This is a genomic window from Mesorhizobium sp. ORS 3428, from assembly GCF_001854785.1.
Taxonomy (GTDB): Bacteria; Pseudomonadota; Alphaproteobacteria; order Rhizobiales; family Rhizobiaceae; genus Mesorhizobium.
The window spans coordinates 1-57,671 of sequence record NZ_MDFL01000002.1; the positions used below are offsets into that span (position 1 = coordinate 1).

At 64.2% G+C, this 57,671-nt stretch carries 55 protein-coding genes, 1 tRNA gene and 2 riboswitches (1 of these 58 running past the window's edge); of the genes, 39 read left to right on the forward strand and 17 right to left on the reverse strand.

The genetic code is table 11. From position 1 onward, the window contains the following. The 5 genes from cobG to ORS3428_RS01565 form a co-directional block, all read right to left on the reverse strand. Positions 1-765, reverse strand: a 765-nt coding sequence (cobG, locus tag ORS3428_RS01545) for a precorrin-3B synthase (protein ID WP_071094057.1), incomplete at its 3' end; no start/stop codon positions are given. Then, the gene (gene cobN / locus ORS3428_RS01550; RefSeq protein ID WP_071094058.1) at positions 762-4,340 is read right to left on the reverse strand and encodes a cobaltochelatase subunit CobN; all 3,579 of its coding nucleotides are present in this window, start codon (positions 4,338-4,340) and stop codon (positions 762-764) included. The genes cobG and cobN, both read right to left, overlap by 4 nt. 17 nt (positions 4,341-4,357) lie before the next feature. Beyond that, positions 4,358-5,395: a cobalamin biosynthesis protein CobW gene (gene cobW / locus ORS3428_RS01555; protein WP_071094059.1), complete on the reverse strand. Its 1,038-nt coding sequence runs from the start codon at positions 5,393-5,395 to the stop codon at positions 4,358-4,360. A gap of 2 nt (positions 5,396-5,397) precedes the next feature. Beyond that, complete coding sequence (locus ORS3428_RS01560; RefSeq protein ID WP_071094060.1) at positions 5,398-5,826, reverse strand: DUF1636 family protein; 429 nt, start codon at positions 5,824-5,826, stop codon at positions 5,398-5,400. Positions 5,827-5,866: 40 nt separating this feature from the next. Then, positions 5,867-6,074: riboswitch (cobalamin riboswitch) on the reverse strand. A gap of 29 nt (positions 6,075-6,103) precedes the next feature. Then, positions 6,104-7,303 carry a winged helix-turn-helix domain-containing protein gene (locus ORS3428_RS01565; protein ID WP_071094211.1) on the reverse strand — a complete coding sequence of 400 codons (1,200 nt, stop codon included), beginning with the start codon at positions 7,301-7,303 and terminating at the stop codon, positions 6,104-6,106. A 335-nt stretch (positions 7,304-7,638) separates the two neighbouring features. Between ORS3428_RS01565 and ORS3428_RS01570 the strand changes: the two genes are divergently transcribed. The 22 genes from ORS3428_RS01570 to ORS3428_RS01675 all read left to right on the forward strand — a co-directional run bounded on the left by ORS3428_RS01570 (position 7,639) and on the right by ORS3428_RS01675 (position 30,866). Next, on the forward strand, positions 7,639-8,004 hold the full coding sequence (locus ORS3428_RS01570; RefSeq protein ID WP_071094061.1) for an NADH-quinone oxidoreductase subunit A: 366 nt from the start codon (positions 7,639-7,641) through the stop codon (positions 8,002-8,004). Beyond that, positions 7,995-8,576, forward strand: coding sequence for a NuoB/complex I 20 kDa subunit family protein (locus ORS3428_RS01575; RefSeq protein ID WP_013531090.1), 582 nt, complete (start codon positions 7,995-7,997; stop codon positions 8,574-8,576). Before ORS3428_RS01570 ends, ORS3428_RS01575 begins: the two co-directional genes overlap by 10 nt. 4 nt (positions 8,577-8,580) lie before the next feature. Continuing rightward, positions 8,581-9,186: an NADH-quinone oxidoreductase subunit C gene (locus tag ORS3428_RS01580; protein ID WP_071094062.1), complete on the forward strand. Its 606-nt coding sequence runs from the start codon at positions 8,581-8,583 to the stop codon at positions 9,184-9,186. A gap of 9 nt (positions 9,187-9,195) precedes the next feature. Continuing rightward, on the forward strand, positions 9,196-10,386 hold the full coding sequence (locus ORS3428_RS01585; RefSeq protein WP_071094063.1) for an NADH-quinone oxidoreductase subunit D: 1,191 nt from the start codon (positions 9,196-9,198) through the stop codon (positions 10,384-10,386). Further along, complete coding sequence (locus ORS3428_RS01590) at positions 10,387-11,691, forward strand: NADH-quinone oxidoreductase subunit E (RefSeq protein ID WP_071094064.1); 1,305 nt, start codon at positions 10,387-10,389, stop codon at positions 11,689-11,691. It abuts the gene before it with no gap. Between the two features lie 10 nt (positions 11,692-11,701). Further along, on the forward strand, positions 11,702-13,006 hold the full coding sequence (gene nuoF, locus ORS3428_RS01595) for an NADH-quinone oxidoreductase subunit NuoF (protein ID WP_071094065.1): 1,305 nt from the start codon (positions 11,702-11,704) through the stop codon (positions 13,004-13,006). A 73-nt stretch (positions 13,007-13,079) separates the two neighbouring features. After that, entirely contained in the window at positions 13,080-13,763 is a 684-nt protein-coding gene (locus tag ORS3428_RS01600; RefSeq protein WP_071094066.1) for an NADH-ubiquinone dehydrogenase, read from the forward strand. A gap of 74 nt (positions 13,764-13,837) precedes the next feature. Continuing rightward, positions 13,838-15,919: an NADH-quinone oxidoreductase subunit NuoG gene (nuoG, locus tag ORS3428_RS01605; RefSeq protein ID WP_071094067.1), complete on the forward strand. Its 2,082-nt coding sequence runs from the start codon at positions 13,838-13,840 to the stop codon at positions 15,917-15,919. Between the two features lie 2 nt (positions 15,920-15,921). Then, positions 15,922-16,965, forward strand: coding sequence for an NADH-quinone oxidoreductase subunit NuoH (gene nuoH / locus ORS3428_RS01610; RefSeq protein WP_071094068.1), 1,044 nt, complete (start codon positions 15,922-15,924; stop codon positions 16,963-16,965). Next, the gene (gene nuoI, locus ORS3428_RS01615; protein WP_040969941.1) at positions 16,965-17,456 is read left to right on the forward strand and encodes an NADH-quinone oxidoreductase subunit NuoI; all 492 of its coding nucleotides are present in this window, start codon (positions 16,965-16,967) and stop codon (positions 17,454-17,456) included. The genes nuoH and nuoI overlap by 1 nt, the downstream gene beginning before the upstream one ends. A 288-nt stretch (positions 17,457-17,744) precedes the next feature. After that, positions 17,745-18,365, forward strand: coding sequence for an NADH-quinone oxidoreductase subunit J (locus ORS3428_RS01620; protein WP_071094069.1), 621 nt, complete (start codon positions 17,745-17,747; stop codon positions 18,363-18,365). 1 nt (position 18,366) lies between these two features. Next, a complete protein-coding gene (gene nuoK, locus ORS3428_RS01625; protein ID WP_071094070.1) occupies positions 18,367-18,675 on the forward strand; it encodes an NADH-quinone oxidoreductase subunit NuoK in 309 nt (102 codons plus the stop codon). Positions 18,676-18,686: 11 nt separating this feature from the next. Next, positions 18,687-20,660 carry an NADH-quinone oxidoreductase subunit L gene (gene nuoL / locus ORS3428_RS01630; protein WP_071094071.1) on the forward strand — a complete coding sequence of 658 codons (1,974 nt, stop codon included), beginning with the start codon at positions 18,687-18,689 and terminating at the stop codon, positions 20,658-20,660. After that, positions 20,660-22,165 (forward strand): NADH-quinone oxidoreductase subunit M, encoded by a 1,506-nt coding sequence (locus tag ORS3428_RS01635; RefSeq protein WP_071094072.1) that lies wholly within the window; start codon positions 20,660-20,662, stop codon positions 22,163-22,165. The genes nuoL and ORS3428_RS01635 overlap by 1 nt, the downstream gene beginning before the upstream one ends. A gap of 13 nt (positions 22,166-22,178) precedes the next feature. After that, positions 22,179-23,615, forward strand: coding sequence for an NADH-quinone oxidoreductase subunit NuoN (gene nuoN, locus ORS3428_RS01640; protein WP_071094073.1), 1,437 nt, complete (start codon positions 22,179-22,181; stop codon positions 23,613-23,615). A 4-nt stretch (positions 23,616-23,619) separates the two neighbouring features. Then, the gene (locus ORS3428_RS01645) at positions 23,620-24,438 is read left to right on the forward strand and encodes a biotin--[acetyl-CoA-carboxylase] ligase (protein ID WP_071094074.1); all 819 of its coding nucleotides are present in this window, start codon (positions 23,620-23,622) and stop codon (positions 24,436-24,438) included. A gap of 95 nt (positions 24,439-24,533) precedes the next feature. Beyond that, the gene (locus ORS3428_RS01650; RefSeq protein WP_071094075.1) at positions 24,534-26,204 is read left to right on the forward strand and encodes a ribonuclease J; all 1,671 of its coding nucleotides are present in this window, start codon (positions 24,534-24,536) and stop codon (positions 26,202-26,204) included. A gap of 107 nt (positions 26,205-26,311) precedes the next feature. Continuing rightward, the gene (gene mce / locus ORS3428_RS01655; RefSeq protein WP_071094212.1) at positions 26,312-26,716 is read left to right on the forward strand and encodes a methylmalonyl-CoA epimerase; all 405 of its coding nucleotides are present in this window, start codon (positions 26,312-26,314) and stop codon (positions 26,714-26,716) included. Continuing rightward, positions 26,713-26,997 carry a DUF1467 family protein gene (locus tag ORS3428_RS01660; protein WP_071094076.1) on the forward strand — a complete coding sequence of 95 codons (285 nt, stop codon included), beginning with the start codon at positions 26,713-26,715 and terminating at the stop codon, positions 26,995-26,997. Before mce ends, ORS3428_RS01660 begins: the two co-directional genes overlap by 4 nt. A gap of 571 nt (positions 26,998-27,568) precedes the next feature. Continuing rightward, on the forward strand, positions 27,569-28,897 hold the full coding sequence (gene proS / locus ORS3428_RS01665; RefSeq protein ID WP_071094213.1) for a proline--tRNA ligase: 1,329 nt from the start codon (positions 27,569-27,571) through the stop codon (positions 28,895-28,897). Further along, complete coding sequence (locus tag ORS3428_RS01670; protein ID WP_071094077.1) at positions 28,894-30,177, forward strand: lipoprotein-releasing ABC transporter permease subunit; 1,284 nt, start codon at positions 28,894-28,896, stop codon at positions 30,175-30,177. Before proS ends, ORS3428_RS01670 begins: the two co-directional genes overlap by 4 nt. Next, positions 30,177-30,866 carry an ABC transporter ATP-binding protein gene (locus ORS3428_RS01675; protein WP_071094078.1) on the forward strand — a complete coding sequence of 230 codons (690 nt, stop codon included), beginning with the start codon at positions 30,177-30,179 and terminating at the stop codon, positions 30,864-30,866. The genes ORS3428_RS01670 and ORS3428_RS01675 overlap by 1 nt, the downstream gene beginning before the upstream one ends. Before the next feature lie 66 nt (positions 30,867-30,932). On the opposite strand, the gene ORS3428_RS01680 is transcribed toward ORS3428_RS01675, so the two are convergent. Then, the gene (locus ORS3428_RS01680) at positions 30,933-31,166 is read right to left on the reverse strand and encodes a hypothetical protein (protein WP_071094079.1); all 234 of its coding nucleotides are present in this window, start codon (positions 31,164-31,166) and stop codon (positions 30,933-30,935) included. A gap of 429 nt (positions 31,167-31,595) precedes the next feature. Here ORS3428_RS01680 and ORS3428_RS01685 point away from each other — a divergent pair, with 429 nt between their 5' ends. Beyond that, positions 31,596-32,846, forward strand: coding sequence for an SRPBCC family protein (locus tag ORS3428_RS01685; RefSeq protein ID WP_071094080.1), 1,251 nt, complete (start codon positions 31,596-31,598; stop codon positions 32,844-32,846). A 150-nt stretch (positions 32,847-32,996) separates the two neighbouring features. Here ORS3428_RS01685 and lipB read toward each other — a convergent pair whose 3' ends face one another. Further along, positions 32,997-33,740, reverse strand: coding sequence for a lipoyl(octanoyl) transferase LipB (lipB, locus tag ORS3428_RS01690; protein WP_071094081.1), 744 nt, complete (start codon positions 33,738-33,740; stop codon positions 32,997-32,999). A gap of 314 nt (positions 33,741-34,054) precedes the next feature. Between lipB and ORS3428_RS01695 the strand changes: the two genes are divergently transcribed. Further along, positions 34,055-34,139 (forward strand) — tRNA-Leu (locus tag ORS3428_RS01695). Positions 34,140-34,284: 145 nt separating this feature from the next. Here ORS3428_RS01695 and sucD read toward each other — a convergent pair. From sucD to ORS3428_RS01720, 5 genes are all read right to left on the reverse strand, one after another. Beyond that, positions 34,285-35,184, reverse strand: coding sequence for a succinate--CoA ligase subunit alpha (gene sucD, locus ORS3428_RS01700; protein ID WP_071094082.1), 900 nt, complete (start codon positions 35,182-35,184; stop codon positions 34,285-34,287). Positions 35,185-35,198: 14 nt separating this feature from the next. Then, positions 35,199-36,386, reverse strand: a complete 1,188-nt coding sequence (locus ORS3428_RS01705; RefSeq protein ID WP_071094083.1) for a malate--CoA ligase subunit beta — start codon at positions 36,384-36,386, stop codon at positions 35,199-35,201. A 17-nt stretch (positions 36,387-36,403) separates the two neighbouring features. Then, positions 36,404-37,360, reverse strand: coding sequence for an HpcH/HpaI aldolase/citrate lyase family protein (locus ORS3428_RS01710; RefSeq protein WP_071094084.1), 957 nt, complete (start codon positions 37,358-37,360; stop codon positions 36,404-36,406). 13 nt (positions 37,361-37,373) lie between these two features. Beyond that, entirely contained in the window at positions 37,374-38,564 is a 1,191-nt protein-coding gene (locus tag ORS3428_RS01715) for an aminotransferase class V-fold PLP-dependent enzyme (protein WP_071094085.1), read from the reverse strand. A gap of 120 nt (positions 38,565-38,684) precedes the next feature. Then, complete coding sequence (locus tag ORS3428_RS01720; RefSeq protein WP_071094086.1) at positions 38,685-39,335, reverse strand: LuxR C-terminal-related transcriptional regulator; 651 nt, start codon at positions 39,333-39,335, stop codon at positions 38,685-38,687. Between the two features lie 389 nt (positions 39,336-39,724). Here ORS3428_RS01720 and mgtE point away from each other — a divergent pair, with 389 nt between their 5' ends. Both mgtE and ORS3428_RS01730 read left to right on the forward strand, forming a co-directional pair. Then, positions 39,725-41,146 carry a magnesium transporter gene (gene mgtE / locus ORS3428_RS01725; RefSeq protein WP_108722950.1) on the forward strand — a complete coding sequence of 474 codons (1,422 nt, stop codon included), beginning with the start codon at positions 39,725-39,727 and terminating at the stop codon, positions 41,144-41,146. Positions 41,147-41,296: 150 nt separating this feature from the next. After that, positions 41,297-41,683 (forward strand): MerR family transcriptional regulator, encoded by a 387-nt coding sequence (locus tag ORS3428_RS01730; protein WP_071094215.1) that lies wholly within the window; start codon positions 41,297-41,299, stop codon positions 41,681-41,683. Positions 41,684-41,855: 172 nt separating this feature from the next. On the opposite strand, the gene ORS3428_RS01735 is transcribed toward ORS3428_RS01730, so the two are convergent. Together ORS3428_RS01735 and ORS3428_RS01740 are read right to left on the reverse strand one after the other, a co-directional pair. Beyond that, a complete protein-coding gene (locus tag ORS3428_RS01735) occupies positions 41,856-42,332 on the reverse strand; it encodes a methyltransferase family protein (protein WP_071094087.1) in 477 nt (158 codons plus the stop codon). Further along, on the reverse strand, positions 42,329-43,330 hold the full coding sequence (locus tag ORS3428_RS01740; protein ID WP_071094088.1) for a heparan-alpha-glucosaminide N-acetyltransferase: 1,002 nt from the start codon (positions 43,328-43,330) through the stop codon (positions 42,329-42,331). The genes ORS3428_RS01735 and ORS3428_RS01740 overlap by 4 nt, the downstream gene beginning before the upstream one ends. A gap of 215 nt (positions 43,331-43,545) precedes the next feature. Here ORS3428_RS01740 and ORS3428_RS01745 point away from each other — a divergent pair, with 215 nt between their 5' ends. The 6 genes from ORS3428_RS01745 (at position 43,546) to cobO (ending at position 48,059) form a co-directional block, all read left to right on the forward strand. Then, on the forward strand, positions 43,546-44,745 hold the full coding sequence (locus ORS3428_RS01745) for an MFS transporter (RefSeq protein ID WP_071094089.1): 1,200 nt from the start codon (positions 43,546-43,548) through the stop codon (positions 44,743-44,745). 101 nt (positions 44,746-44,846) lie between these two features. Beyond that, positions 44,847-45,533 (forward strand): gamma-glutamylcyclotransferase, encoded by a 687-nt coding sequence (locus ORS3428_RS01750; protein WP_071094090.1) that lies wholly within the window; start codon positions 44,847-44,849, stop codon positions 45,531-45,533. Between the two features lie 175 nt (positions 45,534-45,708). Next, positions 45,709-45,905: riboswitch (cobalamin riboswitch) on the forward strand. Between the two features lie 37 nt (positions 45,906-45,942). Continuing rightward, entirely contained in the window at positions 45,943-46,122 is a 180-nt protein-coding gene (locus tag ORS3428_RS01755) for a CbtB domain-containing protein (RefSeq protein WP_071094091.1), read from the forward strand. Positions 46,123-46,137: 15 nt separating this feature from the next. Then, on the forward strand, positions 46,138-46,929 hold the full coding sequence (locus tag ORS3428_RS01760) for a CbtA family protein (protein WP_071094092.1): 792 nt from the start codon (positions 46,138-46,140) through the stop codon (positions 46,927-46,929). Continuing rightward, on the forward strand, positions 46,922-47,443 hold the full coding sequence (cobU, locus tag ORS3428_RS01765; protein WP_071094093.1) for a bifunctional adenosylcobinamide kinase/adenosylcobinamide-phosphate guanylyltransferase: 522 nt from the start codon (positions 46,922-46,924) through the stop codon (positions 47,441-47,443). Before ORS3428_RS01760 ends, cobU begins: the two co-directional genes overlap by 8 nt. 1 nt (position 47,444) lies before the next feature. Continuing rightward, the gene (gene cobO, locus ORS3428_RS01770; protein ID WP_071094094.1) at positions 47,445-48,059 is read left to right on the forward strand and encodes a cob(I)yrinic acid a,c-diamide adenosyltransferase; all 615 of its coding nucleotides are present in this window, start codon (positions 47,445-47,447) and stop codon (positions 48,057-48,059) included. 100 nt (positions 48,060-48,159) lie between these two features. Here cobO and cbiB read toward each other — a convergent pair whose 3' ends face one another. Further along, a complete protein-coding gene (cbiB, locus tag ORS3428_RS01775) occupies positions 48,160-49,149 on the reverse strand; it encodes an adenosylcobinamide-phosphate synthase CbiB (RefSeq protein WP_071094095.1) in 990 nt (329 codons plus the stop codon). Between cbiB and cobD the strand changes: the two genes are divergently transcribed. Then, entirely contained in the window at positions 49,148-50,203 is a 1,056-nt protein-coding gene (gene cobD / locus ORS3428_RS01780; protein ID WP_071094096.1) for a threonine-phosphate decarboxylase CobD, read from the forward strand. The genes cbiB and cobD overlap by 2 nt on opposite strands. Next, positions 50,200-50,709, forward strand: coding sequence for a tyrosine phosphatase family protein (locus ORS3428_RS01785; RefSeq protein ID WP_071094097.1), 510 nt, complete (start codon positions 50,200-50,202; stop codon positions 50,707-50,709). Before cobD ends, ORS3428_RS01785 begins: the two co-directional genes overlap by 4 nt. A 15-nt stretch (positions 50,710-50,724) precedes the next feature. On the opposite strand, the gene ORS3428_RS01790 is transcribed toward ORS3428_RS01785, so the two are convergent. Continuing rightward, positions 50,725-51,522, reverse strand: a complete 798-nt coding sequence (locus tag ORS3428_RS01790) for a creatininase family protein (RefSeq protein WP_071094098.1) — start codon at positions 51,520-51,522, stop codon at positions 50,725-50,727. Positions 51,523-51,590: 68 nt separating this feature from the next. Further along, on the reverse strand, positions 51,591-51,974 hold the full coding sequence (locus ORS3428_RS01795; protein ID WP_071094099.1) for a RidA family protein: 384 nt from the start codon (positions 51,972-51,974) through the stop codon (positions 51,591-51,593). A 253-nt stretch (positions 51,975-52,227) separates the two neighbouring features. Here ORS3428_RS01795 and ORS3428_RS01800 point away from each other — a divergent pair, with 253 nt between their 5' ends. The 5 genes from ORS3428_RS01800 to ORS3428_RS01820 form a co-directional block, all read left to right on the forward strand. After that, complete coding sequence (locus tag ORS3428_RS01800; RefSeq protein ID WP_071094100.1) at positions 52,228-53,232, forward strand: ABC transporter substrate-binding protein; 1,005 nt, start codon at positions 52,228-52,230, stop codon at positions 53,230-53,232. A gap of 15 nt (positions 53,233-53,247) precedes the next feature. Further along, the gene (locus ORS3428_RS01805) at positions 53,248-54,072 is read left to right on the forward strand and encodes an ABC transporter ATP-binding protein (protein WP_071094101.1); all 825 of its coding nucleotides are present in this window, start codon (positions 53,248-53,250) and stop codon (positions 54,070-54,072) included. Continuing rightward, positions 54,059-54,910 carry an ABC transporter permease gene (locus ORS3428_RS01810; RefSeq protein WP_071094102.1) on the forward strand — a complete coding sequence of 284 codons (852 nt, stop codon included), beginning with the start codon at positions 54,059-54,061 and terminating at the stop codon, positions 54,908-54,910. Before ORS3428_RS01805 ends, ORS3428_RS01810 begins: the two co-directional genes overlap by 14 nt. Before the next feature lie 188 nt (positions 54,911-55,098). Continuing rightward, the gene (locus ORS3428_RS01815; RefSeq protein WP_071094103.1) at positions 55,099-56,397 is read left to right on the forward strand and encodes a cytosine deaminase; all 1,299 of its coding nucleotides are present in this window, start codon (positions 55,099-55,101) and stop codon (positions 56,395-56,397) included. After that, positions 56,397-57,671 carry the 5' portion of an FAD-binding oxidoreductase gene (locus ORS3428_RS01820; protein WP_071094104.1) on the forward strand. 129 nt of this gene lie beyond the right edge of the window, so 1,275 of the gene's 1,404 nt are visible here — the first part of the coding sequence; it begins with the start codon at positions 56,397-56,399; the stop codon falls past the right edge of the window. The genes ORS3428_RS01815 and ORS3428_RS01820 overlap by 1 nt, the downstream gene beginning before the upstream one ends.

Genomic DNA, 57,671 nt, shown 5'->3' on the forward strand with positions numbered 1-57,671 from the left:
CGTTCCACTCACGCCGTTGGAGATTGGCGAAGCCGGTGGCGACAGGTCAATCTCCCCCCTTGCGGGGGAGATGTCCGGCAGGACAGAGGGGGGTGGGACGGAGTGCCAGCTTGCGAGAGAATTGAGCTGCCTTTCGGTCAAATCCCGCGTGTGCGCCTCGCGGCCTTTCTCGGAGACCATCCTGAGCGCAGCCACAGCGATGTCACGCCCCGCATCCGCATCGACCATTGCAAGCGGCTTCGCACTTCGCGCGTCGCCGCCGACCGACATGCTCCAATACACGCCGGCGGCAGTCCGCCGCGCCTTCAGCCTCACATCGGCCGTCACCGCGTCCATCGCCAACTGCCCGCCGCCGTCGACAACCAGCGACACCTTCGGCCCCAGTCGCGGCGTCAGCCCGGCTGCTTCGATTGCCGCTCTGATCTGCTCGGCCACCGGGCGCGGGTCGGCAATCTCATGCGGATCGATGCCCGCCAGCGGGCCAATCTCCACCGGAACGCCCGTCCGCACCGAAATCCCCAGCGCATCCACCTCGGCCGCCATTAGCCGCGCGCTTTTCGGTGTCAGCCCCCGGATCTGCAGGCTGCCGCGGGCGGTCACCTCCACGATGCCGTTGCCGTGGCGCAGGGCGGATTCGCCGAGTCCGATCAGAACCTTGGGCGAAAGTCCTCCAGCAACCGGGTTGAGCCGCACCAGCAGTCCGTCGCCGGTCTGCATCGGCGCGCTGAGGGCAGGGCAGGCGCCGCGGCGCGAGAAGGCGTTCATGCCGCCACCCCGCTTGCCTGGGCCTCGGCGATCAAGGCCGCGAGATCGTCGTCGACAGAGTTGCGCAGCGGGTGCCAGAGGCCGCGCCGGCGCGCCGACAGGAAGCGCTCGGCGATCACCTTCGCCGCGGCCGGGTTCTCGCGCAGCAGGAAGGCGCGGACGTCGGCGTCGCCGAGATAGGCATCGTGCACCGCTTCGATCAGCGCGCCCGATATGGTATGCGTGGTCTCGGCGAAGCCGACGAGACGGTCGACCGTCTCGGCGAACTCCGAGGCGCCGCGCGGGCCGTGGCGCATCTGGCCGGCGATGAAGCGCGGATTGACCGCGCGGGCCCGTACCACTCTGGCGACCGCTTCGCCCACCGAGCGCGGCTTCGGCTTCTTCGGATCGGTAGTGTCGAGCACGATGACATCGGCATTGCGGCCAAGTGCTGCAAGCGCCGCCGAAAACCCGCCGATGAAGGCGACGTCGGCGGAACCTTCGAGGATGTCGCGGCCCGGGTCGTCGCCTGTGTGGACGAGAAGATCGGCTTCGGCGATGCGGCCCTCGAAGGCACCGGGAGCCGAGATCGCTTCGCCGTCGGCGCCGCCATAGGCGTGCGAGGTAGCGTCGAGATAGGCGCGGCCGACCTCCTCGCGTGCGCCCCATTCGCCGCGCGACAGCAGATCCTCGACGCCGGCGCCATAGGTGCCGGGCGAGGTGCCGAAAATGCGCGGGCCGACCTTGCCTGAGGCTCGGGTGGCAGCCGCAAGAGGATTTTCCGAATCGTCCTCGTCGCGGCCGGCGACCGCGTTGGCGGCGGCGTCGATGAGCGCGATCTGAGTGGGGAACATGTCGCGGAACAGGCCGGAGATGCGCCAGGTAACGTCGACGCGGGGCCGGCCGAGCGCGGCCGGCGGCAGTACTTCGATGCCGGTGACGCGGCCGGTCGCGGCATCCCATTGCGGCCGGCAGCCCATCAGCGCCAGGCCTTGCGCGATTTCCTCGCCGCCGGTGCGCAACGAGGCCGAGCCCCACAGGTCGATGACCAGCGAGCGCGGCCAGTCGCCATGGCTCTGCATGTAGCTGCGCACCACTTCTTCCGCCGCCGCGTGGCCGAGATCACAGGCGGTCGGCGTCGGCATAGTGCGCGGGTCCGCCGTGAACAGGTTGCGTCCCGTGGGCAGTACGTCGGAGCGGCCACGCGCCGGTGCGCCGGCCGGGCCGGCCTTGACGTGGCGGCCGTCGAGCGCGGCGAGCAGGGCCGCCCTTTCGGCCTCTGCACTTTGGCGGCGCAACGGATCGGTCTCGTCTTCCGCTGCGCGGCCATAGACATGCAATCCGTCCTTGACGGCGAAATCCTTGAGGTCGCAGAGCCAGGCGTCGATGCGGCGCAGCGCTTCGTCAGGGGCATCGGTGCCGGCAACGCCCGCTTCGGCCGCCAGGCCAGACTTCTGCGCGGTCTCGACGATGAGCCTGGCCAGGCGATCGCGGCGGCGGCGGTCGAGCCCGTCGGCCTGGGCATATTCATCGACCAGCCGTTCAAGCTTCTGCTGGGCCTCGTCGAGGCCGGCGCCGGTGAGTGGCGGGGGCGGGTGGCCGAGCGTGACCGCCGAAATCCGGCGCTTGGCCTGCGCCGCCTCGCCGGGATTGGAGACGATGAAGGGATAGACGACTGGCAACGAGCCGGTGACGATCTCGGGAAAGCAGGTCTCGGAGAGCGCCACCGTCTTGCCCGGCAGCCATTCGAGCGTGCCATGCGCGCCGACATGGACGATGGCATGCACGCCGAGCGATTTTTGCAGCCAGAGCCCGAAGGCAATCAGTTCGTGGCGCGGCGGCAGCGTCGGGTCATGGTAGTCGGCGCGGCGGTCGGCCGAGCGGCCGCGATCGGGGGCAAGCGCAACGGTCACGTTGCCGAAGGTCGCGGCGCGGAAGGGGAATTTTGCCGGGGTCGGCGCTTGAACGACGTGAGCTTCGTCATTGGCTTTGCCCCACGCCGTCTCGACGGCGTTGCGCACTGCTGTGGGCAACTCAGCCGAAAGCGCCAGATAATCATGGAGGCTCAATCCTTGCACGCCCGCCTCCAGCGCATCCAGCAACCCGCGCGCCGATTGCGGAATCCCATCAACCGCATAGCCCTGTTCCTTCAGGTCCTGCAGCATGGCGAGCACGCTTGCCGGCACGTCCAGCCCGACCGCGTAGCCCGTACGCCCGGGCGCGCTCGGATAATCGGGGATCAGGATCGCCAGCTTGCGCTTCGCCCGCTCTGTCCGTTGCAGGCGTATGAACGCCGCGATGCGCTTGGCGACCTGCGCGACACGGTCGGTTTCCGGGCGGTTGGCAAAGGCGCGGAAGGCGAGCGCCGGATCCGCTTCAAGCTCGCCCTTGAAGGAAATCGCGCCGGCCAGGATGCGGCCGTCGAGCTCGGGCAGCACGACATGCATGGCAAGATCGGCGGGTGCCAGGCCGCGCTGGTTCTTCTCCCAGACTTCGCGCCTCGTCGTGGCGACGATGACCTGGAACACCGGCGCGCCGGCGCGATCGAATAGGGTTTCGGCACCGGGCTCGGCGCCGGAGGCGAAGGCGGTGGCGGTGACGATCGCCGATGGGTTCAGCGAGGCGACGGCGGTTTCGACGAAGGCCAGGGACGCCGGATCCTTGAGGCTGGAGACGAAGATTGGGACGGGCGTCATGCCCCGCAAGCGCAGCGCGTCGACCAGCGCGTCGATCGGCGCCACGTCTGCGGCAAGCAGCATCGAACGATAGAAGAGGATGGGCACGACGCCGAAAATGTCGACGTCGAGTTCCGTCACACCCCCCTCTGTCCTGCCGGACATCTCCCCCGCAAGGGGGGAGATTGAGCTGTCGTCGACGATTTCGCCAATCGCGGACGTAGAGGCTGCCTCCAGCTCCGATGTTGCAGAAAACGAGCCGGCGTTGAGGAAAGCTGATCTCCCCCCTTGCGGGGGAGATGTCCGGCAGGACAGAGGGGGGTGTGAAGGATCGCCGACCTTTGAAAGGTTTGGCTTCTCAACGACACCAACTCCCGGCTGATAGTAACCCGCCTTCGGCACGCTGAACGGTTCGGCAACTGCCRCATCCCACCCCGCCAGCCGCGCCAGCCTTTGCACCAGCGCGCTCATATTCGCCGGGCCCCCTTCGCGGAAATAGCCCAGCAAGGCGTCGAGCTCCGCCCGCGGCAGGGTCGAGGCCTCGATCAGCCTCAAATCCTCGTCATGGCTTTCACCGGGCAGCAGCGCCAGCTTGATGCCGCGCTCGCGCGCCACGCTGGCAAGCTGGTCGCAGCCGTAGCGCCACCAGTCGTAGCCGCCGAGGATGCGGACCAAGACAACCCTTGCATGGCGGGCGACGCTGTCGATCCAGAGGTCGACCGACATCGGGTGGCGGAGGTCGCGCAGCGCTGCCAGCCGCATGGAGGGCAGCCGTTCGGCGTCCGCTTTCCAGGCGGCCGCCAGGCCGGCGAGATCACTGTCTGTGAAGGACAGGGCAACGACATCCGCAGGCGTCTGCCTGAGGTCGATCGGCTCGGCGAGATCGTCGAGCGAAGCGGATGTCGTGGTGAGGATATGCATCGCTTTTCGTGTTGGCCTCAGCCGGCAAGGATACGCTCGACCGCCGGGCGGTTCAGGCCCTTGAGGCCGATGACGACGAGGCGAGAGCGGCGGTCGTCCTGCGCCGTCCAGGCGCGGTCGTAATAGTGGTTGACGCGCGGGCCGACGGCCTGGAGCAGCAGCCGCATCGGCTTGCCGCCGACCTCGACGAAACCTTTGACGCGCAGCACGTTTTCCTGCTCGGCGGCAAGGGCGACGCGTTTTGCCAGCTCGTCCGGATGAGAAATCGACGGGATGTCGATAACGAAGGAGTCAAAATCGTCATGCTCGTGGTCGAGCTCGTCATCGTGATGGGTCTTGCGGTTCTCGATGTCGTCCTCGACAGCAAGGCCGAGGCCGAGCAGCACGGACGGGTCGACCTTGCCCTGCGCGGTCGGCACGACCTTGACGGCGCGCGCCACATGTTCGCCGATGACGGCGTTGGCGCGGGCCGAGCCCGCCGCGTCCATCAGGTCGCTCTTCGACAGGATGATCAGGTCGGCGCAGGCGATCTGGTCCTCGAACACCTCTTCGACCGGATCGTCATGGTCGAGCGAATCGTCCGCGGCACGCTGCGCCTGCAGGGCGTCCATGTCGGAGGCGACGCGACCGTCGGCAAGCGCCGGCCCATCGACCACCGCGATGACGCCGTCCACTGTCACGCGGCTCCGCACGCTCGGCCATTGGAAGGCCTGGACGAGCGGCTTCGGCAAAGCGAGGCCTGAGGTCTCGATCAGGATGTGGTCGACCTTGGGGTTGAGCGACAGGATCTGGTCGAGCGCCGGCACGAAATCGTCGGCGACGGTGCAGCAGATACAGCCATTGGCGAGCTCGACGATATTTTCCTCCGGACAGGTGTCGATGCCACAGCCTTTCAGGATCTCGCCATCGATGCCGACATCCCCGAACTCATTGACGATGATCGCCAGCCGCTTGCCCTTGGAATTTTCCAGCAGGCTGCGGATCAGCGTCGTCTTGCCGGCGCCTAGGAAGCCGGTGACGACGGTGCAGGGAACACGGGAAACGGAAGCGTTCATGGTCAGTCCTTCAACATGTCGAGAGGCGGGACGCGGGCGACGAGGCCGCGCTTGAGGGAATCGGGCCGGCCGCGCCACGAGATAAGGCCGTCCGCCGAAGTGGCGAAGAGTTTCGCGCCGGCAACGAGATCGGCACCGCTGGTCGTCTCAAGGTCGCCGAAGACGTAGCYCCAGCAACCGTCGCGCAACAGCGCGGCGCTGAGGCGGCGCTTGCAATTGCCGAGGCATTCGACGGTGCGGATGCGGATATGCTGACCCGAAGCGGCACGGCGCGCGTCCTCGGCGAGCAGGGCGCCGGCGCGCGGATGCGCGTCAGAGCCAGTCTCGTCGCGGCAGGAGGAGCAGACGATGACGGTGACTTCCGCCAATGCGTCGCGGGGTTCGGACGCAATGTCCGCGATATTGGCCGGAAAACTGACGTTGCGATCCAAAACCAGGCTCCTTGCCCGGAAAACCCGCCGGGCGATCGGATACTTAAAGTCTCAGACGGCAGGTCTCCTGGCTCGCGCGTCATCGCCCTGTATGCCGCCTTCCCGGGATCATCCCAGTGGTTTTCGGCTGAGGCTCGTCGCTCACAGTTGCGGGGACAGCCGCGGATTTGGGATTTGTTCTCTCCCGCACCGCATTCCCTCTTGGCTCCTCCCTTTGCCGGGAGAAGACCGTCTGCGGCGGATTTAGGCTTAGAGCGACGCGGCTGTCAACGCGCCGCTACGACACCGAAATGTCGGCCAGCGCCGGTCCGAGGTCGCCGGCCGGCGTCACTTCGATCCGCTCCAGGCCGAGCCATGTCTGCATCTGTTTCAACTCGTCCAAGAGCTGCGCGGCCGTTTCGGTCGGTGCGTCGGCCTCGGCATAGGCGGCATGGACGCGCAGCACACGCGCAGGGCGGTCGGCCCTCAGATCGACGCGGGCGACAATCCGGTCGCCGAGCAGGAACGGCAGCACATAATAGCCGTACTGGCGCTTTTCGGCCGGCGTGTAGATCTCGATGCGGTAGCGGAAGTCGAACAGCTTTTCCGTCCGCGTGCGCTCGAAGACGACGGGATCGAAAGGTGCAAGCAGGGCGCGCGCCTCGATCCGGCGCGGGAAGCGGGCATCCTTGTGAAGATAGGCTAGTTTGTCCCAGCCTTCGACGCGCACCGGCAGCAGTTCGCCCATCTCGACCAGTTCCTCGATGCGGTCTTTCGTATCACCCGGCGCCAGGCGGAAATAGTCGCGCAGGTCGCCATAGGTGGCGATGCCGTGAGCGCGGGCGGAAATGCGCAGCAACTCGCGATGCGCGTCCTCGACCGAGGGCACCCGCAGGTCGAGCACGGCCTGCGGCAGCACGCGCTCCGGCAGGTCGTAATAGCGTTCGAAGCCGCGTCGGTAGGCGGTGGTGATGCGTCCGGCCCAGAACAGCCATTCGAAGGCGTGCTTGGCTTCGCTCCAGCCCCACCAGCCGCCGTTGCCCTTGTGGCCTTCGATGTCGGAGGCAGCGATCGGCCCGCGTTCGGCGACTTGGCCGTAGATCTCGTCGATCATCGCCTTCCGCTCGCGGCCCCATTTGGCGAGGCCGAGATACATTTCCTCGCCGCGCTCCGCCCGCTCCATGCGCCAGCGCATCAACGGATAGGTCTCGACTGGCAGGAAGGAAGCCTCATGCGCCCAATATTCGAAGATCGCGCGCTTACGGGTGATCGCGGCATTGTCGAGCAGCGCAAGCGGGTAGGGGCCGAGGCGCGAATAGAGCGGCATGTAGTGGGCGCGCACCACCGCGCTGACGGRATCGATCTGCAGCAGGCCGGTTCGCGAGAGCACACGGGCGAGATGTCTGCGATCCGGCGTTCCGCCGGGTCGACGATCGGTAAAACCTTGCGCGCCGAGCGCGATGCGCCTGGCCGTCGTCAGCGAGATTTTGTCCTTCACCATGAAGTCCCTGCGTCGATATGTTCGGTTGAAATTTCCAGCTTCTGATTCCGATATCGTAGCAGGGCCCTGACAGGAGATATGTCAGTAGAAAAAGTGGAGTAAAAGGCGAAGGAAATCAAACAGGAGCGGATCGGACCAGTTTCTTCGGATATGGCGTCCAGGGCCGCATTTTGAACAAGGTTTGACTTGCTTCGCCGAAACCGCTGCGCTAACCCTCGCCGCGTCGCAGCATAGGCTCCTAAAACGGTTCAGCGGGTTAAACTGTCACGCTTCCGCATTAGAGTCCGGTGCTGTAATCAAAGTGAACTGGCCCGCCAAAGGWAAGTCGCCGCATGAGCGCACTCCTAAGTTCGTATCTGCCCATCGTCCTCTTCATCGCAGTGGCGATGGTCGTCGGTCTCGCGCTTATCGTCGCTCCATTCCTGGTGGCCTACCRCAGTCCCGACCCGGAAAAGCTGTCCGCCTATGAATGCGGGTTCAATTCGTTCGATGACGCCCGCATGAAATTCGACATCCGCTTCTACCTGGTGTCGATCCTGTTCATCATCTTCGATCTCGAGGTCGCCTTCCTGTTCCCGTGGGCGGTGTCCTTCTCCAAGCTGGGTATGCTCGGCTTCTGGTCGATGATGGTCTTCCTGGCGGTGCTGACCGTCGGTTTTGCCTATGAATGGAAAAAAGGAGCGCTGGAATGGGATTGAACGATAGTTCAGGTACCCTCGTCGCGCCGAAGCCCAAGGGCATCATCGACCCCAATACCGGCAGGCCGGTGGGGGAGGATGATCCCTTCTTTCTCGAGATCAACAACGAATTGGCCGACAAGGGTTTCCTTGTCACCTCCACTGAAGCGCTGATCACCTGGGCGCGCAGCGGCTCGCTGATGTTCATGACTTTCGGCCTCGCCTGCTGCGCGGTCGAGATGATTCATACTTCCATGCCGCGCTACGACAGCGAGCGCTTCGGCGTCGCCCCGCGTGCATCCCCGCGCCAGTCCGACATCATGATCGTCGCCGGCACGCTGACCAACAAGATGGCGCCGGCGCTGCGCAAGGTCTACGACCAAATGCCGGAGCCGCGCTACGTCATCTCCATGGGCTCTTGCGCTAATGGCGGCGGTTACTACCACTATTCCTATTCGGTGGTGCGCGGCTGCGACCGCATCGTACCGGTCGACATCTACGTGCCCGGCTGCCCGCCGAGCGCGGAAGCGCTGCTCTACGGCATTCTTCTGTTGCAGAAGAAAATCCGCCGCACCGGCACGATCGAACGGTGAGYCAATGACCCTGGCGTTGAACGAACTCTCCACCTATCTCGGCGAGAAGCTAGCCGGCCGCATCGGCGAAACGGTGCTTGCCTATGGCGAACTGACGGTGTCCGTCGAGCCGGGCAACCTGGTCGAGGTGGCGACATTCCTGCGCGACGATCCGCGTTGCCAGTTCGTTGCGATCATCGACATCTGCGGCGCGGACTATCCATCGCGGGCCAAGCGCTTCGACGTTGTCTATCACCTGTTGTCGCCGAAGCAGAATGTGCGCATTCGCCTCAAGGTCCAGGCCGATGAGGAAATGCTGGTGCCGTCGATGACCGCCATTTATCCGGGCGCCGACTGGTACGAGCGCGAGACGTACGACCTCTACGGCGTGCTGTTCTCGGGCCATCCGGATCTGCGGCGGATCCTCACCGACTACGGCTTTGACGGCCATCCGCTGCGCAAGGACTTTCCGCTGACCGGCTTCGTCGAGGTGCGTTACGACGACGAGGCCAAGCGCGTGATCTACGAGCCGGTGGAATTGAAGCAGGAATTCAGGAACTTCGACTTTTTGAGCCCGTGGGAGGGAACGGATTACGTTCTGCCGGGCGACGAGAAGGCGAAGGCAAATTGAGGCGCCAGAATGGCTGAGACCTCCGTCCGCAATTTCAACATTAACTTTGGCCCGCAGCATCCTGCGGCGCACGGCGTTTTGCGTCTGGTGCTGGAGTTGGACGGCGAGGTGGTCGACCGCGTCGATCCGCATATCGGCCTACTCCACCGCGGCACCGAGAAGCTGATCGAGGCCAAGACCTACTTGCAGGCGGTGCCTTATCTCGACCGGCTCGATTATTGCGCGCCGATGAACCAGGAGCATGCCTTCGCGCTCGCCGCGGAGCGGCTGCTGGGCATCGAGGTGCCGAAACGTGGCCAGTTGATCCGGGTGCTCTATTCCGAGATCGGCCGCATCATGTCGCACATCCTCAATGTGACGACGCAGGCGATGGACGTCGGCGCGCTGACGCCGCCGCTGTGGGGCTTCGTCGAGCGCGAAAAGCTGATGGTGTTCTACGAGCGCGCCTCCGGCTCGCGCATGCATGCGGCCTATTTCCGGCCGGGCGGCGTGCATCAGGACCTGCCGCAGAAGCTGATCGAGGACATCGGCAAGTGGATCGATCCCTTCCTGAAGTCGATCGACGACCTCGACGCGCTGCTCACGCCCAACCGCATCTTCAAGCAGCGCAATGTCGACATCGGCATCGTGTCGCTTGCGGACGCCTGGGCCTGGGGCTTCTCGGGCGTGATGGTGCGCGGCTCTGGCGCTGCGTGGGACCTGCGCAAGGCGCAGCCCTATGAATGTTATTCCGAGATGGATTTCGACATCCCGGTCGGCAAGAACGGCGACTGTTTCGACCGCTATCTCGTGCGGATGGAAGAGATGCGCCAGTCGGCGAAGATCATGCGCCAGTGCGTCGATCTTCTGCTCGGCAAGGAAAGCACCGGCCCGGTATCGAACCTCGACGGCAAGGTGGTGCCGCCGAAGCGCGCCGCCATGAAGCGCTCGATGGAAGCGCTGATCCATCACTTCAAGCTCTATACCGAAGGCTACCGCGTGCCGGCCGGCGAGGTATATGCGGCCGTCGAGGCGCCGAAGGGCGAATTCGGCGTCTATCTCGTCTCCGACGGCACCAACAAGCCCTATCGCTGCAAGCTGCGCGCCCCCGGTTTCGCGCATCTACAGGCCATGGATTTCCTGTGCCGCGGCCACATGCTGGCCGATGTCACCGCCGTGCTTGGCTCCCTCGACATCGTGTTTGGTGAGGTCGATCGCTAAATGTCAGTCCGTCGACTCGCAGATGCCAGCGTCCAGCCAGCCTCCTTCGCCTTCAACAAGGCGAATGCGGCGGTGGCCAAGCAGTGGATCAAGAAATACCCGAAGGGACGCGAGCAGTCGGCCATCATCCCCTTGCTGATGCTGGCGCAGGAGCAGGAAGGCTGGGTGACGAAGGCGGCGATCGAGGCGATCTCCGACATGCTCGGCATGCCGCGCATCCGCGGCCTCGAGGTCGCGACCTTCTATACGCAGTACCAACTCAATCCCGTCGRCACCCGCGCCCATATCCAGGTCTGCGGCACCACGCCCTGCATGCTGCGCGGGTCGGAAGCGCTGATGGATGTCTGCCGCTCGAAGATCCATCACGACCAGTTCCACACCAACGAGAAAGGCACGCTGTCGTGGGAGGAAGTCGAGTGTCTCGGCGCCTGCGTCAACGCGCCGATGGTGATGATCTTCAAGGACACGTTCGAGGACCTGACGCCGGAACGGCTGGCTGAGATCATCGATCTCTATGAAGCCGGCAAGGGGGCCACGGTAAAGCCCGGGCCGCAGAACGGCCGCACCGGCTCGGAGCCTGCCTCGGGTCTCACGACGCTCAAGAGCGAGAAGGCGATCCTGAAGTCCACCCGCGACAAGGAAGCCAAGGCGGCGGCGAAAGCGGCCAAGGCGGCCGCCGCGGCTCCGGCCTCGGCATCAGCCGCCGCTGTATCGCAGGCGCCCGCCGCACTGGCGCCATCGGCCCCGGTCGGGCCTTCGAAAACCAGCAAGCCGAAGACGGATGCGCCCGAAACCAGCCCGGCGCTGCGGACGCCCTCGTCGGTCAAGGTCTCGCCGGCCACCGAGAAGGCAGCCAGCGTCAGGGCGCCGCGCCATTCCGCCGCCAACGCCAACCAGGCTTCCCCGGAAGTCGAAGGGGTTTCGAAGCCGCGCAGCGGGCCGATAGTCAAGTCCGAGCCGGCTTCCGCCTTCAGGTCGCCGGAAGCCAAGCAGCCCGCCGCCAAGACGGCGAAGCCGTCGCTCGAGGACAAGAACCGCCCGGCCGGCATCGAGCGCCCGGCAGCGGTCGACGATCTCAAGCTGATCTCCGGCGTCGGTCCGAAGATCGAAGTCACCTTGCATTCGATAGGCATCTACACCTTCGCGCAGGTCGCCTCGTGGAAGAAGGCCGAGCGCGAATGGGTCGACGGCTATCTCAATTTCCGCGGCCGCATCGAGCGCGACGACTGGGTGAAGCAGGCCAAGGCGCTCGCCAAGGGCGGTGTTGCCGAATACATCCGCGTCTTCGGCAAGAAGCCGGTCTGAGGGACGAACCATGCTTCAGGACAAAGACCGCATCTTCACCAATATCTACGGCCTCTTCGACAAGTCGTTGGCCGGAGCGCAGGCGCGCGGCATCTGGGACGACACGCCCGGCCTCATCGCCAAGGGGCGTGACTGGATCGTCAACGAGATGAAGGCAAGCGGCCTGCGCGGCCGCGGCGGCGCCGGTTTCCCGACCGGCCTCAAATGGTCGTTCATGCCCAAGCAGAGCGACGGCCGGCCGGCCTATCTGGTGATCAATGCCGATGAATCGGAGCCTGGTACCTGCAAGGACCGCGACATCCTGCGCAACGATCCGCACACGCTGGTCGAGGGCGCGCTGGTCGCCGGCTTCGCCATGGGCGCGGTGGCGGCCTACATCTATGTGCGGGGCGAGTTCATCCGCGAGCGCGAGGCGCTGCAGCGGGCCATCGACGAGGCCTATGAGGCCAAGCTCATCGGCAAGAACAACACGTCAGGCTACGATTTCGACGTCTATATGCACCATGGCGCAGGCGCCTATATCTGCGGCGAGGAGACGGCGCTGCTCGAAAGCCTCGAAGGCAAGAAGGGCCAGYCGCGGCTGAAGCCGCCTTTCCCGGCCAATGTCGGCCTCTATGGCTGCCCGACGACGGTCAACAACGTCGAATCGATCGCTGTGGCGCCGACCATTCTGCGGCGGGGGGCTGCCTGGTTCTCGTCCTTCGGCAGGCCGAACAATTCCGGCACCAAGCTGTTCTGCATCTCCGGCCACGTCAACAATCCGTGCACTGTCGAAGAGGCGATGTCGATCCCGTTCCGCGAGCTGATCGACACGCATTGCGGCGGCATTCGCGGCGGCTGGGACAATCTGCTGGCGGTCATCCCGGGCGGCGCCTCGGTGCCGCTGGTGCCGGCGGCGCAGATCATGGACGCGCCGATGGATTTCGACGCCCTGCGCGATCTCAAATCCGGCCTCGGCACGGCGGCCGTCATCGTCATGGACAAGTCCACCGACATCGTGAAGGCGATCGCCAGGCTTTCCTATTTCTACAAGCATGAGAGCTGCGGCCAGTGCACGCCGTGCCGCGAAGGCACCGGCTGGATGTGGCGCGTGATGGAACGGCTGGTGCGCGGCGAGGCGCAGAAGCGCGAGATCGACATGTTGCTCGATGTCACCAAGCAGGTCGAGGGCCACACGATCTGCGCGCTGGGCGACGCCGCGGCCTGGCCGATCCAGGGCCTGATGCGGCACTTCCGCGGCGAGGTGGAACGCCGCATCGACGAGTTTTCGCGCAACGCGCACCGAGTCGAGCCGGTGATGGTGGCGGCGGAATAATATGTGAAGACGGGCATTGCCCGGGACGGAAAAGCAGGGGCGGGGCGTACGAAGAAACGACCAGGAGATGTCTATGGCGCCGTATTCGATAGCCTACCCGCTGATGCCTTATTTGGACCAACTCGAGAAGATGAACCAGGACCTGACCAAGATGATGCCGAGGGAGATGGCCAGCGCCGTCAACCTCATGGCGCATCCTGTCGCGGGCGTGGCCGCGATGTCGGCGGTGGGCATCGGTTTTGCCAACCATGCCTTGGGTGTCTGGATGGGCGCGCTCTCCGGCGCGGTCGAGGCCTCGCAGCGCATGTTCCAGCCGTTTCTCGACGATCTCGAGGCACGGAGCGAGGCTGCCGCCAATTCGTCCAAGGCGCGCAAGGCGACCGAGACGCTGATCGCCGAGGCGCAGACCTTCGCCAGGGACGTTACCGACATATCGGCGAACGCCACCGAGAAGGCGCTCGACGCATCGGGTGCCGACACGGTTTCCGGAACGGCCGCCACCGGGCTGATGCCGGAGGATTTCAGGCAGCCCAAGGCGATCGACAAGCCGGCGAAGCCGTCCGACCTGAAGGCGATTTCCGGCATCGGGCCGAAGCTGGAGAAGGTGCTGAACGGCCTCGGCATCTGGTCCTACGACCAGATCGCCGCCTGGACGTCGGAAGAGATCGCCTGGGTCGAGGACTATCTGTCGCTGGCCGGCCGCATCGGCCGGGACAACTGGACCGGTCAGGCGGCGGCGTTGGCCGCGAAGAAGTGAGATGAAATGCCGGGCGCGGCATAAGTCGCGCCCGGAACGAGATGTTGCGGGTAATCCGCGAAGGTTTGAGGCGAATGGCAAAGCTCAAGGTCGACGGGAAAGAGATCACGGTACCCGACCATTACACGCTGCTGCAGGCGGCCGAGGACGCCGGCGCGGAAGTGCCACGCTTCTGCTTCCATGAGCGGCTGTCCATCGCCGGCAATTGCCGCATGTGCCTCATCGAGGTGAAGGGCGGGCCGCCCAAGCCGCAAGCTTCCTGCGCCATGGGCGTGCGCGACCTGCGCCCCGGCCCGAACGGCGAGCCACCGGAAATCTTCACCAACACGCCGATGGTCAAGAAGGCCCGCGAAGGCGTGATGGAATTCCTGCTGATCAACCACCCGCTGGATTGCCCGATCTGTGACCAGGGCGGCGAGTGCGACCTGCAGGACCAGGCGATGGCCTTCGGCGTCGATTCCTCGCGCTATCACGAGAACAAGCGCGCGGTCGAAGACAAGTATATCGGCCCGCTGGTCAAGACGGTGATGAACCGCTGCATCCATTGCACGCGCTGCGTCCGCTTCACCACCGAGGTCGCCGGCATTTCCGAGCTCGGCCTGATCGGCCGCGGCGAGGATGCCGAGATCACCACCTATCTCGAACAGGCGATGACGTCGGAGCTGCAGGGCAACGTCATCGACCTTTGCCCGGTCGGCGCGCTGACCTCCAAGCCTTTCGCCTTCCAGGCRCGGCCGTGGGAACTCACCAAGACGGAATCGATCGACGTCATGGACGCCGTCGGCTCGGCGATCCGCGTCGATTCCAGAGGCCGCGAGGTGATGCGCATCCTGCCGCGCGTCAACGAAGCGGTGAACGAGGAGTGGATTTCCGACAAGACGCRCTTCATCTGGGACGGCCTGCGCACGCAGCGCCTTGATCGTCCCTATGTGCRCAAGAACGGCAAGCTCGTTCCGGCAAGCTGGGCGGAAGCCTTCGCGGCGATCAAGGACGAGGTGTCGAAGACCACGCCCGAACGGATCGGCGCCATTGCCGGCGACCTCGCCGCGGTCGAGGAGATCTATGCACTCAAGCTTCTGATGAGCGCGCTCGGCTCGAAGAACATCGATTGCCGCCAGGATGGCGCGRCTCTCGACCCGTCGCTCGGCCGTGCCAGCTACATCTTCAATCCGACCATCGAGGGCATCGAGCAGGCCGACGCGGTGCTGATCATCGGCGCCAATCCGCGCTTCGAAGCCTCGGTGCTCAACGCCCGTATCCGCAAGCGCTGGCGCGTCGGCAACCTGCCGATCGGCGTCATCGGCGAGATCGGCGACACGCGTTATGACTACGAACTCATCGGCGCCGGCCCGGAATCCCTGAAGGATATCGCCGGCGGCAACGGCAAGTTCTTCGAAGTGCTGAAGAAGGCGACGCATCCGCTGATCATCGTCGGCCAGGGAGCGCTGGCGCGCTCGGACGGTGCGGCGGTGCTCGGCCAGGCGGCCAAGCTGGCGATCGCCGTCAATGCGGTCACGGCGGACTGGAACGGCTTTGCCGTGCTGCACGATGCGGCCGGCCGCGTCGGCGGGCTCGACATCGGCTTCGTTCCGGGCGAGGGCGGCAAGAACGTCGCCGGCATGCTGGGCGAGACGGATCTCTTGTTCCTGCTTGGCGCCGACGAGATCGACATGGCCAAGACCGGCGGCGCCTTCGTCGTCTATATCGGCACGCATGGCGATGCCGGTGCGCATCGCGCCAACGTCATCCTGCCGGCCGCGGCCTACACCGAAAAGTCCGGCACCTATGTCAACACGGAAGGCCGCGTGCAGCAGACCAACCGCGCCGGCTTCGCTCCGGGCGAAGCGCGCGAGGACTGGGCGATCCTGCGGGCGCTGTCGGATGTGCTCGGCAAGAAGCTGCCGTTCGATTCGCTGGCGCAGCTGCGCGCCAAGCTCTATGGAGAGCATCCGCACCTTGCCCGCATCGACCGTGTGGCGGCAGGCACCGTCGACGACGTCGCCAGGGCAGCGAAGCTCGGCGGCCGCCTGAACAAGGGCACCTTCACCTCGTCGGTGAAGGACTTCTATCTGACCAACCCGATCGCGCGGGCCTCGGCCGTGATGGCCGAATGCTCGGCGCTGGCCAAGAACGGCTTCAAGCAGGCGGCGGAATAAGCATGGACACCTTCTTCTCCTTCTACGTGCTGCCGGCGCTGCTGATCCTCTTGAAGTCGGTGGYGCTGATCGTCGTTCTTCTGATCTTCGTGGCCTATGTGCTCTATGCCGACCGCAAGATCTGGGCGGCGGTGCAACTGCGTCGCGGCCCGAATGTCGTCGGCCCCTGGGGCACGCTGCAAGCCTTTGCCGACCTGCTCAAATTCGTCTTCAAGGAGCCRGTGATTCCGTCCGGCGCCAACAAGGGCGTCTTCCTGCTCGCGCCGCTGGTGTCGGCGGTGCTGGCGATCTCGGCCTGGGCCGTCATTCCGGTCAATCAAGGTTGGGCGATTGCCAATATCAATGTCGGCATCCTCTATGTCTTCGCCATCTCCTCGCTCGAGGTCTATGGCGTGATCATGGGGGGCTGGGCCTCCAACTCGAAATACCCGTTCCTCGGCGCGCTGCGCTCGGCGGCGCAGATGGTGTCCTACGAAGTCTCGATCGGCTTCGTCATCGTCACCGTGCTGCTCACCGTCGGTTCGCTCAACCTTTCAGACATTGTGCTCGCGCAGCAGGATGGGCTCGGCACGCGGCTCGGCCTGCCCAACACCTTCCTCGACTGGCACTGGCTGTCGCTGTTCCCGATGTTCATCGTGTTCTTCATCTCGGCGCTGGCCGAGACGAACCGCCCGCCTTTCGACCTTGTCGAGGCGGAATCGGAACTCGTCGCCGGCCACATGGTTGAATATTCGTCGACGCCGTTCCTGCTCTTCTTCCTCGGGGAGTATGTCGCGGTCGTGCTGATGTGCGCGCTGGCCACCATCCTCTTCCTCGGCGGCTGGCTGCCACCGTTCAACTTCGCGCCCTTCACCTGGGTGCCGGGCTTGATCTGGTTTGTGCTCAAGGTCTGCCTGGTGTTCTTCATGTTCTCGATGGTGAAGGCGTTCGTGCCGCGCTACCGCTACGACCAGCTGATGYGGCTGGGCTGGAAAGTGTTCCTGCCGATCTCGCTGTTCATGGTGGTCGCCACCGCCGCCTTCCTCAAGATCACGGGATTTGCGTGATGTCCGCTCTCGCCCAAGCCGCAAAGGCCCTGCTGCTGAAGGATTTCGTCAGCGCCTTCTTCCTGTCGATGCGCCAGTTCCTGGCGCCGAAGGAAACGATCAACTATCCGCACGAGAAGGGGCCGACCAGCCCGCGCTTCCGCGGCGAGCATGCGCTGCGCCGGTACCCCAACGGCGAGGAGCGCTGCATCGCCTGCAAGCTTTGCGAAGCGATCTGCCCGGCGCAGGCGATAACCATCGAGGCCGGTCCGCGCCGCAACGACGGCACGCGCCGCACGGTGCGCTATGACATCGACATGGTGAAGTGCATCTATTGCGGCTACTGCCAGGAAGCCTGCCCCGTCGACGCCATCGTCGAGGGGCCGAATTTCGAATTCGCGACCGAGACGCGCGAGGAGCTTTACTACAACAAGGAAAAGCTGCTGGCGAACGGCGATCGCTGGGAGCGGGAACTGGCGCGCAACATCGCGCTGGACGCGCCCTATCGCTGACATTTGACGCACGGACGGGGCGAGGGCCTCGTCCATCGGATGATCCCGAAAAGTTGCAGACTTTTCGGACAAGATCATCCTCCGAACTGAAAGAGGATGATCCCGAAAGTTGCAGACTTTCGGACAAGATCATCCCCAGGAATGAAAGAGTGGCGCTTTCTTCCGATCGGGTCTTTGAACCCGATCGGAACATGCGCTAGGAACACGCGGCTTCGCACCGGAGGCGGAACGAAGCCAGAGACAACGGAGAGGATGAATGTCCGATCCGACAGGAACCCGGGGGAACCCATGCTGAGTGGATTAGAGGCGGTCTTTTTCTACCTCTTCGCCTTTATTGCCGTGGCGTCGRCCTTCATGGTCATTTCGTCGCGCAACCCTGTGCATTCGGTGCTGTTCCTCATCCTCACCTTCTTCAATGCTGCCGGGCTTTTCCTACTGACCGGCGCCGAATTTCTGGCCCTGATCCTCGTGGTCGTCTATGTCGGCGCAGTGATGGTGCTGTTCCTGTTCGTCGTCATGATGCTCGACGTCGACTTCGCCGAGATGAAGCAGGGCGCGCTGCAATACGCGCCGATCGGTGCGCTGGTCGGGCTGATCCTTGCCGCCGAGCTGATCGTCGTGCTCGGCGGCTACAGCTTCGCGCCGCAGCTTGCCTCGACTGTTGCGAAGCAGACGCCGGATCTCGCCGCGCGCTCGAACACGGCGGCGCTCGGCGACATCCTCTACACGGATTACCTCTATTACTTCCAGATTGCCGGCCTCGTGCTCCTGGTCGCCATGATCGGCGCCATCGTGCTGACGCTGCGCCACAAGGAAGGTATCAAGCGGCAGTCGATCGCCGCCCAAGTCGCCCGCACGCCGGCGACCGGCATGGAAATCCGCAAGGTCAAGTCGGGCGAGGGTATCTGAGATGGTCGTCGGCATCGCACATTATCTGACCGTATCGGCGATCCTGTTCACGCTCGGCGTGTTCGGCATCTTTTTGAACCGGCGCAACATCATCGTCATCCTGATGTCGATCGAGCTGATCCTGCTTGCGGTYAACATCAACTTCGTCGCCTTCTCGGCGGCGCTGCATGACCTCGTCGGACAGGTGTTCGCGCTGTTCGTGCTGACGGTCGCCGCGGCCGAGGCCGCGATCGGGCYTGCCATTCTTGTCGTCTTCTTCCGCAACCGCGGCTCGATCGCGGTCGAAGACGTGAACCAGATGAAGGGTTGACGGGAACCACCATGTACCAGGCCATCGTCTTCCTTCCTCTGCTCGGCTTCCTGATTGTCGGCCTGTTCGGCAATTCGCTCGGCGCCAAGGCGTCCGAATACATCACCTCCGGCTTCCTGGTGATCTCGGCGGTGCTGTCGTGGATCGCCTTCTTCACCGTCGGGTACGGCCATGGCGAGGTGTTCACCGTGCCGGTGCTGCRCTGGATCCAGGCCGGCGGGCTCGATGTCGCCTGGGCGCTGAGGATCGACACGCTGACGGTCGTCATGCTGATCGTGGTCAACACGGTGTCGGCGCTGGTCCATATCTATTCGATCGGCTACATGCACCACGATCCGGACCGGCCGCGCTTCTTCGCCTATCTGTCGCTGTTCACCTTCGCGATGCTGATGCTGGTGACGGCAGACAATCTGGTGCAGATGTTCTTCGGCTGGGAAGGCGTCGGCCTCGCCTCCTATCTGCTGATCGGCTTCTGGTACAAGAAGCCGTCGGCGAACGCCGCGGCGATCAAGGCCTTCGTCGTGAACCGCGTCGGCGACTTCGGTTTCGCGCTCGGCATCTTCGGCGTGTTCGTGCTCTTCGGCTCGGTCAATCTCGGAACGGTGTTTGCCAATGCAGGCTCCTTCCTTCCGGCCGAGGGCGCGCCGGAGGGGGCTGCCGTGCTCACCTTCCTCGGCCACGCGCTGGACAAGCATACGGCGCTGACGGTGGTCTGCCTGCTGCTGTTCATGGGCGCCATGGGCAAGTCGGCGCAGGTGCCGCTGCACACCTGGCTGCCCGACGCCATGGAAGGCCCGACGCCGGTCTCGGCGCTGATCCATGCCGCGACCATGGTGACGGCCGGAGTGTTCATGCTGGCGAGGCTGTCGCCGCTGTTCGAGCTGTCGCATACGGCGCTGACCGTTGTCACCTTTATCGGCGCCTTCACCGCCTTCTTCGCGGCCACCGTCGGTCTGGTCCAGAACGACATCAAGCGCGTCATCGCCTATTCGACCTGCTCGCAGCTCGGCTACATGTTCGTGGCGCTCGGCGTCGGCGCCTATGGTGCGGCGATCTTCCACCTGTTCACGCACGCCTTCTTCAAGGCGCTGCTCTTCCTCGGCTCAGGCTCAGTCATCCATGCCGTTTCCGACGAGCAGGACATGCGCAAGATGGGCGGGCTGAGGACGCTCATCCCAAAGACCTACTGGATGATGGTGATCGGCACGCTGGCGCTGACGGGCGTCGGCATCCCGGCAACGGTGATCGGCACCGCCGGCTTCTTCTCGAAGGACGCCATCATCGCAACGTCCTTCGCCAGCCACAACGCGGTCGCGGGCGTCGCCTTCGTGCTGCTCGTGGTCGCCGCCTGCTTCACCAGCTTCTATTCCTGGCGACTGATCTTCATGACCTTCCATGGCGAGCCGCGCGCCAGCCACGAGGTCATGCACCACGTGCATGAATCGCCGCCGGTAATGTTGGTGCCGCTCTATGTGCTGGCAGCCGGCGCGCTGTTTGCCGGCATCATCTTCCACGGCGCCTTTATCGGCGAGGGCTATGCCGAGTTCTGGAAGGCGTCGCTGTTCACGCTGCCGGGCAACCACATCCTGCATGAGATCCATGAGCTGCCACTGTGGGTGGAGCTGGCGCCGTTCATCGCCATGCTGATCGGCCTGGCGGTCGCCTGGAAGTTCTATATCCGCTCGCCGGAACTGCCGCGGAGCGTCGCCGCCAACCATCGCCTGCTCTACGGCTTCCTGCTCAACAAGTGGTACTTCGACGAGCTTTACGACTTCCTGTTCGTGCGGCCGGCCAAGCGCCTCGGCCGGTTCCTGTGGAAGACCGGCGACGGCGCCGTCATCGACGGGCTCGGGCCTGACGGCATTTCGGCGCGCGTCGTCGACGTCACCAACCGGGTCGTCAAGCTGCAGACCGGTTATCTCTACCACTATGCCTTCGCCATGCTGATCGGCGTGGCCGCTCTCGTCACCTGGATGATGCTCTGATGACCGACTGGCCAATCCTCTCGCTGGTCACCTTCCTGCCGCTGGTTGGTGTTCTGCTCATTTTGCCGATCAGCGACGACAGCGAAAACGCGCGCCGCAACATCCGCTCGATCGCGTTCATCACGACGGCGTTCACCTTCGTGGTCTCGCTGTTCATCTGGAAGGGCTTCGACAATTCGCAGGCCGGCTTCCAGTTCGTCGAGAAGCATGCCTGGCTGGATTCAGGGATTTCCTACCATATGGGCGTCGACGGCATCTCGATGCTGTTCGTCATCCTGACCACCTTCCTGATGCCGCTCAGCATTCTGGCCTCTTGGGATGCGATCGAGAAGCGCGTGAAGGCCTATATGATCGCCTTCCTGATCCTCGAGACGCTGATGATCGGCGTGTTCTGCGCCCTCGACATCGTGCTCTTCTACGTCTTCTTCGAAGGCGGTCTGATCCCGATGTTCATCATCATCGGCGTCTGGGGCGGCAAGCGGCGCGTCTATGCCTCGTTCAAGTTCTTCCTCTATACACTCGCCGGCTCGGTGCTGATGCTGCTGGCCATCATGGCGATGTTCTTCCAGTCCGGCACGACAGACATCACCACGCTRCTCACGCATAACTTCCCGGCCAACATGCAGACCTGGCTGTGGCTCGCCTTCTTCGCCTCCTTTGCGGTGAAGAWGCCGATGTGGCCGGTGCACACCTGGCTGCCCGACGCACATGTCGAGGCGCCRACGGCAGGTTCGGTTATCCTGGCCGCCATCCTCTTGAAGATGGGCGGGTATGGCTTCCTGCGCTTCTCGCTGCCGATGTTCCCGCTCGCATCGGAGACGTTCGCGCCGCTGATCTTCACGCTATCGGTCGTCGCCATCATCTACACCTCGCTGGTGGCGCTGATGCAGGAGGACATGAAGAAGCTGATCGCCTATTCCTCGGTCGCCCATATGGRCTTCGTCACCATGGGCATCTTCGCGATGAACCAGGAAGGCGTCCAGGGTGCGATCTTCCAGATGCTCAGCCACGGCCTCGTCTCGGGCGCGCTGTTCCTGTGCGTCGGCGTCATATACGACCGCATGCATACGCGCGAAATCGACGCCTATGGCGGGCTGGTCAACAACATGCCGAAATACGCCACCGTGTTCATGATCTTCACCTTGGCCAATGTCGGCCTGCCGGGAACCAGCGGCTTCATCGGCGAGTTCCTGACCATGCTTGGTGTCTTCCGGGTCAACACCTGGGTGGCTTTCTTCTCCGCCACCGGCGTCATCCTGTCGGCCGCTTATGCGCTCTGGCTCTATCGCCGCGTGATCTTCGGCGCTCTGACCAAGGAAAGCCTGAAGAATCTGCTCGATCTGTCGACGCGCGAGAAGGCGATCGTCTATCCGCTCGTGGTGCTGGTCATCTTCTATGGCGTCTATCCGGCGCCGGTGTTCGACGCGACGGCGGCTTCCGTCAAGACGCTCGTCACCAACGTCACCGCTTCCATCAATTCCGCGCAGACCGCGGCGGCGAACTGACTGGGGAAATACCATGACGCCGGACCTTCTCTCCAGCCTTTCGCTCTCGACGCCGGAGCTGATCCTCGCCATCGGCGCGCTGGCGCTTCTGATGGTGGGCGCCTATTCGCGCTCCAACAACACCACGACTGTGACCGGCCTCGCGGTCGCGGTGCTGGTCGTCGCCGGTCTGTGGCTGGCTTCCTCCGGAGGTGCGGGTGCTGCCTATGGCAGCGCCTTCGTTCAGGATTCCTTCGGCCGCTTCATGAAGATGCTGGCGCTGATCGGTTCGGCCGTCACACTGATCATGTCGATGCGGTTTGCCAGGCAGGAGCATTTCGACAAATTCGAATATCCGGTGCTGATCGTGCTCTGCACGCTCGGCATGATGCTGATGATCTCGGCCAACGGCATGATCGGGCTCTATCTCGGCCTCGAGCTGCAGTCGCTGGCGATCTATGTACTGGCGGCGATCAACCGCGACAATGTCCGCTYGACCGAGGCAGGCCTGAAGTACTTCGTCCTCGGTGCGCTGTCGTCGGGCATGCTGCTCTACGGCATCTCGCTGGTCTACGGTTACACTGGCAACACCGGCTTCCACGAGATCGCGGCGGCGCTGGGCGGCGGCGAGCGGCAGCTCGGCCTCGTCTTCGGCCTGGTCTTCGTGCTGGCCGGCCTCGCCTTCAAGATCTCGGCGGTGCCTTTCCATATGTGGACGCCGGACGTCTATGAAGGCGCGCCGACGCCGATCACAGCTTTCCTGGCAGCCGCGCCGAAGATGGCGGCGATGGCGTTGATCGTGCGCGTCACCATGGGCGCCTTCAAGCCGATTGCCGCCGACTGGCAGCAGATCGTCGTTTTCATCTCCATCGCCTCGATGGCGCTCGGCGCCTTCGCCGCAATCGGCCAGACCAATATCAAGCGCCTGATGGCCTATTCCTCGATCGGCCATATGGGCTACGCCCTGGTCGGCCTTGCCGCCAACAGCCAGGCCGGCGTGCGTGGTGTCGCCATCTACATGCTGATCTACCTGGTGATGACGCTCGGCACCTTCGCCTTCATCCTCGCCATGCGGCGCAAGGAAGGTAATGTCGAGYAGATCGGCGATCTCGCCGGGCTTGCCTCGACCAACCCGATCATGGCCACCATCCTCACCATCCTGATGTTCTCGCTGGCCGGCATTCCGCCGCTCGCGGGCTTCTGGGGGAAGTGGTACGTGTTCCTGGCCGCCATCAACGCGCATCTCTACGCGCTGGCGATCATCGGCGTGCTGGCCTCGGTGGTGGGCGCATACTATTACCTGCGCATCATCAAAATCATGTGGTTCGACGAGCCGGTCGGCGGGTTCGTGCCGATGGCCAGCGAACTGCGCCTCGTGCTCGGCGTCAGCGGCGCCTTCGTGCTGTTCTACGTGCTGATCGGCGGGCCGATCGGCAACTATGCCGAAGCCGCCGCTAAAACTTTCTTCTGATAGGATGGCATTTCGGCTGGCTCCAACCGCGGCATCGGAGGGGTTCCGGCTCGAGGCCCATGACAGCGTCGGCTCGACCAACGCGCTGGCACTCGACCATGCGCGGGCCGGCGATCCGGGAAAACTCTGGATCGTCTCGAAGAAGCAGGAAAGCGGGCGCGGGCGACGTGGCCGCGCTTGGGCGACACCCGAAGGCAATCTGGCGGCGACGCTGCTCCTGCTTCCCGGCGGCGAGTTGCGGCTTGCCGCGACGCTCGGCTTCGTCGCCGGGCTTGCTCTCGGGGACGCACTCGATGCCGTCGTTCCGCAAGGCCGGATCGCCGTTGGCCTGGGCGCCAGCGAGGGCCGCAACCGCTTCGAGCTGAAATGGCCGAACGACGTGCTCGCCTCGGGCGCCAAGCTTGCCGGCATCCTGCTGGAATCGACACTGCTCGAAGGCGGCCGTTTCGCGGTTGCCGTCGGCATCGGCGTCAATGTCGTCGCTTACCCCGAGGATTTGCCTTATCCGGCGACGTCGCTGCAGGCGCTCGGCGCCAATTGCGATGCCGAGACGCTGTTCCTCGCGCTGTCGGATGCCTGGAGTGAGAATGCTAGGCTGTGGGACAATGGGCGCGGGCTCTCCGCCATCAGGAGGCGTTGGCTGGCGCGCGCGGCCGGCCTTGGCAGCGAGGTTGCTGTCAGAATTGACGGCAATGTGGTGCGCGGCGTCTTTGAGACCATTGACGAGGACTGCCGTTTCGTGATCCGCGACGGTAACGGATCGGTTCTGACGATCGCGGCCGGCGACGTGYATTTCGGCGCGGTCGCGTCGGCGCGGGAATAGTTTTGTTTTAGCGCAATTCCGGACGGAAAACCGTGACACGCTTTTCCTGGAATTGCGCTAGTGGCTTGGCCTGACGGCCAGGAAGGAAAGAATGCATGGCGAATACTGAAAACGCCGAGCTCGTCTTCGCGCCGCTCGGCGGCGTCGGCGAGATCGGCATGAACTTCGCCCTCTACGGCTACGGGCCGGCGGACGCGCGCGAATGGATTATTGTCGATGTCGGCGTCACGTTTCCCGATACCGCGCATCCCGGCGTCGATCTCATCCTGCCCGACACGCGCTTCATCGAGGAAAACGTCGAAGGCCTGCGCGGCATCGTCATCACGCATGCGCATGAGGACCATTACGGCGCGCTGCTCGATGTCTGGCCGAAGCTCAAGGTGCCGGTCTGGATGACACCGTTCACTGCCGGCCTGCTGGAGGCCAAGCGGCAGGGCGAACAGAATGCGCCGAAGATCCCGGCAACGGTCTATCGGGCGGGCGAGAGGTTCACGATCGGACCTTTCGAGATCGAGGCCATCCCGGTGGCGCACTCCATCCCGGAGCCGATGTCGCTGGCGATCACCACGCCTGCCGGCACGGTGATCCACACCGGCGACTGGAAGATCGATCCGGCGCCGACCATAGGTCCGAAAACCGACGAGGCGCGCTTCCGCGCCTATGGCGACAAAGGCGTGCTGGCGCTGATCTGCGATTCCACCAATGCGCTGAGGGAGGGCGACTCGCCGTCGGAAGTGGCGGTGGGCGAGGGCCTCAAGGGCGTCATCGAGAACGCCAAGGGCCGGGTCGCGGTCACCACCTTCTCCTCCAACGTCGGGCGCATCATTTCGATCGCCAAGGCCGCGCGCGACGCCGGCCGGCAGTGCCTCGTGCTCGGCCGTTCACTGAAGCGCGTCATCGATGTCGCGACCGAGCTCGGCTATATGGACGGCCTGCCGGAATTCATCGCCGAGGAGGATTACGGCTATATCCCGCGCGAGAACCTGGTGGTCATCTGCACCGGCAGCCAGGGCGAGCCGCTCGCGGCGCTGGCAAAGCTCTCGCGCGACGAGATGAAGTCGGTGGCGCTGACCGCCGGCGACACGGTGGTGTTTTCCTCGCGCACAATTCCCGGCAACGAGAAGGCGATCCTCGAGATCAAGAACCGGCTGATCGACCTCGGGATGAAGATCGTCGAGGATGGCGATGCGCTGGTGCATGTCTCCGGCCATCCGCGCCGCAGCGAGCTGCGCAAGATGTATGAATGGGTGCGGCCGCAGATCGGCGTGCCGGTGCATGGCGAGGCGGCGCATCTGGTGGCGCAAGGCTCGCTGATGTCGATGTCGGGCATCGGCCAGGTGGCGCAGGTGCGCGACGGCGACATGCTCAGGCTCTGGCCGGGGCCGGCGACGATCATCGACCAGGTGCCGTTCGGCCGCCTCTACAAGGACGGGTTCCTGATCGGCACCGACCAGGCGATGGGTATTCGCGACCGGCGCAAGCTGTCCTATGCCGGGCATGTCGCGGTCAATGTCGTGCTCGACGAGAAATACGAGCTCGCCGGCGATCCCGACCTGGTGGCGATCGGCGTCGCCGAGGCCGATGCCAGCGGCGAGACGTTGGAAGACCTGATGCTCGATGCGGCAATCGGCGCGGTGGACTCCATCCCCCGCCAGCGCCGAAAAGACCTCGACCTTGTGCAGGAAGCGGTGCGCCGTGCCGTGCGCGGCGCCGCCAACGAAGCCTGGGGCAAGAAGCCGCTGGTGACTGTATTTGTCACCAGGTGAGGCAGTAGGAGATAGGCAGTAGGCAGTAGGGAAAAGGCGATAGGTTTGTAGCTCGCCAACCTTGTTCTTCCCTAATGCCTAATGCCTACTGCCTTGAGGAAATGACAATGCTCGGACGCTTGAATCATGTCGCGCTTGCCGTGCCGGACCTGGCAGCGGCGACGGCCGCTTATCGCGATACGCTGGGCGCCAGGCTCAGCCAGCCGCAGGCGCTGCCGGAACATGGCGTGACGGTGGTGTTCGTCGATGTCGGCAACACCAAGATCGAGCTGCTGGAGCCGCTGGGCGCCGCTTCGCCGATCGCCGCATTCCTCGAGAAGAACCCGTCGGGCGGGATGCACCATGTCTGCTACGAGGTCGACGATATTCTCGCTGCGCGCGACCGTCTCAAGGCGAGCGGCGCGCGCGTGCTTGGCGACGGCAATCCCAAGACTGGCGCGCACGGCAAGCCGGTGCTGTTCCTGCATCCCAAGGACTTCTTCGGCACGCTGGTCGAACTGGAGCAGRCATGAACTGGGTATCTTTTGTCGCGCTGTTCTTCGTCACCTGGTGGCTGGTGCTGTTTGCCGTGCTGCCGTTCAGCCTGCGCACGCAGGACGATGACCATGACGTGACGCTCGGCACGGTTCCGAGCGCACCGCGCGGGCCGCATATGCTGCGCGCGGCGATCCGAACCACGATCGTCACCGCGATCGTGATCGGCATTTTCTACGGCCTGACGAGGGGGCTGGGGCTGGGTTTCGACAATATCCCGCACATCGTGCCGGACTTTAGTCATAGCGGCAGCCRCTAAGGTCCCGCACAGTTTTCGCAAGTATTGATCAGAAGACGCGCGTCCTGGTTGAAATCGGAAGCCGGCTTCCGACTTCAACAGCTGACGCGCCATGATGCTGTTTGACAGGTCGCCGTGCTAAGCAGATGATTGCACAAAAAAAATGCAAGGCACGAGGCCTTGCAATTTAAACGCGTCCGATCCGTTTCCGGTGTCCGGCGGCAGCGAGTAACCGCGCCTAGATCGCATCCTCCCAAGACTTTGACCGCGTAGGAGAGCAGATTTTTCTCCGCCCTCTCGGTTATCGGCGCACACTAGACCAAGGCAGGTGAAAATGTCACGAAGAATTTTGCCTCCAAACGGGYAATATCGTGCTGCACTGCACAATAGTGCGGCATGGCTTGCTTGTGAATCGATCAAAAAGCCATAAGCGGCACTTCGGCGGCCGATTACGCTTTTGGTCATGTGCAGAAGGCCTCAACACTTTGGAGCGCTCGGGTTTCCATTCCGTCATGAAATGGCTATGAAGCCCGGGCAAGCAGCCTCGGTTTCGCCGATTCCCGCGCTGCCATCCTCATTTGTGGACCGTTCCATGCGTTTGTCGCGCTACTTCCTGCCCATTCTCAAAGAAAACCCTCGCGAGGCTGAAATCGTCTCGCATCGGCTGATGCTGCGCGCCGGCATGATCCGCCAGCAGGGGCAGGGCAGCTTCTCCTGGCTGCCGCTCGGCAAGCGCGTGCTGGACAAGGTCTGCCAGATCGTTCGCGAGGAGCAGAACCGGGCGGGCGCGCTGGAAATCCTGATGCCGACCGTCCAGTCGGCCGACCTGTGGCGCGAAAGCGGCCGCTACGACGACTACGGCAAGGAGATGCTGCGCATCAAGGACCGGCAGGAGCGCGACATGCTCTACGGCCCCACCAATGAGGAGGTGGTGACCGAGATTTTCCGCGCCTATGTCAAATCCTACAAGGACCTGCCGCTCAACCTCTACCATATCCAGTGGAAGTATCGCGACGAGGTGAGGCCGCGTTTCGGCGTGATGCGCAGCCGCGAGTTCCTGATGAAGGACGCCTATTCCTTCGACCTCGATTATGAGGGCGCCAAGGCCGCCTACAACCGCATGTTTGTCTCCTATCTCAGGACGTTCACGCGCATGGGGCTGCAGGCCATTCCGATGCGCGCCGACACCGGCCCGATCGGCGGCGACCTCAGCCATGAGTTCATCATCCTGGCCGAAACCGGCGAGAGCCAGGTGTTCTGCGACCGCGAATACCTGTCGCTGGCGGTGCCGGGGGAGGACACTAACTTCTCCAACGATGCCGAGATCGGCGACATCGTGAAGGATTGGACGACGCCTTACRCCGCCACCGACGAAATGCACGACGAGGCGGCCTGGGCCAAGGTACCGGAAGGCGACCGACTCTCCGCGCGCGGCATCGAGGTCGGCCACATCTTCCACTTCGGCGAGAAGTACTCCAAGCCGATGAACGCCAAGGTGACCGGTCCTGACGGCAAGGATCATTTCGTCTCGGGCGGTTCCTACGGCATCGGCCCGACGCGACTGATCGCAGCGATCATCGAGGCCAGTCACGACGAGAACGGCATCATCTGGCCGGAATCGGTGGCTCCGTTCGACATCGGCCTGATCAACATGAAGGTCGGTGACGCCGAATGCGATCGCGTCTGCGACGAGCTCTACGCGGAGCTGACCGCAGCCGGCAAGGATGTGCTCTATGACGACACCGACCAACGACCGGGCGGCAAGTTCGCCACAGCCGACCTGATCGGCCTGCCGTGGCAGGTGATCGTCGGCCCGCGCGGCGTGGCTGGCGGCGAAGTCGAGATCAAGAACCGCAGGAGCGGCGAGCGCGAGACGCTGCCGATCGCGGAAGCCAAGAAGCGCCTGGGTATCGCCAGATGAGCAAGGCGGCAGCAGCCAGATCACCAGCCGGCGCCTTTTCAGGCTTCGAGCGCATGGTGGCGTGGCGCTACCTGCGTTCCCGGCGCAAGGAGACGGTGATCTCGGTGATCGCCTCGATCTCCTTCCTCGGCATCATGCTGGGCGTCGCCACGCTGATCGTCGTCATGGCAGTGATGAACGGCTTCCGCGCCGAGCTGCTCACCCRCATCCTCGGCGTCAACGGCCATCTGATCGTCCAGCCGCTCGATTCGCCGCTGGAGGACTATGCGCAGGTTGCGAGCCGCATCAACGGCGTTTCCGGCGTCAAGTACGCCATCCCGCTGATCGACGGACAGGTGCTGGCGCAAGGCAATGTCGGCGGCGGCACCGGCGCGCTGGTGCGCGGCATCCGCGGCGAGGACCTCGGCAAGATCTCCATCGTATCCAGCAATATCAAGCAGGGCACGCTCGACGGCTTCGACACCGGCGATGGCGTGGCGATCGGCAAGCGCATGGCCGAGAATCTCGGGCTGGTGCTCGGCGACACCATCACGCTGATCTCGCCGGAAGGCGACGTCACCCCGCTCGGCACGACGCCGCGCATGAAGGGCTACAAGGTGGCGGCGATCTTCGAGGTCGGCATGTCGGAATATGACAGCTCGATCGTCTACATGCCGTTCTCGGAAGCGCAGCGCTATTTCAACATGGACGGGCGGGCGCAGACCATCGAGATCTATGTCRACAATCCCGACAATGTCGATGCGTTGAAGCCAAAGGTCGAGCAGGCGGCGCAGCGACCGATCGAGCTGGTCGACTGGCGCCAGCGCAACGAGACCTTCTTCTCGGCGCTCCAGGTCGAGCGCAACGTCATGTTCATGATCCTGACGCTGATCGTGCTGGTGGCGGCGCTCAACATCATCTCCGGCCTCGTCATGCTGGTGAAGGACAAGGGCCACGACATCGCCATCCTGCGCACCATGGGCGCCTCGCGCGGCGCGATCCTGCGCATCTTCCTGATGACCGGGGCCGCGATCGGCGTCACCGGCACCATCGCCGGCGTGCTGCTCGGCGTCGTCATCTGCCTCAACATCGAATCGATCCGCCAGTTCTTCTCCTGGATGACCGGCAGGATCCTGTTCAATCCCGAGCTCTATTTTCTCAGCCAGCTGCCGGCGAAGATGGACCCGCGCGAGACCACCTATGTCGTCATTATGGCGCTCAGCCTGTCCTTCCTGGCGACGGTGTTTCCGGCCTGGAGGGCAGCCCGGCTCGATCCGGTCGAAGCTCTGAGGTACGAGTGATGGCCGAAGCCATTATCGAGCTGAAGGGTGTCGAGCGGCACTATGTCCAGGGGCCGCGCAAGCTCACCATTTTGAACGGCGCCGACTTTTCGCTTCGGCGCGGCGAGATGGTGGCGCTGGTGGCGCCGTCGGGCACCGGCAAGTCGACACTGCTGCATACGGCCGGACTGCTCGAGCGGCCCGACGCTGGCGACGTGATCCTTGGCGGCCGCGCCTGCGGCCGGCTCTCCGACGACGAGCRCACCGCCATCCGACGCAACGATGTCGGCTTCGTCTATCAGTTCCATCATCTGCTGCCGGAGTTCTCGGCTCTCGAGAACATCATGATGCCGCAGCTGATCAAGGGGCTCGCCCGCAAGGAAGCATCCGAGCGGGCGGCGCAACTGCTCGACTACATGCAGATCGGCAAGCGCGCGCATCACCGGCCGTCCGAGCTTTCAGGCGGCGAGCAGCAGCGTGTCGCCATCGCTCGCGCGGTCGCCAATGCGCCGCTGGTGCTTCTGGCCGACGAGCCGACCGGCAATCTCGATCCGGCGACCGCTTCTTACGTCTTCGATGCGCTTGAAGCGTTGGTCCGGCAATCAGGGCTAGCGGCGCTGATCGCCACCCACAATCATGAACTGGCCGCCCGCATGGACCGGCGCGTGACGCTGGCCGAGGGCAAGGTGGTGCCCTTCGAGGCGCATTAAAATTCCGATGAGGCCGGCCTGCGAAGGCGGCTTTCTGCGCCTCCGGTTCTGCGGCGCGGTGAATTTCTATTGAATAGCCTTCGTGGATTGTTTTTCGTCCCACTTACGCATCAGCTCGCGGATCGCTGCTGTGTTCTCCTCGAGCGCCTTGGTGTTGGCAATCGATTCCTCCCTCGCCTTGGTCCATCTCTCGATGAAGTCTTGATACCGCCTTCTTCCTCGAGCCGTCGCGGCCCAATAGAGCCCGCCGAAAATTACAAGCAACGCTCCCATCCATACGAAACCGTATAACTCTGCCATCGACTTCCCCCAAAGCCAAAAGGCTCCCTTTGTATTGTGGCGCCATCGGCACCTGTCAACGTTGCAGTTGACCCTGGGGAGGGCAATGAAGCCCGGTTAACCCTTCACTAACCGTGCCAAATTCGTGACCAAGCTCCATACCCCGACGATCGTTGACATTCGAACAAAATTAGAACAAATTACGAACATACTAACAACAGGAGAGAGTTATGGCCGATCTGGTTCAGGATGTCGTCTCGCTGGTCTGCATGAGTACCTTCCTCATTTCCATGGCGATCTGGATTGGCGCCATGTGAGCAGGCGGCTCGCAGCCGCCGTTTTCGGGCGGGCAAAGGGTCCGCCTTGGGACGGGCGGGTGCCCGCCCATTGTTAAGCCTTTCTTGGCCGCGCCGCCGTTAGGCTCGCTCCCAAAGACAGGGAGCAAGGCCGGTGTCGGTCATCGTCACGATCATCCTCGTGGCCGGAAATCTCGGACTGATCTTTCTCTTGATGACGGTGCCGCTCGGGCTGCGCACGGTCAGGGTCAGCCGCGTGATCAAAGCCGACCGGAAGCGCCTCTGGCAGGCGCTGTGGCCGTTCGGCAGCGATGCCGGGTGGTCGGGTGAAATCGTCTGCGCCGAACCCCTCGACGGCGAGGGGACGGCGCTGATCAAACTGTCCTGGGAAGGGCGGGACGGTCGGCCGATCGAACGCAAGGCGCGTTTCGATGATGTGGCGGAAGGCAGCTGCTTCTCGATGCGCGTCATAGACGACACGGCGCTCGATCCATCATTCTGGGCCGACTATCGCGAAACCGCGGAGCTTGTGCCGGACGGCGATGCGACGCGGGTCACGCTTACGCAAACCGATCGCTATCGCGGGTTCGCATTCCTGATCTTCCGCTACTTCGCCATGCGCCGCGAACTCGGCAAGCTGCAGGTGTGGGCGACAACCGGAAAGTACCGCAAGGGCGGCTGGTTCGAGCATCCGGTGAGCCAAATCGGCTTCGCGCTGGTTTCGGCCTTCATCCTGTGGCCGTTCTTCGGGCTCAATCTCGGCGGGCTGGCGCTGGCCGCGATCCTGACCTCAGTGGTGGCGCTGCACGAGCTCGGCCATATGGCGGCGTTCCGCCTGGCGGGTCATCGCCGGGCGCGGATGATCTTCATCCCGCTGCTTGGCGGCATCGCGATCGGCGGCAGGCCCTACGACAGCCGGTTCGAGGTCGCCTTCGTGGCGCTGATGGGAGCCGGCTTTTCAGCCTTCCTGGTGCCTCTCCTGATCGCCGCCAGCGGCTTTGCCAACGGTGAGGGACATCGCCTGGCTGCAACGCTGCTGGCGACGCTTGCCGGCTGCGCGGCGCTGTTCAACATCGCCAATCTGGTGCCGGTGTGGAAGTTCGACGGCGGCCAGGTGCTGCGCCAGATCTGCCCGGGGCCGATCGCACTCGCTCTTGCCTCCTTCCTGCTGCTGTCGGCCCTGCTGGCGCTCGGCTGGCGTGCCGGTTTCTCGCCGAGATTCCTGCTTGTCGCAGGTGCGGTGTTCTCGATGCTTAGCCTGTTCACCGTCGGAAGCGGCGTGAGGCCGCGTCACGAACTGAAGCCGATCCACGCCTTCGACCGCCTGGCCGTCGCCGGCGCGCTGCTCGCGGTCTTTGCCATCCACGGCTACGGTGTGCTCTGGGCCGCCGCGCAGCTGATGTAGGGTGTGCTGAGATTCAGGTGATGCCGGCCTGCAAACGCTGGGTTCCTGCGCTTCGGTGCTCACGTACTTTAAGTACGCTCCGCTCCGGTTCTCGGAGCCCCAACGTTTCGACACGGCCTGACCTGAATCTCAGCAAACCCTGGTCGGGGTTCATCCGGCCTTTCGCGCCGGTTCCGCCAACGGCATGGCGGCAGGTCCGAACACGTCCTCGAAGGCGGATTTCAGCGCGAGATCGAGGTCGGCCATGGTGACGGGCAAGCCGAGATCGACGAGGCTGGTGACGCCGTGGTCCGAGACGCCRCATGGCACGATGCCACCGAAATGGGCGAGGTCCGGCTCGACATTGATGGCGATGCCGTGAAAGCTCACCCAGCGCCTGAGCCTGATGCCTATGGCCGCGATCTTGTCCTCGGCCGGTGTGCCATCCGGCAGGGCAGGGCGATCCGGCCGCACCACCCAGACGCCGACGCGATCCTCGCGCCGCTCGCCGCGCACATTGAAGGCGGCGAGCGTGCCGATGATCCATTGCTCGAGCGCGGYCACGAAAGCCCGGACATCCTCGCGCCGCCGCTTGAGGTCGAGCATCACATAGGCCACGCGCTGTCCGGGGCCGTGATAGGTGTATTCGCCGCCGCGGCCGGCGGCAAAGACCGGGAACCGGTCGGGCTCGATCAGGTCCTCGATTCGCGCGCTGGTGCCGGCGGTGTAGAGCGGCGGGTGCTCGACCAGCCAGACCATCTCGCCTGCGGCGCCGCTGCGGATCGCCTCGGCGCGCGCCTCCATGAAGGCGAGCGCATCAGGGTATGCCGTGAGGCCGGGCTCGATCACCCATTCGACCGGCGCCGAACCGGGAAGGGGCAGGAACAACGTAGCGATCTGGCTGCGTTCTGTCATGGCGCGTCTCTTCTGAGGCGCGCCGGACCGGACTTCGAATCCCCGCGGGCTCAGATTTATGTTTGTGCCAGAAACCGGCCGGCGGCTTCGGGACATGCAATCGCCCTTCATATGGCGGCAATCGTCCAAAACGTCCAGTTCCGGCTACCGGCGGCGAGGCTGTGGAGCATTGTGCCGGAGCTTTGTCTGATGCATGTCGTTCTTCCAAAACCGCTGGGCGACATGCATTAGCGAATATTCCGCACGGCACCCTTGTTTCGYCGGAAACGATTTGCTACAGGCCCCGGGCCGGACGGTTCCGGCTCCTACCACGTGCGGTCGTGGCGGAATTGGTAGACGCGCAGCGTTGAGGTCGCTGTGGGGCAACCCGTGGAAGTTCGAGTCTTCTCGACCGCACCAAGTTCTCGAAAAAGTTTCTTGTGTCGAGCGGGCAGGCGAAGGCCCGCGACCGCGTGTTTTTCCAGGCCAAACAAAAGCGGCGGCCGGTCATGGGACCGCACCGCCGCCTCGAGCTTGGTTACGTGGAAGTTGCCTGATCGCGGCGTCACGCCGCCTTTTTTGTCCGCGCCAGCGTCTCGGCCACGACCTCGCCGAAGGAGGCGGGGGTGGGCACGATGACGACGCCGGCTTCTTTCAGGATCTCAACCTTCTCCTGCGCCGATTCGCCGAAGGCCGAGATGATAGCGCCGGCGTGACCCATGCGGCGGCCCTTCGGCGCCGAAAGGCCGGCGATGTAGGCGATCAGCGGCTTGCGCATATTGTCGCGTGCCCAGATCGCGGCTTCCGCCTCCTGCGGCCCGCCGATCTCGCCGATCATCACCACGGCATCGGTGTCGTCGTCCTGCTCGAACAGTTTCAGAATGTCCTTGAAGGAGGAGCCGTTGATCGGGTCGCCGCCGATGCCGACGCTGGTCGACACGCCGATGCCCAGGGCCTTCATCTGCGAGGCCGCCTCGTAGCCCAGCGTGCCGGAGCGGCCGACAATGCCGACGCGGCCGGGCAGATAGATGGAGCCGGGCATGATGCCCATCAGCGCCTGTCCGGGCGTGATGACGCCGGCGCAGTTCGGCCCGATGAGGCGCATGCGGTCCTCGAAGCGGTAGCGGCGCATGTAGCGCTTGACCTGCATCATGTCCTGCGAGGGAATGCCGTCGGTGATGCACACGCAAAGCTTGATGCCTGCGTCCGCCGCCTCCATGATCGAATCAGCGGCAAAGGGCGGCGGCACGAAGACGATGCTCGCCTCCGCGCGCGTCTCGCGCACGGCGCCCTTGACGGTGTTGAACACCGGCAGGCCGAGATGCGTCTGGCCGCCTTTGCCGGGGGTGACGCCGCCGACCAGCTTGGTGCCGTAGCGCTTCATGTCCTCGGCATGGAAGCTGCCGATCTTGCCGGTGAAGCCCTGAACGATGACGCGCGTGCTGCGGTTGAGCAGAATTGCCATTTCTTCGACCTCCCTCAGGCTGCTTTTTTGTTCTTGGCGGCCTTGCGCCAAGCGGCGACGGCCTTTTCGGCGGCTTCGGCCAGCGTGTCGGCGACGATCACCTTCTCGCCGGAATCGGCGAGGATCTTGCGCCCTTCCTCGACCTTGGTGCCGGACAGCCGCACCACCAGCGGCACGTCGACGCCGACCTCGCGGATCGCCTTGATGACGCCTTCGGCCACCCAGTCGCAACGGTTGATGCCGGCAAAGATGTTGACCAGGATGGTCTCGACATTCTTGTCGCCGAGCACGGCGCGGAAGGATTTGGCCACCCGCTCCGGCGAGGCGCCGCCGCCGATGTCCAGGAAATTGGCCGGCTCGCCGCCGGCGATCTTGATCATGTCCATCGTCGCCATGGCGAGCCCGGCGCCGTTGATGATGCAGCCGATGTTGCCGTCGAGACCGACATAGGAGAGGCCGCGGTCGCTGGCGAAAGTCTCGCGCGGGTCCTCCTGGCTCTTGTCGCGCAGTTCCGAGATTTCCGGGCGGCGAAACAGCGCGTTCTCGTCGAACGACATTTTGGCGTCGAGCGCGACGAGGTTGCCGTCGCGGGTCACCACCAGAGGATTGATCTCCAGCATCGATGCGTCGTAGTCGCGAAACACCTGGTAGCAGCCCATGATCGTTTCGGTGGCCTTGCCGATCAGGTTGCTTTCAAGCCCGAGGCCGAAGGCGATCTCGCGCGCCTGGAAGCCCTGCATGCCGACACCGGGATCGACGGTGGCGCGGATGATCGAATCCGACTGCCGCTCGGCGATCTCTTCGATCTCCATGCCCCCGGCGGCCGACGCCACGATCATGACGCGTTCTTCCTTGCGGTCGAGCACGAAGCCGAGATAGAGCTCCTGCGCGATGTTGACGGTCTCCTCGACGTAGAGGCGCGACACCAGCTTGCCGCGCGGGCCGGTCTGGTGCGTCACCAGCCTGCGCCCCAGCAGCGCTTCGGYGGCGTCRGAGACTTCCTTGTCGGAGCTGCACAGCTTGATGCCGCCGGCCTTGYCGCGCGCGCCGGAATGAACCTGCGCCTTCACCACCCATTTCGAGCCGCCGATCTCGCGCGTGCGGTAGGCGGCMTGCTCGGGGCTGTAGGCCAGCCCGCCGCGCGGCACATGCACGCCGTGGCGGGCAAGCAGTTCCTTGGCTTGGTATTCATGAATGTCCATCTTGTCCTCCCGAAAACTCAGTGCGCCTGCGCCTGGCCGGCGCGCTCGATCGCCTCGCTCACGACCAGCACGTTGCGCGCCATGCGCTCCGACGCCGCATCGATCATCTTGCCGTCGAGCGCGGCCGCACCCTTGCCGAGCGCCTCGGCTTCCTTGAGCACTTCGAGGATGCGGCGGGCGCGCGCGACCTCCTTTTCCGGCGGCGAGAACACGCTGTTGGCCAAAGCGATCTGCGAAGGGTGGATTGCCCATTTGCCCTCGATGCCGAGGGCCGCGGCGCGCCGGGCGGCCGCCAAGTAGCCTTCGGGATCGGAGAAATCGCCGAACGGCCCGTCGATGGCGCGCAGGCCGTAAGCGCGGCAGGCCACGGTCATGCGCGAGAGCGCAAAATGCCACTGGTCGCCGGGATAGTCGGGGTTCAAGCCGCCGATGTTGACGGTGCGCGCCTTATTGCTGGCGGCATAGTCGGCGACGCCGAAATGCATGGCCTCCAGCCGGCCGGGCGTGGCCGCGATCGCCTCGACATTGGCCATGCCGAGCGCGGTCTCGATCAAGGCTTCGAGGCCGACGCGGGTCTTATAGCCCTTGGCCATCTCGATCTGGTTGACCAGGGCCTCGACCATGTAGAGGTCGGCCGGCACGCCGACCTTCGGCACCAGGATCGTGTCCAGCCGGTCGCCCGCCTGTTCCATGACGTCGACGACGTCGCGGTACATGTAATGCGTATCGAGGCCGTTGATGCGCACCGAGACGGTTTTGCCCTTGGCGCGCCAGTCGATGTCGTTGAGCGCTTCGATGATATTCTTGCGGGCGCGCTCCTTGTCGGGCGGCGCGACCGCGTCCTCGATGTCGAGGAAGATGAAGTCGGCGGCGCTGTTCGCCGCCTTGTCGATCATCTCCGGGCTCGATCCCGGAACCGCCAGCTCACTGCGCTGGAGTCTCAGCTTTTTGAGGTGGTTGATGGTGTGGCTCATCGCTTGCCCCTCCTCACGCCGCCTCGGCGACCGGCACTGCGGCCGTGCGCCGGAAATGCTCGATCGCCGCCGCCACGCCGGACCCCGGCGCCAGGCGCACGCCGCAATCGAGCAGCGCCATTTCGGCCGCCGACAGCGAAGCGCAGACCATCACCTCGTTCAGCCAGCCGAGATGGCCGATGCGGAAGACCTTGCCGGCCACCTTGTTGAGGCCGCCGCCGAGCGAGGTCTGGTAGGCGCTGTAGGCGCGCTTGACGACGTTGGCGCTGTCGAGGCCTTCGGGCACCAGGATGGCGCTCACCGTATCGGAGTGCCATTGCGGCGCCTTGGCGCACAGCTTCAACCCCCAGGCGTCGACCGCCTTGCGCAYGCCTTCGGCCAGGCGATGGTGGCGGGCAAAGATGTTGTCCAGCCCTTCCTCGGCAATGAGATCGAGCGAGGCGCGCAGGCCGCGCAGCAATTGCGTGGCCGGCGTGTAGGGGAAGTAGCCGGTGTCGTTGACGCGGATCATGTCCTCGAAGGAGAAGTAGCAGCGCCGGTGGGTCGAGACCCGCGACGCGGCAAGCGCCTTCTTGCTGACCGACAGGAAGCCGAGGCCTGCGGGCAACATGAAGCCTTTCTGCGAGCCGCTGACGGCGCAGTCGACGCGCCACTCCTCCTGGCGAAAGTCGATCGAGCCGATCGACGACACGCCGTCGACGAAAAGCAGCGCCGGGTGGTTTGCCGCGTCGAGCGCGGCGCGGCAGCCGGCGACGTCGCTGGTGACGCCGGTCGCGGTCTCGTTGTGCGTGCAAAAGACCGCCTTGATGCGGTTAGCCTTGTCGGCCCGCAGCTTCTCCGCATAGAGGTCGAGCGGCACGCCCGTGCCCCATTCGCAGTCGATGACGTCGACGTCGAAGCCGAGCCGCTCGGCCATGTCCACCCACAGATGCGAGAACTGGCCGAAGCGCGACATCAGCACCCGGTCGCCGGGGCTCAGCACATTGGTCATCGCCGCTTCCCAGGCGCCGGTGCCGGACGACGGATAGATGAAGACGCGGCCGGTCTCGTTCTTGAAGACCTTCTTGATGTCCTCGAACAGCGGCAGCGTGAGGTTGGGGAAAGTGGCGGCGCGCATGTCCTCCATCGGCAGGTTCATCGCCTGCCGGACCTCTTCGGGAATATTGGTGGGGCCTGGGACGAAAAGATGCGTAAAGCCGGCCATGCGCGAACTCCTCCGATCGTTTGGGACTGTCAGGGAGTTTCGTTCGGGTGGCACGTCGCAACAACACCTTGCCGGGTAAGTTGTCGCCGCATGCGGGTAGGGCGCACCTACCCGGYTGTCCTACCCGAAAGGCGACTTGGACGTGCGGCGCTTCTCGTTCGCATAGAGCGCCACGRCCATGGCGCGGTTGCGCACGTCGAGCTTGTCGTAAAGATTCTTGAGATGGTACTTCACCGTGTTCTCCGAGATCCCGGTCCGGGTCGCGATCTGGAGATTGGTCCAGCCATCGGAAAGCACGGCAAGCAGCTCGCGCTCACGCACGGTGAGCTGCGACAGCGGCGTGTCGTTGACCTTGTTGATGTCGATGTAGGGGATGCAGATGCGCCCATGCGCGACCGCCAGGATCGTCTCGAAGATGATCTGCGGATCGTCGAACTGGAAGCAATAGCCCTGGGCGCCAAGGCGGACGCACTGCTTCAGGATGCCGACATCGTGATCGTTCGAAAAGACCGTGATGCGCACATCGAGCTTGCGGTTCTGGACTTCTGCCAGGACGTCGGCGCCGTCCATATCGGCAAGCTTCCAGCCGATCACGGCGACGTCGAACTTGGTGTCTGCCGCCAGCTCCAGGAATTGCTTGCCGCCCTGCACGGAACTCACGAGTTCGAATCGTCCGTCGCATTCCAGCATTTCGCGGAGCGCCGACACCACGAGCGGATTGCGCTCGGCGACGACAACGCGAACGCGCCGCTCGCCAACTGCCTCGTTCATATTCCCTGACTTGAGGTTCAAGGCCTGCCGATTGTCCTGTCGATCTTTGACCAGCCTGCAGGACCCTCTGGACCCGCAACATGACAATTCTGCCCCAACCGCAAAGGGGCGCTCTTTCCCGAGCGACATGCGCTGTCGCGTCGGCTGAAGGCAGATTCGCTCGCATCGCGGCTCCGGCCGCGACTACGAGGCAGGCGCATTTTGTTGGTTATTCCGCGCGTTAGAGCAACATCTTCTCAAGACGAATCCTATCGCCGCGCTATCTGGTGCTCCAGCATCGGATTTTTTCCGAATACCGGTTTCCGGTTTTCGGGGGCATGCGCTAGACCTGATTTCGTACCCTTTTCCGGATTCCTGTGGGCGGGGCCGGATTCCTGTTGGCGGAGGCGCTGGTKGAAGGCCAGGACACAGAGACGACCGGCGCCAGGGCGGCCGACGATCACCACGCCGACATCTATGGCGAGGATGGCGCCGTTCGCTCCGCGTTCCTGGCGCAGATCGGCGCGGCCATCGCCGACCGCGACACGCTGACCCTCAAGCGCGAAGTCGACGACCTGCACCAGTCCGAGCTTGGAGATTTGCTCGAGGCGCTGCATCCCGAACAGCGCCGCACCTTGGTCGAGCTGCTCGGCTCCGATTTCGATTTCTCCGCGCTGACCGAGGTCGACGAGGCGATCCGCCTCGACATCGTCGACAACCTGCCCAACGAGCAGATCGCGCAGGCGGTGCAGGAGCTCGATTCCGACGACGCCGTCTACATCCTCGAAGATCTCGACCGGGAGGACCAGGACGAGATCCTGTCGCAGCTGCCGTTTACTGAGCGCATCAGGCTGAGGCGTGCGCTCGACTATCCGGAAGAGACGGCCGGCCGGCGCATGCAGACGGAATTCGTCGCCGTGCCGCCATTCTGGACGGTCGGCCAGACCATCGACTACATGCGCGAGGACAACAATCTTCCCGACCGCTTCAGCCAGATCTTCGTCATCGACCCGAGCTTCAAGCTGGTCGGGGCCGTCGATCTCGACCAGATCCTGCGCGCCAAGCGCTCAGTCAAGGTCGAGGACATCATGCGCGAGACCCGGCACGCCATCCCGGCCACGATGGATCAGGAAGAGGCGGCGCGCGAATTCGAGCAATACAATCTGCTTTCCGCTGCCGTGGTCGACGAAAACGAGCGGCTGGTCGGGGTGCTGACCATCGACGACGTGGTCGACGTCATCCAGCAGGAGGCCGAGGAAGACCTTATGCGCATGGGCGGCGTCGGCGACGAAGAGCTGTCCGACACCGTGATCGCCACCTCGCGCTCGCGCGTGCCGTGGCTGTTTGTCAACCTGCTGACGGCGTTCCTGGCCGCATCGGTGATCGGCCTGTTCGACCGCACGATCGAGCATATCGTGGCGCTGGCGGTGCTGATGCCGATCGTCGCCGGCATGGGCGGTAATGCCGGCTCGCAGACCATGACCGTCACTGTGCGGGCGCTGGCGACCAGAGACCTCGACATCTACAACGCCGCCCGCATCATCCGCCGCGAGCTGGGCGTCGGCTTCATCAACGGCATCGTCTTTGCGGTGCTGATCGGCACGGTCGCCGGGATATGGTTCCATGACGCCAATCTTGGGGGCATCATCGCCGCGGCGATGATCATCAACATGTTCGCTGCGGCGCTCGCCGGGATTCTCATTCCGCTGGTGCTCGACCGCCTCAAGATCGATCCGGCGGTGGCCTCGGCGGTCTTCGTCACCACCGTCACCGATGTTGTCGGCTTCTTTGCCTTTCTGGGGCTTGCGACCTGGTGGTTCAGCATTCGCTAAAGCGGTAGAGCGCCGTCAATTGACTTTTACGTAAATGCCGTGCGACGCTGCCTTGGGGTCATATGCCGATTCCGGCATATAATGGGTTTGATCGGAGGAAGGGCGACGCTTCTGCGTGGCGATGCCTGGATGTTGGGCGTGGGAGYAAGAATGCGGGAATATTACACGATCACCGAACTAACGCGCGAGTTCGACGTGTCGACTCGGACGCTGCGGTTCTATGAGGACGAAGGGCTGGTGCAGCCGATCAGGCGCGGCCGCACGCGGCTGTTTCGCCCGTCCGACCGGCATCTCATCCGCCAGATCATGCGCGGAAAGCGGCTCGGCTTCTCGATCGCCGAGATCCGCGAAATCATCCAGATGTMTAAGGAGCCGCCCGGCGAGGTGGGCCAGCTCAAGCTGATGATCAGGCGCATCGAGGAAAAGCGCGAGGACCTGCGCCAGAAGCGGCGCGATCTTGAGGAAACGCTCGCGGAGCTCGATCAGGCAGAAGAGTCCTGCGTGGAGCGGCWGGCGGAGCTCGGCGTGAATACGTGAACCTTAGCGGCCGGCGATTGCAGGCTAACTATTGCAACATTCGAGATTGGCCTGAGCTGTCGAACGTCGTCATTCCAGGGTCTTCGCGCGTCGCTTCGCTCCTTGCTTCGCCCTAGGATGACGATGTCGCGGACGCCTCTGCGAAATCGCCAAGCTGTGCGATCTGCTTTCCTCAAATCCAGCGCCGCACGCGCTTGGAATAGTCGCGGTATTTCTTGCCGAATTTCGCCGCCAGTATCCTTTCCTCCTTCTCGATCGCCAGCTTCTGTGTCGCGAAGGCGGCGAGGAAGGCAAACAGCAGGAACCAGGCGATGCCGGTGATGAAAGCGGCGCCGATCAAAAGCAGCGTGTTGGCGAGATACATCGGGTTGCGGGTGATACCGAATGGCCCCGATGTCACCAGATGGTCGGGCTCGGCATTGGGATCGAGCGTCGTTTTCGCCCGCACCATGGCGCGGATGGCGGTGACCCAGAGCGCGGCGACGCCGAAAAACGCCACCCAGCCGGCGCCGACCAGGATGTCGCCGAAGATGTCGCCGATCCAGGGCAGCGGGTATAGCATGCCGAGCACGACACTGAGCGCAATCGCCACGACATAAATCACAGGCGGYCAGGGGATGATCCCATGCTTCGGCTTGGTGCCGGTCATTGTTGTCCTCCCTCCATCTTGCTTTCCGTCTCCGCAGTGCAGGTGCTCGCGAGATCGGCAAGATGCGATTTCCAGATGCTGGTCTGGTCATTGCTGTAGAGCCTTTCGAGAGACCCTTCGCCCTTCAGCGTGTCCAGCATGCAGCCACAATAGCTTGAACAGAACTTCGTGTCCCGCTGCTGCTCGCAGGAGACCTGGCAGGCTTTCAGGAAGCCGGCGTCCCTGTCTTGCGGCGGGGCGGGCATCACCTGCGAGAACAGCCAGACCGAGCCGAACAGCACTGGCTGGTGGATGAGGTAGAAGGCGAGGCTGTGCCGGCCGATGAAAGTGAGCGGATTGGTCCAGCGGCCGGGCACCCAGGTTCCCAGCCGCGCGAGAAGCCCGGATGCCGAGGCAAGCTTGGCGACTGCGATGCCGGCTAGCACCGCGCCGAACCACGGAAACAGCGGTACGTAGTCGTTGGAGCGCGGGTTGGTCGCCGACAGCCCGACCCACCACAGCGCCGGATGATCGAATATCTCCGACCGCAGATAATAGGGCGCAGCAATCACGGCCGCTGCGACAATTGCCGTCAGCAATGCCGGCAGCCTGAGGAAAGCGAGGCCAAGCAGGCTCGCCAGCGCGATCTCGTGCAGGATGCCGAAGAAAATGAAGCCGTCCGGCGTGGCGACATAGGTGACGGCCGAGATGGCGATTGCCGAAACCGCGACCATGGCAAAACGCTTCCAGAAGCCTGGCCAGCGGATCTGGCGGCCGTGCGCGAGGAACAGGCTGATACCGACGAGCAACAGGAAGGTCGAGGCGATGCAGCGCGCGTAGAGTTTCCACCAGCCGAAAGCGGTGAGGCCCGGCGCGGTGTAGCCGAAATTCTCGAGGTCCCAGGTGAAGTGGTAGCTCGCCATCGCGATCAGCGCGATGCCGCGCAGGATATCGATAGCGGCGATGCGACTGTGCTTAGGCGCGTCCTGAACGGGGTCGCTCGTGGTCTGAAGGCTCATGGTCTCGCAATCCGATTCAGTCGTGCCAAACGACTATCACGGTTCGAGCGAACAACAGAGCGAGGATTGGTCCCGGCGGCATGGCAAGTCGCTTTAGGCCAGCGGCGGAAAGCCTTTGGCCGGCTTCGCTTTTCGGCTTCTCGGAGTCGGTTTCCTGCTACCCGCCCGCCTCTGGTCCAGCCAGATTTGGCGAGCGATTCACCTTCGGAGGGCCGATGTCCGTCCATGTGCGCCATCCGATCCTGCTTCCGGCACTGCGGCCGGCCGATGCGCGCACCTTTGCCACGCTCTACGCGGTCGAATCCTTCGCCCGCGCCACCATCTCCAGCGTCATCCCGATCCAGGCCTACGAGATCCTGCACAACGAGCAGATCGTCTCGATCCTATATACTATCGTGTCGCTGCTCGGGTTGTCGGTGACGCTCTTCATGCCGATGCTGATCCGCCGCTTCGCGCGGCGCTGGGTCTATACGGGCGGCTGCCTGATGCTGGCGATCGGCTCGGTCTTCTTCGTCACCCATACACTCGCCGGGCAACTCGCCGGCATGCTCTGCCGCGTGATGGGCGCAAGCGCGCTGTCGATCACGCTCAACCTCTACATCATGGACCACATCCGCAAGACCGATTTCATGCAGGCCGAATCGCTGCGCATGGCGTGGTCTATGTTTGCCTGGACCGGCGGGCCGACGCTCGRCATTTTCCTCTACACGCGTTTCGGCATCTATACCGCGCATGGCGCGGTGGTCGCCTTCGCGCTGGCGCTGCTTGCGCTGTTCTGGACCTACCGGCTGGGCGACAACCCATCGATCCGCCCCGGCAAGAGCCGTCCCGCCAATCCACTCGCCAATATCGGCCGTTTCGTCGCCCAGCCGCGGCTGAGACTCGCCTGGCTGATCGCCTTCGGCCGCTCGTGCTTCTGGACGACCTTCTTCGTTTACGGCCCGCTGTTCATGGTGATCACCGGCGAGGGCAAGCTTGCCGGCGGGCTCCTGGTTTCGGCAGGCAACGCGCTGCTCTTCATGGCAATCTTCTGGGGCAGGGCGGGCAAGCGTTTCGGCGGCCGGCGGACCATGACCTTCGCCTATTTCGCCATGTCGGCTACGCTGCTTCTGGCGGGCGGCGTCGGCGAGGCCGCGCCGATGCTCACCGCCGCCTTCCTGCTCTGCGGCGCCTTGTTCACCATCGCGCTCGACGCGCTGGGCTCGACCGCCTTCATGCGTTCGGTGCGTTCCTATGAAAGGGCACAGATGGCGGCGGTCTACCGCACCTATCTCGACTTTTCCGAGTTGACGCCGCCGCTGGTCTATTCGGTGGTGCTCTCTTTCTTCGGCCTCGGCTCGGTGTTCGTCACACTCGGCATACTGGCGGCCTTCTGCGGCTTCTTCACCTGGCGCTATCTGCCTAAGTCGTTTTGATCGGCGATCCGGCTGGCCTTGCGCATTGTGGCGATCATGCCGGGACCTTAAGCTCGGCTCGCCATCGCCGGCAAACTCGCCGGTAGCCGAAGGTGCACCGGATGCCCGAAAGAACAATGTCGCTTACCGAGGAACTGGTCGCCCGCTGCTATCGCGCGGTCGAGGACGCCGGACCCGACCCCGACGCGCAGCATCTCTCCGACAGCGACTATGAGGACATGCTGGATGCATTCCAGGCCGAGCTTCCCGCGAGCGAACCGCTCTGGCTGTTCGGCTATGGCTCGCTGATCTGGAAGCCCGAGATCGAGCATGTCGAGGAGCGCGTCGCCGTGGCGCGCGGCTGGCATCGCTCCTTCTGCATGAAGGTGACGCGCTGGCGCGGCAGCAAAGAGAGTCCGGGACTGATGATGGCGCTCGATCGCGGCGGCCAATGCAAGGGCGTCGCCTTCCGGCTGAACGGTGGCGACCGCCGGCAGGCGCTGGACCGGCTATTCCGCCGCGAGATGACGCTGAAGCCGACCAGCTACCGGCCGCGCCTGCTGCAACTCGCAACCGACAAGGGACCGTTGCAGGCGCTGGCCTTCGTCATCAACCGCAAAGGGACGACCTATGCTGGTCCGCTCGGCGAAAGCGAAGTGGTCGAAAGGCTGGCGACCTCCTGCGGCCATTGGGGTTCAGGCGCAGACTATCTCTACAATACGGTCCGGTATCTCGAGGCGCGCGGCATCCACGACGCCCATTTGTGGCGGCTGCAGCAGCTCGTCGCGACCAGGATCGCCGGCTCATAAAGCGCGTCGCGCTGAAACGGATTCAGGCGACGCGCTTTAAGTTTTTGTTTTGATGCGTGTGGTTCTCCCAAAACCGCTGCGCACTTTTGGGCGACATGCATTGGCAACACGGCCGGTGCCGCAATCGCGCTCCGGCATGGCGGAATTTGGTTTGCCGGGCGCGGCGATTCTGCCTATAGTCGCCTGCGTCGTCGGTTCCGTTTTTGGAGCCAAGAGGGAATGCGGTGAGGGCGACTTCCTGCCCAAAGCCGTGGCTGCCCCCGCAACTGTGTGCGGTAGTCCTCCCCATAGACCACTGAGGGTTTCCCTCGGGAAGGTGGGGAAGGGCGCGAATCCGCGAGCCAGGAGACCTGCCGGCGACAGAAAAGATGACTTCTAGGCCCTCGGGTGGAGGGCGAAAGGACAAGACATGAATACCGCTTCCGTCTCGCTCGGCGCCTCCGTCTCCTCGCAGTCGCGCCTCGTGCAGCTGGCGCTGGCCGCGCTGCTCGGCGTCTTCGTCGTCGGCTTCGTCGGCTTCTCGCATATCGATGCGGTCCACAACGCCGCTCACGACTACCGTCACTCGATGGCGTTTCCCTGCCACTGAGGAAGGTCTGACATCATGAACCTGTTTCGCAACGTCGTGTTCATCGCGGCGATCGCGGGGCTTGTGGCTGGTGTGGTTCTCGCCTGCATGCAGGCCTATGCGACTGTGCCGCTGATTCTCAAAGCAGAAGTCTATGAGCAAGCGGGCGGCGGCCATCACCATGATCATGCCGCTCCCAGCAGCAGTGCGGTGAATTCGGTCGCGGCTGCGGGCAACACGATGAGCAGCGTGGCTTCACCGCCTGCCGACGCGGCCGCTCCGGCTGAGGACGAAGGCTGGGCGCCGGCCGACGGCTTCGAGCGCTTCGCCTTCAACGTGGTCGCCAACATCGTCACCGGCATAGGCTTTGGGCTGATTCTGGTCGCAGCCTCCGAATTCGCGGGCGGCATCGGCAACTGGCGCCAGGGCATATTCTGGGGCCTTGCCGGCTTTGCCGTGTTCACACTGGCGCCGGGCCTCGGCCTGCCGCCGGAACTGCCGGCGATGCCTTCGGCCGAGCTCCTGCCGCGCCAGATCTGGTGGATTTCGACAGTGGCGGCAACTGCGGTCGGCCTCGGCCTGATCGCCTTCCGCAAGTCGTTGCCGCTGGCGATCCTTGGCGTGGCGCTGATCGTGGCACCGCACATTGTCGGCGCCCCGCAGCCGGAAAGCTTCGAGACGCCCATTCCCGAAGGGTTGCACCATCAGTTCGTCGTCGCGGTGACGCTCACCGATCTGGTGTTCTGGCTGGTGCTTGGCGCGGCGGTCGGCGTGGTGCGCGGCCGCTTCACCGGCACGGCGACCAGCCTGCGCGACAGCTTTGCCTGATCGCGCCGAGGGTCGCCTGACCTTCATCCTCGGCGGCGCGCGCTCGGGCAAGAGCGCGTATGCCGAGAGCTTGGCGACGGCAAGCCCGTCGCCCTGGATCTACATCGCCACCGCGCAAGCCTATGACGACGAGATGCGCGAGCGCATCGCGCTGCATCGCTCGCGGCGCGGCGAAGGCTGGGTCACCGTCGATGCGCCACTCGATCTGGTCGGCGCGATCGAGGCCTTGCCCGACCGCCAGCCGGTGCTGATCGATTGCCTGACATTGTGGCTGACCAATCATATGCTGGCGGACCATGATCTGGAGGCCGAATGCCGTCGGCTCTCGGATATTCTGTCGCGCCCGCGCGGACCGTGGTTCGTGGTGTCGAACGAAGTCGGGCTCGGCATTGTCCCGGACAATGCGCTGGCGCGCCGGTTCCGCGACGCCGCAGGCCGTCTCAACCAGCAGGTCGCCGTTGTCGCCGACAGCGTGCTGATGATGGTGGCGGGGCTGCCGCTCAAGGTGAAATGACATGGCTGAAATCGACGAAAAGGACGCCGAACGCCATCGCGCGAAGATGGCCAAGCGCAAGGCGGTGCAGGATGCCGAAGTTGCCGGCAAGACGATCGAGAAAGGGCTGCTCATCGTCAACACCGGACCGGGCAAGGGCAAGACAACGGCTGCCTTCGGCTTGGCGCTGAGAATGTTGGGCTACGGCAAGCGCGTCGGCGTCGTCCAGTTCATCAAGGGCAGATGGCACACCGGTGAAAAGGATGCCTTCGCCGCTTTCGGCGACCGCGTCGTCTGGCACACGATGGGCGAGGGGTTCACCTGGGAGTCACAGGACCTGAAACGCGACATCGCAGCYGCGGAGGCTGCCTGGGCCAAGGCGCTCGAGTTGATGACCGATCCCTCGATCAGCCTCGTGGTGCTCGACGAACTCAATATCGCGCTTCGCTACGATTATCTCGACCTGCAAAAAGTGGTCGCGGCGCTGAAGGCGCGCCGCGAAGACCTGCATGTCATCGTCACCGGCCGCAACGCCAAGCCGCTGCTTGTCGAGGCGGCCGATCTTGTCACCGAGATGGGGCTGACCAAGCACCACTTCGCGGCCGGCGTTAAGGCGCAGCAGGGAATAGAATTCTAAAGCGCGTCGCGTTCCTTCAAGTTCGCTCCATGCGCTTTAGGTTTTTGATTTTACGCATGTCTTTGTCCCCAAACCGGCTCCCACTTTCGGGAGACGTGCTTTAGCCAGCAACCAGCATCGTCAGATAGATGGCGGTCGCCGAAAGAGCCGCGAACAGGCCGATCAGTAGCCCGTCTGCGATGCGATAGAGCTTCAGCGCCTGCCTTATGTCGGTGCTTTCGGCCTCGCGCCGGCCGCCTTCGCCCATGAAGGYGTCCTCGACGACCTCGCCGCCATAGCTGCGCGGCCCAGCCAGGGAGAGCCCCAGTGCGCCGGCCATGGCGGCTTCCGGCCAGCCGGCATTGGGGGAGCGATGCTTTCTCGCGTCGCGCCGCATGACCCGCCAGGCGTTGCCGGGATCGGCGCCCTTGACGAGGAAGGCCGCCAGCACGATGAGCAGGCCGGTGAGCCGCGAGGCCGGCAGATTGATCAGATCGTCGAAGCGAGCGGCCGCGCGGCCGAAGGCCTCGTATTGCGGGGTGCGGTGGCCGATCATCGAATCGGCGGTGTTGGCTGCCTTGTAGGCCGCGCCGCCGGCCAGCCCGGCGATGCCTGTCCAGAAGGCCGGCGCGACGATGCCGTCGGAGAAATTCTCGGCCAGGCTTTCGATCGCGGCGCGGGCAACGCCGGCCTTGTCGAGCGTTTCCGGATCGCGGCCGACGATGCGCGAAACGGCGATTCGGCCGAGGGTCAGTCCACCGGTTTCCAACGCGTCGGCGACATCCTCGACATGCTCGGCGAGGCTCTTCTGAGACAGCAGCGAGGAGCCGAGGAGGGCCGCAATGACGAGGCCGGACGGGAAAATCAGCCAGAGCAGGACATGCAGCGCAAGGCCGATGCTTGCAGGCACCAGCACGATAGCCAGCAACGCCTGGACGCCGCGCCGGCGACGCAATTCGTCGGAATCGGTGGYGCGGTTGAGCCAGCGATCTAGAAAGGATATCAGCCTGCCGATCCAGGTGACGGGATGGCCRATGGCACGGAACAGCCAGTCCGGATATCCAAGGGCAAGTTCAACGGCGAGTGACAGGAAAGCGATCAGGATCGACATGAAGCTTCTTGGCGGAGCGATTGCAGCAGTTGATCATGGCGGCAGCCTTGGCCGGGCAAGCGCCCTCTTTCCTCATGCGCCACAGCCTTTCGTTGACCTCTCGACAGGGATCAATCCGCACTCCTATCCGCTTTTCGATCTGCCCGCCACCGCCCAGTCGCGATTGCCTGAGGAAGGACGGCTGCGCGAATTGGCCGAAATCGCGGCCAGCACCTATGGCGCGCCCTCGGCAGCGCATGTTGCGGCAGCGCCCGGCACGCAGATCCTTTTGCCCCGCGTCGCCTCGCTGGTGAGGTCCGGCAAGGCGCTCGTGCTGGGCCCGACCTATGCCGAGCACGCCAGGGCAGCGGCGATCGCTGGCCATGCTGTGGCGGAAGTGGACAATTTCGACGCCTTGGCGGAGGCGGACCTTGCGGTGCTGGTCAATCCGAACAATCCGGATGGACGAATCATTGAAAGGGATCGCCTGCTCGGTCTCGCCACGCGGCTTCGCAGCAGGGGCGGTCTTCTGGTCGTGGACGAGGCCTTCATGGATGTCGGCCCGACCGAACAAAGCCTCGCCGGCGATGTCGGGGCGGGCGGCATCGTGGTGCTGCGCTCCTTCGGCAAATTCTTTGGGCTCGCCGGCATCAGGCTTGGCTTCGCGCTTGCTGATCCTGTGACGGTCGAGCGGCTCGAAGCGCAGCTTGGGCCTTGGGCCGTTGCCGGCCCCGCGCTCGAATACGGTATCCGCGCCCTGGCCGACGCGGAATGGCAAGCTGCCATGCGACAACGACTGGCAGCCGATACCGAGCGGCTCGACGCGCTGCTCAGAAAATCCGGCGTTCCGGTCGCTGGCGGCACCAATTTGTTCCGCTATCTGTCTTTGGCCGAGGCCCCAACCCTGTTTTCGGCGCTCGGCGAGCGCGGCGTGCTGGTGCGCCATTTCGCCGACCGGCCCCAGGTCCTGCGAGTCGGCTTGCCAGGCAGCGACGAGGAATGGCACCGCCTCGAAGCCGCCCTTGCGGCCTGGGCGTCGCGGCGCGGCGATGCGCCGAAGGAGATCGTGCGATGATCCATGTCTGTCCGCTGTCGAAAGTGGAGGAGATCGTGGCGAGAACCGGGGCCGAGCGGCTGCTCTCGCTGCTTGCCGCCGGCACCGAGGTGATCCGCCCGGCCTCGATCCTGGCGGAGAACCATTTGCATCTGGTCATGCACGACATCGCCGTCGCGCAGGAAGGCATGACCATGCCGGGCGAGGAGCATGTGCGCGCGCTCCTCGATTTTGCCTATCGCTGGGACAGGGCAAGGCCGCTGGTCGTGCACTGCTATGCCGGGATCAGCCGCTCGACGGCGTCCGCCTATATCATCGCGGCTGCGCTGGCGCCCAAGCGCGATGAGGCGGAACTGGCTAGGACGCTGCGCCTCCTTTCACCGACGGCGACTCCCAATCCACGCCTGATTGCGGTCGCGGATATGCTGCTCGGACGCGAAGGCCGCATGATAGCGRCAATCGAAGCAATCGGACGCGGTGCCGATGCTTTCGAAGGGACTCCCTTCGAGCTCGACATTGAAGGTTGAGCCTGCGCTGTTCGGCTACGACAGCCAGTCGGTAAGCTTCGCCTTACGCACGTCCCTGACCAGATTGATGAAGCCGTCGGCCTGATGCTCGGCGGTCAGCCGGCCCTTTTCGGCGGTGGCGATGCTGGCGTCGCCGACCACGCCGTTCGGGTTGAGGTCGCTGGCGATCCAGGCGAAGGCATGCGTGYCGGTGTGGCGCAGCAGGGCGAACTCCTTTTCGGCGCGTCCGACATTCGAGACGAAATTGTCGGCCTTGCCCATATCGACGAGATCCGGCCGGAAGTGCAGCATCAGCGAGGTCTCGACATCGCCACCATGGATGCCGTGACGATCCTCGAGCTCGGTAAACATGCCGRCCGGGCGGCCGAAGCGCTGCCAGCTCGTYTTCACCGCCAGCATATTTGCACGCACACGCAGTTCGCGCGTGATGATGCCCATGATCTCCTCGWTGCCGCCATGCGAATTGACGACGATCAGCTTCCTGACCCCGGCACGTGCGATCGACAGGCCAAGCTCGGTCCAGGTATCGACGAGCGTGGTGGCCGGCAAGGTGAGCGTGCCCGGCGCATGCAGATRCTCATTCGACTTGCCCACCGCCTGGACCGGCAGGATGCGGATGTCGAGATCGTCGGGTAGGCGCGCGATCACCGTCTCCAGCATGCCCATCATGATCGTGGTGTCGGTCGAGACCGGGAGGTGAGGGCCGTGCTGCTCGATCGCCGCCACGGGCAGCACGGCAATCGTCGCCTCCGCGTCGATCGAGGCATATTCGGTCGTCCGGTAGTCGCCCCACCACACGCGTCTTGTCGTCACTTTCGTCTCCCGAATGTCCTGCTGCCCGCACAGGGTGGTCTAGTGCGCTTGGCGGCTGCAGGCAACCATCACCCCGCAGCCAACACCTCCACCTCGACCTTGAATTCCGGTCGGGCAAATCCGGAGACGATCATCAGCGTCGAGGCCGGCGCCGGATCGGAAAACAGCCGGTTGCGGACGTCCATATAGGCCTGCAGATGCGCGCGGTCGGTGACGAAGGCGTTGATGYGCACCACATCGTTCAGCGTCAGCCCGGCCTCGCTGAGGATCGCGGCGATGTTCTTGAAGCAAAGCTCCGTTTGCGCTCCGGCATCTTCGGGGACGGCGTCGTCCGGACCGATTCCCAACTGGCCCGAGCACAGCACAAGGCGCTTTCCCGCCGGAATTTCCACGCCGTGGCTATAGCGGGCAAATGGCGGCTTGATCGACCTGGGGGCGAGGTATTTGAGCATGGCATTCTCCTGTCGGCAGGCAGACTAAGGCCGGATTCATGAAAGCTTCAAGATGCGGTGCATGCCGTCCGGGCGATTATGGACAGGCGTCCAAAAAATGGGCACGATGCCCCTCGTACAGCATGACCCGTCCGGTCTCGGCAATCATTGCCGCGCAAACAGGCGGCCCAGGCGGTGGCATGTGTCTTGCTTCTTGAACCAATGGTGTCGAGCCCCGCGCGCAGCGCGCCGGAGCCAACAGAAGGTGATGTTGATGTACGGAAAAGAAAAGATCCTGGCGGGCGCGGTCGCGCTGCTGGCGGCGGGCACGCTGGGCGCGGCCGCCAATGAGAAGGTCACCTTCGGCACCAACTGGCTGGCCGAGCCGGAACATGGCGGCTACTATCAGGCGATCGCGGATGGAACCTATGCCGCCTGTGGCCTCGACGTCACCATCATGCAGGGCGGCCCGCAGGTGAGCGGCCGGCCGATGCTGCTGGCCGGCAAGATCGATTTCTACATGGGCGGCAACCTGCTCTCGGCCTTCGATGCCGTGCAGCAGGGCATTCCGATGCGCGTCGTCGCCGCCGACTTCCAGAAGGATCCGCAAGTCATCATGTCCCATCCGGGAGAGGGACTGGACAAGTGGGAAGACCTGAAGAACGCGGACCAGTACATCCTCGGCGACGAGGGCACGCAGACCTTCTTCCAGTGGATGGTGACCGATCTCGGCTTCGACGCCGCCAAGCGCGTGCCCTATACGTTCAATCCGGCGCCCTTCATCGCCAACAAGAAGTCGATCCAGCAAGGCTATGTGACGTCCGAGCCATTCGCCGTGCATAAGCAGGGCGGCTTCATGCCGAACCAGTTCCTGCTCGCCGACAATGGCTGGGACACCTATGCCACCACCATCGAGGTGATGCAGGACACGATCGACAAGCGGCCGGAGGTCGTGCAGTGCTTCGTCGATGGCTCGGCCAAGGGCTGGTACAATTACCTCTACGGCGACAACAAGGCCGCCAACGACATGATCAAGAAGGACAATCCGGATATGACGGATGAGCAGATCGCCTTCTCGATCGAACAGTTGAAGAAGTTCGGCATTGTCGACTCCGGCGACACGGAAAAGCTCGGCATCGGCRCCATGACGGAAGCGCGCATCCAGAGCTTCTACGACAAGATGGTCAAGGCCAAGGTCGCGCAGCCGGGCATCGACATCAAGAAGGCCTATACGCTAGCCTTTATCAACAAGGGTGTCGGGCGGGAGCTGAAGAAGTAAGGCGGCCTGCCTGAGATGATGCAGGAGAAAGTGGCGCAGACGCCAGCAGCAGTGTCGGGCGAGGGCCCGATGCTGCTTTCGCTGCGTAATGTCGGCAAAGTCTTTTCCAACGGCGTGACGGCGCTGAGCAAGGTCGACCTGGCGATCCAGGAAGGCGATTTCCTCAGCCTGCTCGGCCCGTCTGGCTGCGGCAAGTCGACGGCGCTCAGGCTGATCGCCGGCCTGTCGACGCCGACCTCCGGCCAGCTCGATTGGGGAGGCTCGATCGACCGCTCGAACATCGGCTTCGTTTTCCAAGAGCCGACGCTGCTGCCCTGGGCCAGCGTCTTCGACAATGTATGGCTGCCGCTGCGGCTAAGAGGTGTCTCGCGCGCAGAGGCCAAATCCGCGGTGATGGAGATGCTGTCGCGCGTCCATCTCACCGGCTTCGAAAACGCCGTGCCGCGCGAGCTTTCCGGCGGCATGAAGATGCGCGTCTCGATCGCCCGCGCCATGGTGACGAAGCCGCGCATCCTTTTGATRGACGAACCCTTCGCGGCGCTCGACGAAATCACCCGCTTCAAGCTCAACAACGACCTTCTGGAGCTTTGGCAGGACGAGCGTTTCACTGTCGTTTTCGTCACGCATAGCGTCTTCGAAAGCGTGTTCCTGTCCAGTCGCGTCGTCGTCATGGCGGCGCGGCCCGGCCGCGTCTACGGCGAGCTCGCCGTCGATGCGCCTTACCCGCGTGACGAGGCATTCCGGACCTCACCCGACTATGCCGCCCTTTGTCGGCAGGCCTCGGACGTGCTGGTGAATGCCATCAACTCAACCACCGGACCGCATCATGACGGCCACTGAAGACACCGCGTTGAAGCTCGACCCGGAAGAGGCGCGCCGCGTTCGCCAGGAGCGACTGGAGCGGATCGGCAAATGGGTACTGCCGCTGGCGATCATGGTGCTGGCGATCTGGCTGTGGGACCGCATCTGTGTCTGGAACGAGATCCCGCAATATATCCTGCCGCGCCCTGGCGTGGTGCTGCAGACGCTGCATGACGATTCCGGGCTGCTGTTCTCTTCGCTCCTGGTGACAATCAAAATCACCTTCCTGAGCCTCCTTCTTGCCGTGATCGGCGGTGTCGGGCTGGCGGTGCTGTTCGCGCAGTCGAAATGGGTGGAAATGTCGTTCTTCCCCTTCGCCATCGTGCTGCAGGTGACGCCGATCGTCGCCATCTTTCCGCTGATCAACATCTACATCAACAATCAGACGACAAAGCTTCTGCTCTGTGCCTGGATCGTCGCCTTCTTCCCGATCCTCTCCAACACCACGCTTGGGCTTAACTCGGTCGACCGCAATTTGCGCGACCTGTTCAAACTCAACGGCGCGACCCGTTGGCAGCAATTGCGCTATCTGCGCCTGCCGGCGGCCATGCCCTATTTCCTCGGCGGCCTGAAGATCGCGGGCGGCCTGTCGCTGATTGGCGCGGTGGTGGCCGAATTTGTGGCCGGTGCGCAGGGGCAGTCGTCCGGGCTTGCCTCGCGCATCATCGAGGCCGGCTACCGGCTCAACGCGCCGAGGCTGTTCGCGGCCCTGATCCTGATCTCGCTCACCGGCATCCTGATCTTCCTGGTGCTGTCGCTGGTGTCGCATCTCATCCTGCGCCGCTGGCACGAAAGCGCGTTGAAGCAGGAGCGGTAAATGACTGAAAGGCTGGCGCGAAGCACCCCCCTCTGGCCTGCCGGCCATCTCCCCCTCAAGGGGGGAGATCGGACTTCCTCTCGGATTTCGCCAATGTCCGATGTTGCAAGGTGTGCGCCGCGATTGAAGCTGCCAATCTCCCCCCTCGAGGGGGGAGATGTCCGGCAGGACAGAGGGGGTAAGCCTTKATACCAGCCTCTGGTTCTTACCGCCTCGCCAGCGCTCGCGTTCATCAATCGCTGACGCCTGGTCTCGCCGCAACCTTCGACGCCGATGGTTTCGCTCTTGCCGACATATCTGTCGCCGACGGCAGGATCACGAGCATCGTTGCGCATGCCGGATCGAAGGCGCCCGACGATGCGGTCGATCTCGGCGGGCGCATCGTGCTGCCATGCTTCGTCGACTGCCACACCCATATCGACAAGGGCCATATCTGGCCGCGCAAGCCCAATCCCGACGGCACCTTCATGGGCGCGCTCAACGCCGCCGGCGCCGACCGTACCGCGCGCTGGAGCGCCGAGGATGTCGCGCGGCGCATGGATTTCTCGCTGCGTTGCGCCTACGCGCACGGCACCAAGGCCGTGCGCACGCATCTCGACAGCGTGGCGCCGCAGGAGGAGATCTCCTGGCCGGTGTTCGAGACGATGCGCGAAAGGTGGCGCGGGCGCATCGAACTGCAGGCCGCCTGTCTTCTGGGAATCGAAAGCGCGCGCGACAAGACCTGGTTCGAGCGGCTGGCGAAACGGGTCGCCGCGGCCAAGGGCATGCTCGGCGTCGTCACCTATATGGTGCCGGACCTCGAGGAACTGCTCGACCAGGTTTTCGCGCAGGCTATGAAGCACGGTCTCGATCTCGATTTCCATGCCGACGAGACCGACGACGTCGCGGCGATCTCGCTGAAGAAGATCGCCGAAGCTTCGCTATGGAACGGTTTTGACGGCAACATACTGGTCGGCCACTGCTGCTCGCTCTCGCGCCAGCCCGACCTCGAGGTGCTCGACACGCTGGACAAGGCGGCGAAGGCGGGGCTGGCCGCGGTGTCGTTGCCGATGTGCAACCTCTATCTGCAGGACAGGCGCAGCGACAACACGACGCCGCGCTGGCGCGGCGTGACGCTGCTGCACGAGATGAAGGCGCGCGGCATCAAGGTGTCCGTCGCCTCCGACAACACGCGCGATCCGTTCTACGCCTATGGCGATCTCGACATGCTGGAAGTCTACCGCATGGCGACGCGCATCCTGCATTTGGACCATCCTGTCGGCGACTGGCCGAAGGCTGTGGCCGCAACGCCGGCCGAGGTGATGCGGCTCGACGGCGCCGGCTTGCTCGCCGCCGGCGGCAGCRCCGACTTCATCGTCTTCAAGGGGCGGAGCTGGACCGAATTGCTGTCGCGGCCCGAATCGGATCGCATCGTGGTGCGCGAGGGCAGGGCGATCGACCGCCGGCTGCCCGACTATGCCGAACTCGACGAACTGATGGTGGAATGATGGATATCGCAGCGCTGAAGCGCGATCTCGAAGGGCTCAAGATCGACGACCATCCGGCGATCATCCAGCAGAAGAGCCGCGACTTCTATTGGTACAGTCCAGTTCTCAAGAAGCAGCTCGACCATATCACCGGCGACCTGATCGTCACGCCAAAGAACGAGGAGGAGGTGATCCGCGTGCTCGCCGCCTGCCACCGGCACGGCATCCCGGTAACGCCGCGCGGCAGCGGYACCGGCAATTACGGCCAGGCGATGCCGCTGTCGGGCGGGGTGGTGCTGAACCTCGCCGAGATGAACGAGATCAAGACCATCGCGCCGGGGCGCGTTGTGACCGGGCCGGGGGCGGTTCTAGCCGACATAGACAGGGCGACGCGGGCACATTCCGAGCAGGAGCTGAGGCTGTCGCCATCGACCTACAACACGGCCTCGATCGGCGGCTTCATCGCCGGCGGTTCGGGCGGCGTCGGCTCGATCAATTTCGGCGGCCTGCGCGATTTCGGCAACGTGCTGCGCCTGCGGGTCGTGACCATGGAGGCCGAGCCGAAAGTGCTCGAGCTCACCGGCGAGGCCCTGCACAAGGTCACTCACGCCTATGGCACCAACGGCATCATCACCGAGGTCGAGATGCCGCTGACCGCCGCCTATGACTGGATCGACGTGATCGTCGGTTTCGACACCTTCATGGCTGCGGCCCACTACGGCAACGCGCTTGCCTGCCAGGACGGCATCCTGACCAAGCTGATCACGCCGATCGCCGCGCCGGTGCCGTGGCTCTATTTCAAGCGGCACCAGAAGTTCCTCCGCGAAAGGCAGAGCATCTGCGTCGTCATGGTGGCGCGGCATGGACTCGATGCCTTCCTCGCCTTCAGCCGGCGTGCCGGTGGCGAAATCATCTTCAATGCGGCGACGGCGACGGACGAGGACAAGAAGGGCCTGCCGCCGGCCTACGAGCTTGCCTGGAACCATACGACGCTCCGGGCGCTCCGCGTCGATCCTTCGATCACCTACCTGCAGTCGCTCTATCCGTTCCCCAACCAGCTCGCGCTTGTCGAGAAGATGGACGCGATGTTCCCAGGCGAGGTCTTCTCGCATCTCGAATTCGTGCGGCTTGACGGCAACATCACCTGCTTCGGCCTGCCGCTGGTCAAGTTCACCACTGAGGCGCGRCTCGACGAGATCATCCGGCTGCACGAAGACAATGGCTGCCCGATCTTCAACCCCCACCGCTACACGCTGGAGGAGGGCGGCATGAAGCAGACCGACGAGATCCAGCTT

Bases quoted from the DNA above. Each gene is read 5' to 3' on its own strand.
- cobW (WP_071094059.1), bottom strand. From the start codon at position 5,395: ATGAACGCTTCCGTTTCCCGTGTTCCCTGCACCGTCGTCACCGGCTTC.
- ORS3428_RS01575 (WP_013531090.1), top strand. From the start codon at position 7,995: ATGGGATTGAACGATAGTTCAGGTACCCTCGTCGCGCCGAAGCCCAAG.
- ORS3428_RS01580 (WP_071094062.1), top strand. From the start codon at position 8,581: ATGACCCTGGCGTTGAACGAACTCTCCACCTATCTCGGCGAGAAGCTA.
- ORS3428_RS01585 (WP_071094063.1), top strand. From the start codon at position 9,196: ATGGCTGAGACCTCCGTCCGCAATTTCAACATTAACTTTGGCCCGCAG.
- ORS3428_RS01600 (WP_071094066.1), top strand. From the start codon at position 13,080: ATGGCGCCGTATTCGATAGCCTACCCGCTGATGCCTTATTTGGACCAA.
- nuoI (WP_040969941.1), top strand. From the start codon at position 16,965: ATGTCCGCTCTCGCCCAAGCCGCAAAGGCCCTGCTGCTGAAGGATTTC.
- ORS3428_RS01650 (WP_071094075.1), top strand. From the start codon at position 24,534: ATGGCGAATACTGAAAACGCCGAGCTCGTCTTCGCGCCGCTCGGCGGC.
- ORS3428_RS01680 (WP_071094079.1), bottom strand. From the start codon at position 31,166: ATGGCAGAGTTATACGGTTTCGTATGGATGGGAGCGTTGCTTGTAATT.
- sucD (WP_071094082.1), bottom strand. From the start codon at position 35,184: ATGGCAATTCTGCTCAACCGCAGCACGCGCGTCATCGTTCAGGGCTTC.
- ORS3428_RS01710 (WP_071094084.1), bottom strand. From the start codon at position 37,360: ATGAGCCACACCATCAACCACCTCAAAAAGCTGAGACTCCAGCGCAGT.
- ORS3428_RS01740 (WP_071094088.1), bottom strand. From the start codon at position 43,330: ATGAGCCTTCAGACCACGAGCGACCCCGTTCAGGACGCGCCTAAGCAC.
- ORS3428_RS01750 (WP_071094090.1), top strand. From the start codon at position 44,847: ATGCCCGAAAGAACAATGTCGCTTACCGAGGAACTGGTCGCCCGCTGC.
- ORS3428_RS01755 (WP_071094091.1), top strand. From the start codon at position 45,943: ATGAATACCGCTTCCGTCTCGCTCGGCGCCTCCGTCTCCTCGCAGTCG.
- ORS3428_RS01760 (WP_071094092.1), top strand. From the start codon at position 46,138: ATGAACCTGTTTCGCAACGTCGTGTTCATCGCGGCGATCGCGGGGCTT.
- cobD (WP_071094096.1), top strand. From the start codon at position 49,148: ATGAAGCTTCTTGGCGGAGCGATTGCAGCAGTTGATCATGGCGGCAGC.
- ORS3428_RS01810 (WP_071094102.1), top strand. From the start codon at position 54,059: ATGACGGCCACTGAAGACACCGCGTTGAAGCTCGACCCGGAAGAGGCG.